The sequence below is a fragment of the Curtobacterium uvaldense genome, assembly GCF_028307415.1.
GTDB lineage: Bacteria > Actinomycetota > Actinomycetes > Actinomycetales > Microbacteriaceae > Curtobacterium.
Window position 1 is genome coordinate 55,336 of record NZ_JAQMHU010000004.1, and the last position, 56,500, is coordinate 111,835.

Annotated in this window: 54 protein-coding genes and 3 tRNA genes (2 of these 57 running past the window's edge); 34 read left to right on the top strand and 23 right to left on the bottom strand. The window is 69.4% G+C overall.

Translation table 11 applies throughout. From position 1 onward, the window contains the following. From trxB to PIJ49_RS03775, 5 genes are all read left to right on the top strand, one after another. Positions 1-848: the 3' portion of a thioredoxin-disulfide reductase gene (gene trxB / locus PIJ49_RS03755; protein ID WP_271825893.1), read on the top strand. The gene continues 151 nt to the left of window position 1, outside the view; the window shows 848 of its 999 coding nt (coding positions 152-999); its start codon lies beyond the left edge, outside the window; it ends in the stop codon at positions 846-848. 63 nt (positions 849-911) lie between these two features. Beyond that, a complete protein-coding gene (gene trxA, locus PIJ49_RS03760; RefSeq protein ID WP_022832611.1) occupies positions 912-1,238 on the top strand; it encodes a thioredoxin in 327 nt (108 codons plus the stop codon). 177 nt (positions 1,239-1,415) lie between these two features. Further along, positions 1,416-2,720, top strand: coding sequence for an aminotransferase-like domain-containing protein (locus PIJ49_RS03765; RefSeq protein WP_271825894.1), 1,305 nt, complete (start codon positions 1,416-1,418; stop codon positions 2,718-2,720). Between the two features lie 40 nt (positions 2,721-2,760). Next, a complete protein-coding gene (locus tag PIJ49_RS03770; RefSeq protein WP_066657533.1) occupies positions 2,761-3,723 on the top strand; it encodes a D-alanine--D-alanine ligase family protein in 963 nt (320 codons plus the stop codon). A 185-nt stretch (positions 3,724-3,908) separates the two neighbouring features. Continuing rightward, positions 3,909-4,388, top strand: a complete 480-nt coding sequence (locus PIJ49_RS03775; protein ID WP_271825895.1) for a YdcF family protein — start codon at positions 3,909-3,911, stop codon at positions 4,386-4,388. Between the two features lie 1,804 nt (positions 4,389-6,192). On the opposite strand, the gene PIJ49_RS03780 is transcribed toward PIJ49_RS03775, so the two are convergent. From PIJ49_RS03780 to rpmH, 8 genes are all read right to left on the bottom strand, one after another. Then, positions 6,193-7,170: a ParB/RepB/Spo0J family partition protein gene (locus tag PIJ49_RS03780; RefSeq protein ID WP_271825896.1), complete on the bottom strand. Its 978-nt coding sequence runs from the start codon at positions 7,168-7,170 to the stop codon at positions 6,193-6,195. Beyond that, the gene (locus tag PIJ49_RS03785; protein ID WP_271825897.1) at positions 7,170-8,063 is read right to left on the bottom strand and encodes a ParA family protein; all 894 of its coding nucleotides are present in this window, start codon (positions 8,061-8,063) and stop codon (positions 7,170-7,172) included. The genes PIJ49_RS03780 and PIJ49_RS03785 overlap by 1 nt, the downstream gene beginning before the upstream one ends. An 80-nt stretch (positions 8,064-8,143) precedes the next feature. Then, entirely contained in the window at positions 8,144-8,788 is a 645-nt protein-coding gene (rsmG, locus tag PIJ49_RS03790) for a 16S rRNA (guanine(527)-N(7))-methyltransferase RsmG (protein WP_251154397.1), read from the bottom strand. Beyond that, positions 8,785-9,288: a Jag family protein gene (locus PIJ49_RS03795; RefSeq protein WP_251154396.1), complete on the bottom strand. Its 504-nt coding sequence runs from the start codon at positions 9,286-9,288 to the stop codon at positions 8,785-8,787. The genes rsmG and PIJ49_RS03795 overlap by 4 nt, the downstream gene beginning before the upstream one ends. Beyond that, complete coding sequence (gene yidC / locus PIJ49_RS03800; protein WP_066658860.1) at positions 9,289-10,251, bottom strand: membrane protein insertase YidC; 963 nt, start codon at positions 10,249-10,251, stop codon at positions 9,289-9,291. Positions 10,252-10,259: 8 nt separating this feature from the next. Next, positions 10,260-10,655: a membrane protein insertion efficiency factor YidD gene (yidD, locus tag PIJ49_RS03805; protein ID WP_271825898.1), complete on the bottom strand. Its 396-nt coding sequence runs from the start codon at positions 10,653-10,655 to the stop codon at positions 10,260-10,262. Continuing rightward, positions 10,652-11,014, bottom strand: coding sequence for a ribonuclease P protein component (gene rnpA, locus PIJ49_RS03810; RefSeq protein ID WP_066657545.1), 363 nt, complete (start codon positions 11,012-11,014; stop codon positions 10,652-10,654). Before rnpA ends, yidD begins: the two co-directional genes overlap by 4 nt. A gap of 61 nt (positions 11,015-11,075) precedes the next feature. Beyond that, the gene (gene rpmH, locus PIJ49_RS03815; RefSeq protein ID WP_043595303.1) at positions 11,076-11,213 is read right to left on the bottom strand and encodes a 50S ribosomal protein L34; all 138 of its coding nucleotides are present in this window, start codon (positions 11,211-11,213) and stop codon (positions 11,076-11,078) included. Positions 11,214-11,752: 539 nt separating this feature from the next. Here rpmH and dnaA point away from each other — a divergent pair. The 10 genes from dnaA (at position 11,753) to PIJ49_RS03865 (ending at position 23,183) form a co-directional block, all read left to right on the top strand. Beyond that, positions 11,753-13,219, top strand: a complete 1,467-nt coding sequence (dnaA, locus tag PIJ49_RS03820; protein ID WP_066651121.1) for a chromosomal replication initiator protein DnaA — start codon at positions 11,753-11,755, stop codon at positions 13,217-13,219. Positions 13,220-13,772: 553 nt separating this feature from the next. Next, complete coding sequence (gene dnaN, locus PIJ49_RS03825; protein ID WP_066651122.1) at positions 13,773-14,918, top strand: DNA polymerase III subunit beta; 1,146 nt, start codon at positions 13,773-13,775, stop codon at positions 14,916-14,918. 69 nt (positions 14,919-14,987) lie between these two features. After that, positions 14,988-15,875 carry a phosphogluconate dehydrogenase (NAD(+)-dependent, decarboxylating) gene (gene gnd, locus PIJ49_RS03830; protein ID WP_066651124.1) on the top strand — a complete coding sequence of 296 codons (888 nt, stop codon included), beginning with the start codon at positions 14,988-14,990 and terminating at the stop codon, positions 15,873-15,875. Between the two features lie 33 nt (positions 15,876-15,908). Continuing rightward, a complete protein-coding gene (recF, locus tag PIJ49_RS03835; RefSeq protein WP_271825899.1) occupies positions 15,909-17,087 on the top strand; it encodes a DNA replication/repair protein RecF in 1,179 nt (392 codons plus the stop codon). Beyond that, positions 17,087-17,587, top strand: a complete 501-nt coding sequence (locus PIJ49_RS03840) for a DciA family protein (protein ID WP_251160819.1) — start codon at positions 17,087-17,089, stop codon at positions 17,585-17,587. Before recF ends, PIJ49_RS03840 begins: the two co-directional genes overlap by 1 nt. A gap of 133 nt (positions 17,588-17,720) precedes the next feature. Continuing rightward, a complete protein-coding gene (gene gyrB, locus PIJ49_RS03845; RefSeq protein ID WP_066651129.1) occupies positions 17,721-19,730 on the top strand; it encodes a DNA topoisomerase (ATP-hydrolyzing) subunit B in 2,010 nt (669 codons plus the stop codon). A 131-nt stretch (positions 19,731-19,861) separates the two neighbouring features. Beyond that, positions 19,862-22,525 carry a DNA gyrase subunit A gene (gyrA, locus tag PIJ49_RS03850; protein WP_066651131.1) on the top strand — a complete coding sequence of 888 codons (2,664 nt, stop codon included), beginning with the start codon at positions 19,862-19,864 and terminating at the stop codon, positions 22,523-22,525. Next, on the top strand, positions 22,518-22,925 hold the full coding sequence (locus PIJ49_RS03855; RefSeq protein WP_066651132.1) for a DUF3566 domain-containing protein: 408 nt from the start codon (positions 22,518-22,520) through the stop codon (positions 22,923-22,925). Before gyrA ends, PIJ49_RS03855 begins: the two co-directional genes overlap by 8 nt. Positions 22,926-23,001: 76 nt before the next feature. Beyond that, positions 23,002-23,078 (top strand) — tRNA-Ile (locus tag PIJ49_RS03860). A gap of 32 nt (positions 23,079-23,110) precedes the next feature. Further along, a tRNA-Ala gene (locus tag PIJ49_RS03865) sits at positions 23,111-23,183 on the top strand. A gap of 634 nt (positions 23,184-23,817) precedes the next feature. Here PIJ49_RS03865 and PIJ49_RS03870 read toward each other — a convergent pair. After that, positions 23,818-24,393 (bottom strand): hypothetical protein, encoded by a 576-nt coding sequence (locus tag PIJ49_RS03870; RefSeq protein ID WP_066651134.1) that lies wholly within the window; start codon positions 24,391-24,393, stop codon positions 23,818-23,820. 116 nt (positions 24,394-24,509) lie between these two features. Between PIJ49_RS03870 and PIJ49_RS03875 the strand changes: the two genes are divergently transcribed. Together PIJ49_RS03875 and PIJ49_RS03880 are read left to right on the top strand one after the other, a co-directional pair. Next, positions 24,510-25,049 (top strand): peptidylprolyl isomerase, encoded by a 540-nt coding sequence (locus PIJ49_RS03875; RefSeq protein WP_271825900.1) that lies wholly within the window; start codon positions 24,510-24,512, stop codon positions 25,047-25,049. 5 nt (positions 25,050-25,054) lie between these two features. Continuing rightward, on the top strand, positions 25,055-25,921 hold the full coding sequence (locus PIJ49_RS03880; RefSeq protein WP_271825901.1) for a rhomboid family intramembrane serine protease: 867 nt from the start codon (positions 25,055-25,057) through the stop codon (positions 25,919-25,921). Between the two features lie 404 nt (positions 25,922-26,325). Here PIJ49_RS03880 and PIJ49_RS03885 read toward each other — a convergent pair whose 3' ends face one another. Further along, on the bottom strand, positions 26,326-26,580 hold the full coding sequence (locus PIJ49_RS03885; RefSeq protein ID WP_022907010.1) for a cell division protein CrgA: 255 nt from the start codon (positions 26,578-26,580) through the stop codon (positions 26,326-26,328). A gap of 82 nt (positions 26,581-26,662) precedes the next feature. Here PIJ49_RS03885 and PIJ49_RS03890 point away from each other — a divergent pair, with 82 nt between their 5' ends. Continuing rightward, positions 26,663-27,307 (top strand): anthranilate synthase component II, encoded by a 645-nt coding sequence (locus PIJ49_RS03890; protein WP_271825902.1) that lies wholly within the window; start codon positions 26,663-26,665, stop codon positions 27,305-27,307. Positions 27,308-27,504: 197 nt separating this feature from the next. On the opposite strand, the gene pknB is transcribed toward PIJ49_RS03890, so the two are convergent. From pknB to PIJ49_RS03925, 7 genes are all read right to left on the bottom strand, one after another. Continuing rightward, positions 27,505-29,340, bottom strand: coding sequence for a Stk1 family PASTA domain-containing Ser/Thr kinase (pknB, locus tag PIJ49_RS03895; RefSeq protein ID WP_268746763.1), 1,836 nt, complete (start codon positions 29,338-29,340; stop codon positions 27,505-27,507). Between the two features lie 121 nt (positions 29,341-29,461). After that, positions 29,462-31,192: a protein kinase domain-containing protein gene (locus tag PIJ49_RS03900; protein WP_066651142.1), complete on the bottom strand. Its 1,731-nt coding sequence runs from the start codon at positions 31,190-31,192 to the stop codon at positions 29,462-29,464. After that, positions 31,189-32,643 (bottom strand): peptidoglycan D,D-transpeptidase FtsI family protein, encoded by a 1,455-nt coding sequence (locus PIJ49_RS03905; protein ID WP_271825903.1) that lies wholly within the window; start codon positions 32,641-32,643, stop codon positions 31,189-31,191. Before PIJ49_RS03905 ends, PIJ49_RS03900 begins: the two co-directional genes overlap by 4 nt. Further along, positions 32,640-34,088: an FtsW/RodA/SpoVE family cell cycle protein gene (locus tag PIJ49_RS03910; RefSeq protein ID WP_251154392.1), complete on the bottom strand. Its 1,449-nt coding sequence runs from the start codon at positions 34,086-34,088 to the stop codon at positions 32,640-32,642. The genes PIJ49_RS03905 and PIJ49_RS03910 overlap by 4 nt, the downstream gene beginning before the upstream one ends. Next, on the bottom strand, positions 34,085-35,470 hold the full coding sequence (locus PIJ49_RS03915) for a Stp1/IreP family PP2C-type Ser/Thr phosphatase (RefSeq protein WP_066651160.1): 1,386 nt from the start codon (positions 35,468-35,470) through the stop codon (positions 34,085-34,087). The genes PIJ49_RS03910 and PIJ49_RS03915 overlap by 4 nt, the downstream gene beginning before the upstream one ends. 7 nt (positions 35,471-35,477) lie before the next feature. Next, positions 35,478-36,047, bottom strand: a complete 570-nt coding sequence (locus PIJ49_RS03920) for an FHA domain-containing protein FhaB/FipA (RefSeq protein WP_066651161.1) — start codon at positions 36,045-36,047, stop codon at positions 35,478-35,480. Then, positions 36,044-36,724 (bottom strand): FHA domain-containing protein, encoded by a 681-nt coding sequence (locus tag PIJ49_RS03925; RefSeq protein WP_066651163.1) that lies wholly within the window; start codon positions 36,722-36,724, stop codon positions 36,044-36,046. Before PIJ49_RS03925 ends, PIJ49_RS03920 begins: the two co-directional genes overlap by 4 nt. Before the next feature lie 110 nt (positions 36,725-36,834). Between PIJ49_RS03925 and PIJ49_RS03930 the strand changes: the two genes are divergently transcribed. From PIJ49_RS03930 to PIJ49_RS03975, 10 genes are all read left to right on the top strand, one after another. Beyond that, positions 36,835-36,921: transfer RNA gene (locus PIJ49_RS03930), tRNA-Leu, on the top strand. Positions 36,922-37,193: 272 nt separating this feature from the next. Beyond that, positions 37,194-38,189 (top strand): matrixin family metalloprotease, encoded by a 996-nt coding sequence (locus tag PIJ49_RS03935; RefSeq protein WP_271825904.1) that lies wholly within the window; start codon positions 37,194-37,196, stop codon positions 38,187-38,189. 94 nt (positions 38,190-38,283) lie between these two features. Further along, entirely contained in the window at positions 38,284-39,000 is a 717-nt protein-coding gene (locus tag PIJ49_RS03940) for a GntR family transcriptional regulator (RefSeq protein WP_209684753.1), read from the top strand. A 90-nt stretch (positions 39,001-39,090) separates the two neighbouring features. Next, entirely contained in the window at positions 39,091-40,089 is a 999-nt protein-coding gene (locus PIJ49_RS03945) for a sugar phosphate isomerase/epimerase family protein (protein WP_271825905.1), read from the top strand. Then, positions 40,086-41,039 (top strand): 3-hydroxyacyl-CoA dehydrogenase family protein, encoded by a 954-nt coding sequence (locus tag PIJ49_RS03950; RefSeq protein ID WP_209684749.1) that lies wholly within the window; start codon positions 40,086-40,088, stop codon positions 41,037-41,039. The genes PIJ49_RS03945 and PIJ49_RS03950 overlap by 4 nt, the downstream gene beginning before the upstream one ends. A gap of 11 nt (positions 41,040-41,050) precedes the next feature. Next, positions 41,051-41,812, top strand: coding sequence for an SDR family NAD(P)-dependent oxidoreductase (locus PIJ49_RS03955; protein WP_066651176.1), 762 nt, complete (start codon positions 41,051-41,053; stop codon positions 41,810-41,812). Positions 41,813-41,885: 73 nt separating this feature from the next. Next, a complete protein-coding gene (locus tag PIJ49_RS03960) occupies positions 41,886-43,274 on the top strand; it encodes an MFS transporter (protein WP_271825906.1) in 1,389 nt (462 codons plus the stop codon). Further along, a complete protein-coding gene (locus PIJ49_RS03965) occupies positions 43,271-45,004 on the top strand; it encodes a dihydroxyacetone kinase family protein (RefSeq protein WP_271825907.1) in 1,734 nt (577 codons plus the stop codon). Before PIJ49_RS03960 ends, PIJ49_RS03965 begins: the two co-directional genes overlap by 4 nt. Beyond that, complete coding sequence (locus tag PIJ49_RS03970; protein WP_271825908.1) at positions 45,001-45,504, top strand: ribose-5-phosphate isomerase; 504 nt, start codon at positions 45,001-45,003, stop codon at positions 45,502-45,504. The genes PIJ49_RS03965 and PIJ49_RS03970 overlap by 4 nt, the downstream gene beginning before the upstream one ends. Beyond that, the gene (locus PIJ49_RS03975; protein ID WP_271825909.1) at positions 45,501-46,262 is read left to right on the top strand and encodes a triose-phosphate isomerase family protein; all 762 of its coding nucleotides are present in this window, start codon (positions 45,501-45,503) and stop codon (positions 46,260-46,262) included. The genes PIJ49_RS03970 and PIJ49_RS03975 overlap by 4 nt, the downstream gene beginning before the upstream one ends. Positions 46,263-46,274: 12 nt before the next feature. On the opposite strand, the gene PIJ49_RS03980 is transcribed toward PIJ49_RS03975, so the two are convergent. The 3 genes from PIJ49_RS03980 to PIJ49_RS03990 all read right to left on the bottom strand — a co-directional run bounded on the left by PIJ49_RS03980 (position 46,275) and on the right by PIJ49_RS03990 (position 49,176). Beyond that, positions 46,275-46,946, bottom strand: a complete 672-nt coding sequence (locus PIJ49_RS03980; protein WP_066651190.1) for a response regulator — start codon at positions 46,944-46,946, stop codon at positions 46,275-46,277. Next, a complete protein-coding gene (locus PIJ49_RS03985; protein WP_251161086.1) occupies positions 46,943-48,286 on the bottom strand; it encodes a sensor histidine kinase in 1,344 nt (447 codons plus the stop codon). The genes PIJ49_RS03980 and PIJ49_RS03985 overlap by 4 nt, the downstream gene beginning before the upstream one ends. Before the next feature lie 206 nt (positions 48,287-48,492). Next, positions 48,493-49,176: an SDR family oxidoreductase gene (locus PIJ49_RS03990; protein ID WP_209684734.1), complete on the bottom strand. Its 684-nt coding sequence runs from the start codon at positions 49,174-49,176 to the stop codon at positions 48,493-48,495. Positions 49,177-49,423: 247 nt separating this feature from the next. On the opposite strand from PIJ49_RS03990, the gene PIJ49_RS03995 reads away from it, so the two are divergent. From PIJ49_RS03995 to PIJ49_RS04015, 5 genes are all read left to right on the top strand, one after another. Next, complete coding sequence (locus PIJ49_RS03995; protein ID WP_251161087.1) at positions 49,424-50,290, top strand: ThiF family adenylyltransferase; 867 nt, start codon at positions 49,424-49,426, stop codon at positions 50,288-50,290. Then, complete coding sequence (locus tag PIJ49_RS04000; RefSeq protein WP_271825910.1) at positions 50,283-51,467, top strand: hypothetical protein; 1,185 nt, start codon at positions 50,283-50,285, stop codon at positions 51,465-51,467. Before PIJ49_RS03995 ends, PIJ49_RS04000 begins: the two co-directional genes overlap by 8 nt. A gap of 188 nt (positions 51,468-51,655) precedes the next feature. Continuing rightward, the gene (locus tag PIJ49_RS16970) at positions 51,656-52,189 is read left to right on the top strand and encodes a 2OG-Fe(II) oxygenase (RefSeq protein WP_368859918.1); all 534 of its coding nucleotides are present in this window, start codon (positions 51,656-51,658) and stop codon (positions 52,187-52,189) included. Then, the gene (locus tag PIJ49_RS04010; RefSeq protein ID WP_271825911.1) at positions 52,182-53,495 is read left to right on the top strand and encodes an MFS transporter; all 1,314 of its coding nucleotides are present in this window, start codon (positions 52,182-52,184) and stop codon (positions 53,493-53,495) included. The genes PIJ49_RS16970 and PIJ49_RS04010 overlap by 8 nt, the downstream gene beginning before the upstream one ends. 159 nt (positions 53,496-53,654) lie before the next feature. Continuing rightward, entirely contained in the window at positions 53,655-54,536 is an 882-nt protein-coding gene (locus PIJ49_RS04015) for a manganese catalase (protein ID WP_209684732.1), read from the top strand. Positions 54,537-54,633: 97 nt separating this feature from the next. On the opposite strand, the gene PIJ49_RS04020 is transcribed toward PIJ49_RS04015, so the two are convergent. The 3 genes from PIJ49_RS04020 to PIJ49_RS04030 all read right to left on the bottom strand — a co-directional run bounded on the left by PIJ49_RS04020 (position 54,634) and on the right by PIJ49_RS04030 (position 56,006). Further along, positions 54,634-54,954 carry a hypothetical protein gene (locus tag PIJ49_RS04020; RefSeq protein ID WP_251154383.1) on the bottom strand — a complete coding sequence of 107 codons (321 nt, stop codon included), beginning with the start codon at positions 54,952-54,954 and terminating at the stop codon, positions 54,634-54,636. A 14-nt stretch (positions 54,955-54,968) separates the two neighbouring features. Next, positions 54,969-55,412, bottom strand: a complete 444-nt coding sequence (locus PIJ49_RS04025) for an Hsp20/alpha crystallin family protein (protein ID WP_066651206.1) — start codon at positions 55,410-55,412, stop codon at positions 54,969-54,971. 123 nt (positions 55,413-55,535) lie between these two features. Next, a complete protein-coding gene (locus PIJ49_RS04030) occupies positions 55,536-56,006 on the bottom strand; it encodes a MarR family winged helix-turn-helix transcriptional regulator (protein ID WP_271825912.1) in 471 nt (156 codons plus the stop codon). Positions 56,007-56,068: 62 nt separating this feature from the next. On the opposite strand from PIJ49_RS04030, the gene PIJ49_RS04035 reads away from it, so the two are divergent. Then, on the top strand, positions 56,069-56,500 hold the 5' portion of the coding sequence (locus tag PIJ49_RS04035) for a phenolic acid decarboxylase (RefSeq protein WP_209684726.1). The gene runs 96 nt beyond the window's last position; the window shows 432 of its 528 coding nt (coding positions 1-432); its start codon is at positions 56,069-56,071; its stop codon lies beyond the right edge, outside the window.

The following is a 56,500-nucleotide window of genomic DNA, read 5'->3' on the forward strand; positions in this document are numbered from 1 at the left end:
GCTTCCCCGAGGGGATCCAGGGCCCGGACCTCATGATCAAGATGCAGGAACAGGCCGAGAAGTTCGGCGCCGAGGTCCTGTACGACGACGCGGTCTCGGTCGACCTGACCGGTGAGGTCAAGAAGGTCACCGTCGGGTCCGGCGAGACGTACGAGGCCCTCGCGGTCATCTACGCGACCGGATCGGCGTACCGCCACCTCGGTCTCGCCGACGAAGAGCGTCTGTCCGGCCACGGCGTCAGCTGGTGCGCCACGTGCGACGGGTTCTTCTTCCGGCAGAAGAACATCGCCGTCGTCGGCGGCGGCGACTCCGCGATGGAAGAAGCCACGTTCCTCACCCGGTTCGCCGACAAGGTGACGGTCATCCACCGCAAGGACAGCCTGCGCGCGTCGAAGATCATGCAGGACCGTGCGATGAACGACCCGAAGATCGAGTTCGCGTGGAACAAGGAGGTCACCGGCATCACGGGTGACTCCTCGGTCGAGGGCGTCACCCTCCGCGACACCGTCACCGGGGAGGAGTCCTCGCTCCAGCTCGACGGCCTGTTCATCGCGATCGGCAACGACCCGCGGACGCACCTCATCCACGGGCAGATCGACCTCGCACCCGAGGGCACGATCGCGGTCCAGGGCCGTTCGTCGAAGACCAACCTGCCCGGGGTCTTCGCCGCGGGCGACGTCATCGACCCGACCTACCGCCAGGCGATCACGGCAGCCGGTTCCGGTACCGTCGCCGCCCTCGACGCGGAGAAGTACCTCGCCGAACTCGACGACGCGCTGGTCGACCAGGCCGAGGGCGTCACGCCCGAGGGCCCGGCGATCATCGACGTCGAGGCCGCACGGGCCTGACCCAGTCCGGAATACCGCAGCGGCCCAACCGTTGCACCAACTGAACTTCTCGAAGGAGCACACATGTCCAACGCCAAGGCCGTCACCGACGCCACCTTCTCAGACGAGGTCCTCAAGTCCGACAAGACCATCCTCGTCGACTTCTGGGCCGAGTGGTGCGGCCCGTGTCGCGCCGTCTCCCCGATCCTCGACCAGATCGCCGCGGAGCACGCCGACAAGATCGAGATCGTCAAGCTCAACGTCGACGACAACCCGCAGTCGGCCATGAACTACCAGATCACGTCGATCCCGGCGATGAAGGTGTTCAAGGGCGGCGAGGTCGTCAAGACCGTCATCGGCGCCAAGCCGAAGCCGGCGCTCGAGGCCGATCTCGCCGAGTTCCTGGCGTAGTCCGACCAACAGACCGCGAACGGCCCCGCTCTCCTCGGAGGGCGGGGCCGTCGCCGTTCCCGGATGCCGGCTGCGCGCGCCAGGGCCACAGCTTCAGGATCGGCCCCCGCCTCCCACCGCGGATCCGGCAACGCATGTCGTAGTGTGGCGGGAATGTCCCACTGAACGGAGCACACGATGACGAACGGCAACAGCCTCGACCCCTGGTACGACTCCTACGCCCAGCGCACCGCCGGGCTGAGCGCCTCCGAGGTCCGAGCCCTGTTCGCCGTGGCATCGCGGCCCGAGGTGGTCTCCCTCGCCGGCGGCATGCCGTACGTCTCGGCGCTCCCGCGAGAGCTCGTCACGGGGTCCATCGACCGCGTGATGACCGAGGACGCCGCGATGGCGCTGCAGTACGGCGGTGGGCAGGGCCTGCGCTCCCTCCGTGAGCACATCGTCGACGTGATGAGCCTCGAGGGCATCCGTGCCAGCGCCGAGGACGTCGTGGTCACCACCGGCTCGCAGCACGCGCTCGACCTCGTCACGCGGCTCTTCATCGATCCGGGCGACGTCGTGCTCGCCGAGTCGCCGTCGTACGTCGGCGCCATCGGGGTCTTCCGCTCGTACCAGGCGGAGACCGTCCACGTGACCACCGACGAGCACGGCCTGGTCCCCGAAGCGCTGCGCGAGGCGATCGTGAATCTGCGCACGCAGGGCAAGCGGATCAAGTTCCTCTACACGATCCCGAACTTCCACAACCCGGCGGGTGTCACGATGAGCCGTGAGCGCCGCATCGAGGTCCTCGACATCTGCCGCTCGAACGGCATCCTCGTGCTCGAGGACAACCCGTACGGACTGCTCTGGTTCGACGAGCCCGCTCCGCAGGCGATCCGGTCGATCGACGACGAGGGCGTCGTGTACCTCGGGTCCTTCTCGAAGACCCTGGCTCCCGGCTTCCGTGTCGGCTGGGCCCTCGCCCCGCACGCCATCCGCGAGAAGCTCGTGCTCGCCAACGAGTCGGCCGTCCTCGCGCCGAACTCCTTCGGTCAGTACGTCGTCAACGCCTACCTGGACGCCGCAGACTGGAAGGGGCAGGTCGACACCTTCCGGGGCCTCTACGCGGAGCGCAGGGACGCGATGATGGCCGCCCTGGGGGAGTTCCTGCCGGACCTCACCTGGACGAAGCCGAACGGTGGGTTCTTCGTCTGGCTGACGCTGCCCGACGCCCTCGACTCGAAGGGCATGCTGCCCCGTGCCGTGAAGGAACTCGTCGCGTACACACCGGGGACCGCCTTCTACGCCGACGGCCGTGGCGGCGGCAACATCCGCCTGTCCTTCTGCTACCCGACCCCCGATCAGATCCGGGTCGGCGTCAAGCGCCTGGCCACCGTCATCAACGACGAGCTCGAGCTCCTCGAGACCTTCGGACACACAACTCGTCCGAGCGCGGTGTCCAAGTCGCGCTCCACCGTCGTCGCGCCGCCGCCGAACGTGTCCTGATCAGCACTTTCATCGTTCGCTCTTCCCGGAGGACCCTCGCATGGCCGAGCTCACCCGTCGTCACGTCGTCGTCGTCGCGGGAGGGATCTCGCACGAACGAGACGTCTCCCTGCGGTCAGGGCGACGCGTCGCCGACTCACTGACCGGTTACGGCTGGACGGTCGACCTTCGCGATGCCGACGCGTCGCTCCTGCCCGCGCTGCGCGAGTCACGCCCGGATGTCGTCTGGCCGGCCCTGCACGGCGCGTCCGGCGAGGACGGCGCGCTGCGGGGCATCCTGGAGGCGCTGGACATCCCGTTCGTCGGCTCCCGTTCCACGTCAGCCCGGCTCGCATGGGACAAGCCCACCTCGTCCGCGCTCGTCGCGCGGGCCGGTGTGCGGACCCCTCGGTCGGTCACGTTGTCGCACGACGTCTTCCGCGAGCTCGGTGCCGTGGGCGTCCTCGACGCCATCGCCGCGGAACACCCGGTGCCGCTCGCCGTGAAGCCGGCACGAGGCGGGAGCGCACAGGGGGTCACGCTCGTCGAGGACGCACACGATCTCCCGCGTGCGATGGTCAGCGCGTACACCTACTGCGACGACGTCGTGGTCGAACAGCTCATCCGCGGCACCGAGGTCGCCGTCGGGATCATCGACACGGGTGACGGCCCGGTGGCGCTCTCGGCGGTCGAGATCGTCCCGAAGAGCGGGACGTACGGGTTCGAGGCGCGCTACAACGCGGGGGAGACGACCTTCTTCACGCCCGCCCGACTGTCGGGCGACTTCGCCTCCGCCGCCGCAGACGCAGCCGTGTCAGCGCACACGGCGCTCGGTCTCCGCCACATCTCGCGCGTCGACCTCATCATCGATGCGGCAGGGACGCCGTGGTTCCTCGAAGCCAACGTCCTCCCGGGTCTGACCGAGACCTCCCTCGTTCCGCAGGCGCTGAGTGCCTCCGGCTTCGACCTCGGTTGGACCTACGCGGAGCTCGCGGAACAGGCCATCCGGGACCACCGCAGCTGACCATGTCAGTACGACGCAGGGGCAGTGTTCCACGTGGAACACTGCCCCTTCTCGTTGTGGCCGTCCCGTTGGGCGCTGCCGCGATCGTCGGCGAGGTCGCTCATGCTGTGGCATCGATGACTGCGCGGCGCGCGCTCGGCACGATTCCGACTCGCACCGCAGGGAGGACAGCAGGCACCGGAGCGGTGACGGCCATCGTCGTCCTCGGTTTCGCGAATGCAGGCCCCGACCCGAACGCGGTGAACCGATGGCGCGCGCGTATCGCCGTGCGCACCGCGCGGCGGTACGAAGCAGCGGGTGACACCGCCATCATCGTGTGCTGCGGCGGAGCGGTGCGCGGGGCGTTCCCTGAGGCTGATCTGCTCGAGACTGCGGTGCGCCGGCTCGGGTGGACCGATGCGGTCAGGAAGGACCGCGACAGCGTTTCCACATGGGAGAACATCGCGAACGCGAGGCCGATGATCGACGCCGCAGACCGCGTCGTCATCTGCTCGAACGGACTCCACGCCGCGAAGGGGCGAACGTACCTCCGCCGCCAGGACGCGCACCTGGCGTCGAAACTGGCCCCAGCGCTGGACTATCGCGTCGGAGAGCTGCTCTGGGCGAAGCCGGTCTTCGCCGCCGTCGGTATCTGGAAGCTCCTCCGGACGCGCCGTTCCACGTGAAACACTCCGACGAGTGGTCGCCGGATGCACTGTCGCCCGTCGTGGGACGGTTGACGAGTACGTCTCCGGGGAGCGCGCCGAACCACGTGATACGGACGCGGTGAACAGAGCCGGCGTGCGTTCGTCATCTCCATCGGGAGAGGGGCGCGGAGGCCGATCATGCTCGCCAGCGCGGTAGGGCTACTGCATCGCCGGTTCCCAAGCGGAGATTGCGCCGATCGGTCCCTCTGCTACTGACCGGGTGCGGACAGCTCTCGCAGGACGGTCGTCGTCGAGGTGCACCGCGCCGCCGATTCTCCAACCTCAACCCTTCGTGCAGCCCCGAGCCTCGCATTGTTTCAGGAGCGGACTCAGGGCGCCTCCTGCACCACGGGCAAGCCGGTCGTGAATTGGTGCATCCGGCGCACAGGTGCCGCACATCGCTCCGGTCCTGGTTGACCCTGACGGTGGCCTCCGGGCGTCGCAGGATGCATCGGGTTCGCGCTCGCACCGCCGAACGGCTTGGCTCGAGCCTCACCTGAGCCGATGCCGTCGGTCGCAGCGATCCTCGTCCTCCTCGATGAACCTCCGCCAGCCCAGACACCGTATCCCGCGGCCCGGTTCACTTCGCGCGCGTCGCGGGCCGAGCGGGGGAGGGCGGCGCTGCAGAACGACAAGTGCGGACGAGTTCGAGTAGAGCGAGCCCCTTCCGACCCTGATGCAGCGCAGCCACGGGATGCGGGCCATCCGCACGACACCCTTCGCAGGTCGCCTCCCGTGGATGGTGCGGGCATCTGCATCCTCATCCCGGACGTCCCGCTACCGTCACCAGGCGGCGAGGTAGGCATCACCTGGCGCCGTCGAGGTCGTCGCACCACCGCCGACCGTCCGCGGCGCCCGACGGTACTGCCGACGGCCAGGGAGCCGTGCCGCCCGTAGCCGCAGACGGACCACTCGGGGTTGCACCTTGCGCACATCCGGGTTGGGCCGACCTACTCAGTTCGAAGTCCACAGCGCCCGCTCGCTCGTGCCGCCAGCATGAGGACGAACGATGCGCTGCCCGCTTACGGTGTGAGGTCGGGTCTCAGCACCAAGCCACGCGGCCGTCGTCCGCCCGAGGTCCGGCGCCGCCCCCGTTCCGGGATGTTCTGATCGAACGCCGTCACAAGCATCGACGCGCCGTCGCCGTCGCCGTTGCCAGGGAGGCCGAGCACCAAGCCGTTTCTGTCGCGCACGACCACTCGTTTGACGGGCGCACCGCTGGTACCGCGAACACGAGGATCGAGGTCGAGGTCGAGGTCGACGACCGACGCACTCGGAGGACAAGAGGGAGAGAGACCATGGAGCAGTGATGGTGCCAGCACGTCCGGTGGCCCGTCATCGCGTAGCGACCATGCGATCCGCGTACTGCCGCAGGCTCACCCCAGCTGCACTCCGCGAGCCGTACGCCGGCACAGGCTCCGATCGGTAGCACCGGAAGAACTCGGCGGCGTACGCAGCCTTCTCCAGCTCGCAGGGACCACCGGCAGGCAGGCACATCGTCACATCGTCGAGATGTGCAGGCCGCGTGCGCCCGAGCAGCCTCGCGAGACGAGACGGCTGACCCGAACAACCAGATCCAGACGTTTCACGTGGAACACTGCCTCAGACGGCCTTGGCGTACGCGCGAGCGCGGCTGTCGCCCTCGGCGCCTCGTCAACGCCGCCGTACGCCCCGCAGGCGACCGAACAGGTCCGTGCGGGGACTGGATGCCGGGGACGCACGGTACGCCCCGCACACGGCCACAGGGCGCCGTCCCTGCACCAACGACGGCCTCCGAGCGCGTCTAGCCGGCGATGTCGCTGATGCCCAGCTCGCCGAGGATGCGGTTGAGATCATCGCCATTCGCGAAGTCGATCGTCACCGAGCTCTTGCGAGCACCAACCGCGATCTTCACGCGTGTGTTCAACCGATCACCGATACGCTCGGCGAGGTCGTTGAAGTGCGCCTGTCGCTTCGTCGGCTCCGTCTTCGGCTTCACCGGCGTCTTCGCCGACAACTGCTGCGCGATCGCCTCTGCGGCCCGCACGGACAGGTCCTCGTTGACGATCTTCTCGGCGAGGTACTCCATCGCCTCCGCGTCCGGCGCCGCGAGGATGGCACGTGCGTGTCCCGCAGACAGCACCCCGGCAGCGACGCGGCGCTGAACAGGGGAGGGCAACCGGAGCAGACGGATCGTGTTCGTGATCTGCGGACGCGAACGACCGATACGCTGCGCGAGTTGCTCCTGCGTGATCCCGAAGTCCGCGAGCAGCTGCTGGTACGCCGACGCCTCTTCCAGCGGATTGAGCTGTGCACGATGCAGGTTCTCGAGCAGCGCATCCCGAAGCATGGCGTCATCAGGGGTGTCCTTGACGATCGCGGGAATGGTCGCGAGCCCGAGCTCCTTCGTGGCACGCAGACGACGCTCGCCCATGATGAGCTCGTACTGCGCCTCGGTGCCTGATGCGCCGGCGATCGGACGGACGACGATGGGCTGGAGCACACCGATCTCGCGGATCGAGTGGACGAGCTCCTGGAGCTCCTCCTCGCGGAACTCCTTGCGCGGCTGCTGTGCGTTCGGCACGACGTCGAGCAGATTGAGGTTCGCCAGACGTGCGCCGGGAACGGCGACGAGGTCCTCAGCGGTCGCACCGGCGGAGGGTGCCGAGGCCGGGGAGCCGCCCGTCGGGAAGAACACGTCGACGGGCCGGTCCTGCTGGTCCGACGCCGTCGGGATCAGGGCGCCGATGCCTCGTCCGAGTCCAGTTCGCTTGGGTGCCATCAGTCCTGCGCTCCTCGTGCTGCGATCTCGGCGGCTGCCTCGAGGTACGAGAGCGAGCCCGACGAGTTGACGTCGTACGACACGACGCTCTGTCCGTAACTCGGTGCTTCGCTGACGCGCACCGACCGGGGGATCACGGCCTTCAGCACCTGCTCGCCGAAGTGCTCACGGACATCCGCTGCAACCTGGTTGGACAGGTTCGTGCGTCCGTCGAACATCGTGAGCAGGATCGTCGACACCCGGAGGTTCGGGTTGAGGTGCCGTTCGATCAGCTCGATGTTCCGCAGGAGTTGGCTGAGGCCCTCGAGCGCGTAGTACTCGGTCTGGATCGGGATCAGCACCTCCTGCGCGGCGACGAATGCGTTGATCGTCAGGAGGCCGAGCGAAGGCGGGCAGTCGATGAAGACGTAGTGGTACGGCTCCTCGAGCGACGACAGGTACTGGTCGAGCGCCGTGCGCAACCGCTGCTCGCGCGCCACGAGGGAGACGAGTTCGATCTCCGCGCCCGCCAGGTGGATGGTCGCCGGGACACACCAGAGCGTCTCGGACTCTGGCGATCGTTGAACAGCATCGGCGATCGGCGCCTCGTCCACCATCACGTCGTAGACGCTGGTCACTTCGGCCTGGTGCTCGACCCCGAGCGCGGTCGAAGCATTGCCCTGCGGATCGAGGTCGATCACCAGGACACGGGCACCACCGTGCGCGAGGGCAGCCGCGAGGTTCACCGTGGTGGTCGTCTTCCCGACGCCACCCTTCTGGTTCGACACGGTGAACACGCGAGTCTTCGCGGGGAGCGGGAACTGCTGCGTGGCGATCGCTCGCCGCCGCCGGTTGAGGTCAGCGATCTCGCGAGCCAGGGGCGTCGACGAGTCGTAGTCGGTCGATGAACTCAACGAAGACCTCTTCCCCGGGTCAGTGTTCCACGTGGAACGTCGGGCTCTCTGGTCCAGCACAGCCGGACCCAGCCGCGGCGTCAGTCAACTGTAGCCCGGAAGACTCGCGTGGTCTCCTCGACCACACCGTCTCCGAGCTCGAGCACCTCGACATCGGCCAGGCGCTTCCGGAGGATCACCTTCCGAGCCTTCTCGATCTCTTCGTCGACCCGCGCACCCTTCATCAGGATGAGCTGACCACCCGACCGCACCAGCGGGACCGTGAGCGGGATGAGCTTCGACAGCGCACTCACCGCACGAGCCGTGACCTGGTCGACGACGACCGAGTCTGCGACGTCCTCGGCCCGCCCGCGGAGGACGGTGACGTTCCCCAGCCCGAGTCGCTCGGATTCGGCGTTCAGCCAGTCGCAGCGACGCTCCATCGGTTCGATGAGCGTGAAGGAGACGTCGGGACGGGCGATCGCGAGCACCAGGCCAGGCAGCCCTGCTCCGGAACCGACGTCCGCGACGCGACCATCGGCCTCCAGGAGCGGCGCGAGCAAGGCAGAGTTGAGGATGTGTCGCGTCCACAGGCGGGGGAGTTCGAGGGGGCCGATGAGGCCCAGTTCCTCGCCGCGACGAGCAAGCTCGGCCGTGAAGGACCGCGCGACCTCGATGCGGTCGCCGAACAGCTGCGCAGCGGCAGCCGGCTCCCGCTCGAGGACCGGCGTGACCTCGTCGGTCATCGCGTGACGACCGTGTGGCGGTCTCGTCCCTCGCCCTCGGACTCCGAGTGGAAGCCCTTCTCGGCAACCAGGTCGTGCACGAGCTTGCGCTCGTAGGACGACATCGGGGGGAGCGCCGCCGACGTCGAACCGCTCTCGATGCGCTCGACAGCGGTGTCGACCAGACGCTGGAGCTCCGTCGCTCGGGCGTCACGCGAGCCACCGACGTCCAGGATGAGGCGGCTGAACTCGCCGGTCTCGGCCTGCACGGCGATGCGGGTCAGCTCCTGCAGGGCCGACACCGTGTCCGGCTTCGAGAGCACCCGCAGCGCGCCGCCCTCGTCGCTCACGGACAGGTACACCCGTCCGCCACGCTCCTCGATCTCGATGTCCCCGTCGAGGTCGCAGATGTCGAGGAGTTCCTCGATGTAGTCCGCCGCGATGTCCGCTTCGTCGCGGACCTCGTCGGTCTCGGTCTCCGCCGCGGCGTCGACGGTGGGTGCGGTGTCCTGCTCGGTCACTTACTTCTTCCCGTTCTTCTTGGAGCGGTTCTTGCCGACGGGCTGCTGACGCTGCGTGGTCACGCGGACGGGCTCGACCTCGACCGCGGTGGAGCCAGCGCCGGCCTCGGCGAGCACCGGGGTGCCGCGACGCTGGGCCTTCTTGGCCAGGCGGGCCTCACGGGCGAGTGCGGCCTCGGAACCCGGGGTCGGCATGCTGCGGATGACGAAGTACTGCTGCGCCATCGTCCAGATGTTGGAGGCCAGCCAGTAGAACATGACGCCGAGGGGGAAGCTCAGACCCGAGATCACGAACACCAGCGGGAGGATGTACAGCATCATCTTCTGCTGGCGGTACATCGGCGACGCCTTGGTCTCCGGCGACATGTTCTTCGCCACGAGCTGCAGCTGGGTGACGAACTGCGATGCGGTCATCACGACGATCATGAAGCCCGCGATGACCCGGACCTCCCACCCGGAGGCGTTCGTGAAGGTCTCGTGCAGGGGAGCGCCGAACAGGGCCGCGTTGCCGAAGTCCTGCGCCAGGGTGTTCGTGAGCAGACCGATGCCGGTCTTGTTGATCTGCGCCTCGTGCAGCACCGAGTACAGCGAGAAGAAGATCGGCATCTGGATGAGCAGCGGCAGGCAGGAGCTCAGCGGGTTCGTCCCGGTCTCCTTGTAGAGGGCCATGGTCTCGCGGCTCATGGCCTCACGCGAGAACTGGTCCTTCTTGCCCTTGTACTTGTCCTGGATCTTCTTCAGCTGCGGCGCCACCTCGAGCATGCGTCGCTGCGACTTGATCTGCCGGACGAAGATCGGGATGAGCGCGGCCCGCACCACGAAAGTGAGGAAGATGATCGACAGCACCCAGGTGATGCCGGCCGACGGGTCCATGCCGATCGACTCGAAGATCCAGTGGAAGGCCACGAGGATCGCCGAGACCACCCACTTCAGTGGCCAGAGGATCGTTCCGATGAAGTCCATGAGGACGGTCACGCCTTTCGAGTGCGCTGGGGGAGCAGGACCGGACGACGGGCATCGCCGGACGGCTGGGGGTGCAGCTGGGACGGGGGGAGCACGAACCCGAACCGGGTCAGGCGGTAGGGACGGCGGCGGTCACGCACGTCGTCGATCCCGCCTGCGGCCCACGGGGTGCACCGCGCGATCCGCCAGGCCCCCATCGCCGACCCGCGCACGACGCCGTACTGCTGGATGGCCTCGAGCGCGTACCGTGAGCACGACGGGTGGTAGCGGCAGACGTTCCCGTACAGGGGAGAGATGACCGCGCGGTAGGCGCGCAGCACGACGACGCACACGTTGCGCGGGAGCAACGCGACGACCCAGGCCAGTCGGTTCAACGCCAGCCGGGTCCACTGGATGCGGTTCATGCTGCCTTCTCCACCCCGCGCGCGAAGGAGCGCGAGACGTCTCCGAGCAGGCTAGGCCATCCGGCCTGCGCCGCGGCTGGCAAGGCCCTGATGACCACGTCGTGGCCGGTCGGCACCTCGGTCAGCAGATCGTGGGCGATCGCCTTGAACCGACGTCGCACCGTGTTGCGGGTGACGGCGTTGCCGACCGTCTTCGCGACGATGAACCCGAAGCGGGTCGGGTCGTCCGGACCGGGCTCGGCCCCGACGGGTCGACGGACCACGGATACGACGACGTGCGCCGTGGCGCTCCTGCGACCACGACGCACGACGGACCGGTAGTCCTCACCGCGGACGATGCGGTTGGCGCGGGCCAACACGATCGCTACCGGGTTCCGATTCGGGACCGGATCAGGCGCTGCCCCGAGGGGCGCAGCCCGATCAGGCGCTGAGCTCGGTGCGGCCCTTGCCGCGGCGCGCGGCCAGGATGGCGCGGCCGGCACGGGTGCGCATGCGGGCGCGGAAGCCGTGCTTCTTGGCGCGACGACGGTTGTTCGGCTGGAAGGTGCGCTTGCTCATGATGATCTCCACACGGCTGCGCTCGAGGACGGGCTCAGCGCGAGCCGACACGTATGTCTGGACAGCCGCTCGACGAGGCCGAACGACACGATGGGCGCGACCAGGTGGCCGCAGTCAACTGGTTAACGGTACGTGACAGCGGCGGTGAGGTCAAACGGCGACGACGGGCGCCCTCGTCCGAGGTGAGCGCACGATCATCATCCACATTGGGGAAAACGTGCGTTCGGTACGACTCGGTCGGACCCTTTACAGTGGTGTGATCGATCGGCCCGTTCCGCGGAGCGACGGGGGAGTCACCTCACCGTCCGCAGCCGGGCCACCGTGGACAGGACTGTGGACAACCCTGTGGATCACCGCCACGGCGTGACGGCGGTCCGGCCCGTGGATCGGCCGCGCCGGACACCACTCGCGGAGCGGCACCGACCCGGCGCGCCGGAGTCCCGCCGTTCCGGGCACCGAGCACCGAGCACCGAGCACCACGGCACGGGACCGGCGCCACGACACCAGCACACCGACACCAGACCAGGAGACCAGCGCGAATGACGATGCCGGCCGACCCCGTCGAGGACCTCTGGTCCTCCGTCCTGGGCCTCCTCTCCGAGGACGACCGCATCACCCCGCAGCTGCACGGCTTCCTCAACCTGGTCGAACCGAAGGGCGTGCTCGCCGGCACCCTCTACCTCGAGGTCCCCAACGACCTGACACGGGGCATGCTCGAGCAGCGGATCCGCGTCCCGATCACCGAGGCCGTGTCGCGGGTCGGTGACGACTCGGTCGCGAACTTCGCCATCACGGTGAACCCGGACATGGCGTCGGAACCGCGGGTCGAGGCGGTCGTCCCGAGCCACGTCCCCGAGTACGCGGAGCCGGTGCAGGCGCCGGTGGAGCAGAGCGCGGCACCCCGCCAGTACATCGAGGCACCGTTCGTCCCGAGCCAGATCGACTCCCCGGGCACCGGTGGTCGCCCCGAGTCGCGACTCAACCCGAAGTACAACTTCGACAACTTCGTCATCGGCTCGTCGAACCGCTTCGCCCACGCCGCCGCGGTCGCGGTCGCCGAAGCTCCGGCCAAGGCGTACAACCCGCTCTTCATCTACGGCGACTCCGGTCTCGGCAAGACGCACCTCCTCCACGCGATCGGCCACTACGCCGAGAGCCTCTACCCGGGCATCCGTGTCCGGTACGTGTCGAGCGAGGAGTTCACCAACGACTTCATCAACTCGATCGCGAACAACCGGTCGAACCAGTTCCAGCAGCGCTACCGCGACATCGACATCCTGCTGATCGACGACATCCAGTTCCTGCAGGGGAAGGACTCCACGCAGGAGGCCTTCTTCCACACGTTCAACACGCTGCACGACCACAACAAGCAGGTCGTGATCACGTCGGACGTCGCGCCGAAGCACCTGACCGGCTTCGAGGACCGGATGCGCTCGCGGTTCGAGTGGGGCCTCATCACGGACGTGCAGGCGCCGGACCTCGAGACGCGCATCGCGATCCTGCGCAAGAAGGCGCAGTCCGACCACCTGCAGGTCCCCGACGACATCCTCGAGTTCATGGCGTCGAAGGTCTCGAGCAACATCCGTGAGCTCGAGGGGACGCTCATCCGCGTCACGGCGTTCGCGAGCCTGAACCGGACGGCCGTCGACATGGCCCTGGTGCAGACGGTCCTCAAGGACCTGATCACCCTCGACGACGACAACGTGATCGCGCCGACGGACATCATCAACCACACCGCGGAGTACTTCAAGCTCTCGGTCGACGACCTGTACGGCTCGTCCCGGTCGCAGGCGATCGCGACCGCGCGGCAGATCGCCATGTACCTGTGCCGTGAGATGACGAGCCTGTCGCTGCCGAAGATCGGGCAGCTGTTCGGCAACCGCGACCACACCACGGTCATGTACGCGAACAAGAAGATCACCGAGCTGATGAAGGAGCGACGGTCGATCTACAACCAGGTCACCGAGCTGACGAGCCGCATCAAGCAGGACCGCCGCTACCGCTGACGCGGACGCGAGCAGGACGCGGACGCGAGCAGCTGACGGACGGGAGGCACGGTGCGACACGGCACCGTGCCTCCCGTCCGTCGTCTCCCCTCGACCCGACATCCGTCGCACCGGTGTCCGACCGGGAGGCCCGCCCCACGGCCCCGGATCGGCCCGCCTCGGCGCGCATCCACCATCTGAGACGGTTCCATGCGCCGAGTTTCCCCCAGTGTGGAAAGCCTGTGGATAACTGTGGAGGACACGCGGTCCGGTTGTTCACAGTTCTGTACCCACCTGTGGAGACTGGGGATGGAAGCGGATAGATGAGCTTTGTTCATCCAGACGCTGCCAACACGGGACTCACAACTCACACGTGTGTAGTTCCCTGTGGAGAAGCGGGATGCACAGAGTTATCCACACTGTGCACAGGCGTTAACACCATTGATCCTGGTTAACGATGAAGTTCCGCGGGCCAACCTTGTGGACGGCGGGATGACAAGAAATCCGGGCCCTGCTCCGCTGTGCCACAATGGGGCGGCCGGACAGTCCGCACCGATCGACAGGGGTCCCAGCTGTGAAGTTCGAGGTCAACCGGGACGTCTTCTCCGAAGCCGTCTCCTTCGCGGTGAAGCTCCTCCCACAGCGCACGACCCTCCCGATCCTGTCCGGAGTCCTCATCCACGCCGAGGGCGATCGGCTCACGCTGTCGTCGTTCGACTACGAGGTCTCGGCGCAGACCTCGATCACGGCGCAGATCGACGAACCGGGCACCGTGCTCGTCTCCGGCCGTCTGCTCAACGACATCTCGAGCCGACTCCCGAACGCCCCGGTGACCTTCACCACCGAGGACACGAAGATCTCCGTCACCTGCGGATCGGCGCACTTCACGCTGCTGTCCATGCCGGTCGAGGAGTACCCGACGCTGCCGGAGATCGGTGAGCAGACCGGGGTCGTCCCCGGCGACGCCTTCTCCGAGGCCGTGTCCCAGGTGGCCGTCGCCGCGAGCCGCGACGACGTCACCCCGGTCATCACCGGTGTGCAGCTCGAGGTCGGCGACAACGACCTGTCGCTCATCGCGACCGACCGCTACCGCGTCGCGGTCCGCACGATCGCGTGGGACTCCGGTCGTGTCGGATCCGACCCGCTGCACGCGCTCGTCCCCGCCCGCACCCTGCAGGAGGTCGGCCGCACGTTCGGGTCGGCGTCCACGGTGTCGGTCTCGATCAGCGGGTCGTCGGACCGCGAGCTCATCGCGTTCCACGCCGACGACAAGACCGTGACCTCGCTGCTCATCAAGGGCAACTACCCGCCGGTCCGCCGGCTCTTCCCCGAGACGGTGAACGACCACGCGGTGATCAACACCGCCGAACTCGTCGAGGCCGTCCGACGGGTCTCCCTCGTCCTGGAGCGCGAAGCGGCGCTCCGGTTCTCCTTCTCGGTCGACGGGCTCACGCTCGAGGCGATCGGATCCGAACAAGCGCAGGCGTCAGAGTCGATCAGTGCGTTGCTGACCGGGGAGGAAACGGTGGTCTCGCTGAAGCCCGCCTTCCTCCTGGACGGGTTGAACGCGGTGCACTCCGAGTTCGTCCGCATCTCCTTCACCAAGACGGAGAACCCCAACAAGCCGGGTCCGGTGCTCATCACCGGGCAGACCTCGCAAGAGGCCGCGGCGACGGACGGATACCGGTACCTGCTGCAGCCCAATCTCCTGCTGCGATAGCGCAACAGCCGTACCACTGCGCTGACGCGCCTCTGGCCACCAGCGCGACGACGAACAGAAGAGGAAATCATGCACATCGGTCTTGTCGGCCTCGGTCGCATGGGCAACAACATGCGTGCCCGTCTCCGCAACGCAGGCATCGAGGTCACCGGGTACGACGCGAACCCCGCCGTCTCCGACGTCGCGGACCTCGGCGCCCTGGCAGCCGCACTGCCCGAGGGCAAGAAGCTCGTGTGGGTCATGGTCCCGCACGGCAAGATCACCGACGACGTGATCACGGACCTCGCCGGCGTCCTGGGTGAGGGCGACCTCGTCATCGACGGTGGCAACTCGAAGTGGCTGGACGACACGATCCACGCCGAGCAGCTCGACGCCAAGGGCATCCGGTACATGGACGCCGGTGTCTCCGGTGGTGTCTGGGGCAAGGACAACGGCTACGGCCTGATGGTCGGTGGCGCCCCCGAGGACGTCGAGTTCGCCATGCCGGTCTTCGACGCGCTCCGCCCCGAGGGCCCCCGCGAGGAGGGCTTCTCGCACGCCGGCCCCGTCGGCGCCGGTCACTACGCCAAGATGGTCCACAACGGCATCGAGTACGCGATCATGCAGGCGTACGGCGAGGGCTACGAGCTCCTCGAGGCCAAGGACATCATCAAGGACGTCCCCGCGGTCTTCGCCGGGTGGCAGCGCGGCACCGTCGTGCGCTCCTGGCTGCTCGACCTGATGGTCCTCGCGCTGAACGAGGACCCGAAGCTCGACGCCATCGAGGGCTACGTCGACGACTCCGGCGAGGGCCGTTGGACGGTGGAGGAGGCCATCGAGCACGCCGTGCCGATGCCGACCATCTCCGCGTCGATCTTCGCGCGCTTCGTCTCGCGTCAGGGCAGTGCGTCCCCGACGATGAAGGCCGTCGCGGCCCTGCGCAACCAGTTCGGCGGTCACGCCGTGAAGAAGGCGTAGTTCAGGTCACCACCTGAGCTCGTCCCGGCCCGCGTGCACGTCGACCACCTGCAACTCACCGACTTCCGGAACTACCGGGAGGCGGACGTCGACCTCGCACGCGGGCCGAACCTGTTCGTCGGGCGGAACGGACAGGGCAAGACCAACCTGGTCGAGGCGATCGGCTACCTGTCGACCCTCGGGTCGCACCGGGTCCCGACCGACGCCGCCCTCGTCCGTCAGGGCTGCGACGCCGCGATCGTGCGCGCTCGACTGGCGCACGAGGACCGCAGCATCCTGGCCGAGGTGCAGATCAACCGCACCGGGTCGAACCGCGCGCAGGTCAACCGGGCCGCGATCAAGCCCCGCGAACTGCCGCGGTACTGCACCAGCGTGCTCTTCGCCCCCGAGGACCTGGCCCTCGTCCGCGGTGAGCCCTCGGGCCGTCGGCGCATGCTCGACGAGCTGCTCGGCCAGATCGCACCCCGGATGCAGGGCGTGCTCGCCGACTACGACCGGACGCTCAAGCAGCGGAACACCCTGCTGAAGTCGGCACGGGCGACCGGTGCGCGGTCCGGCTCCCTCGTGACGCTGGACGTCTGGGACGACCGGCTCGTCGCGTTCGGTTCCGAGATCATCGCGGCCCGCGACCACCTCACCCGTCGGCTCGCGCCGTTCGTCACGGAGGCCTACGCCACGGTCGCGGGCGAACGGCACGAGGCGACCATCTCGGGTGTGCTCAGCGTGCGCGGCGGTGACCCCGAGGACGCTGCCGCGACCGACCCGGTGCTCGGGACGCCGGACGAACCGGTGTCCGTCGCCGCTGCGGCCGAGGCCTTCCGTGGTGCGCTCGAGCGTCGGCGGCGGGACGAACTCGACCGCGGACTGACCCTCGTCGGGCCGCACCGCGACGACGTGCTCTTCCAGCTGAACGGGTTACCTGCGCGCGGGTACGCCAGCCACGGCGAGTCGTGGTCGTTCGCCCTCGCGATCAAGCTCGCCGGAGCCGCGGTGCTCCGGGCGGAGTCGACGCTCGGCGACCCGATCATCATCCTCGACGACGTGTTCGCCGAGCTCGACGAGTCACGGCGTGAACGGTTGGCGGGGGCGGTCGCCGACTACGAGCAGGTGCTCATCACCGCCGCGGTGTTCGGGGACGTGCCCGACCAGCTCGCCGCCCACACCGTCCGGATCGAGGCGGGCACGATCGTGACGGACGAGGCTCGCGCCTGATGCCCAAGCCGTGGAAGCCCTCCGAGCCCTCGCGGGTGTACCGGCACCTGCGCGCCGTGTTCGGCGACCCGTCCCTCCGCACCGTCGACGCCCGACGTCGCCGGTCCCGCGAGCTCGACGCCGACACGGTCCCGTACGGCAAGGGTCGCGAACCCCGCGAGCTCGGCGACGTGGTCGGCGCGCTGGCCCAGGAACTCGGGTGGTCGGAGCCGTTGGCGCGCTCGGAGCTCTTCGTCGACTGGCCCGCCGTGGTGGGCGACGAACTCGCGAAGCACTCGCGCCCGATGACGATCGACGACGGCACGCTCGTCATCCGCTGCGACTCGACGGCGTGGGCGACGCAGCTCCGTCTGATGCGCGCGACCGTGACGACGACGATCGCCGAGCGGCACCCGGGAGCGGGCGTGCAGTCGATCCGGGTTTCTGGCCCGGACGTCCCCACCTGGAAACGCGGTCCCAGGACCGTCCAGGGGCGTGGTCCTCGCGACACCTACGGTTGACGCGACGAAATCGTCCTCGGGGATGAAGAACACCCGTCCAGCGGGCGGATGAGCCCCGTGGAGAGGGGCTCCTGCGGTAGACTGGCGAGTGCAGTGTGCGGGCGTTCCGCGCGCAGGCAGGAGCAATCCCGACATGGCATCAGAATCTGACGACGACCGGACGATCCCGCAGGACGAGACCGAGCAGGCTCCACCGACGGAACCATCGTACGGCGCAGACCAGATTCAGGTGCTGGAGGGGCTCGAGGCGGTCCGCAAGCGCCCGGGCATGTACATCGGCTCGACGGGTCCGCGCGGTCTCCACCACCTGGTGCAGGAGATCGTCGACAACTCCGTCGACGAAGCACTGGCCGGCTACTGCGACACGATCGACGTCACCATCCGCGAGGACGGCGGCGTCCGCGTGGTCGACAACGGCCGTGGCATCCCGGTCGACACCCACGCGGCCGAGGGCGTCTCGACGCTCCAGGTCGTCCTCACCGTCCTGCACGCCGGCGGCAAGTTCGGTGGCGGCGGGTACGCGGTGTCCGGTGGTCTGCACGGCGTGGGCTCCTCCGTCGTGAACGCCCTGAGCTCCGAGCTCGACGTCGAGGTCCGCCGCCAGGGCCACGTCTGGCGCCAGAGCTACACCGACGGCGTCCCGGTCGCCCCCGTCTCGAAGGACGAGGAGACCGACGTGACCGGCACCACGATCACGTTCTGGCCGAACGCCGACATCTTCGAGACCGTCGAGTTCGACTACGAGACGCTGCGCACGCGCTTCCAGCAGATGGCCTTCCTCAACAAGGGCCTCCGCATCAACCTCACCGACGAGCGCACCCCGGACGAGGGCGAGGAGTCGCGCCGTGACTCCTTCCGCTACGAGCGCGGGCTGCCCGACTACGTCGAGTACCTCAACGCGCAGAAGAAGGCCGACCTCGTCCACCCCGACGTCATCGCGATCGAGGCCGAGGACACCGAGCGCAAGATCGCGCTCGAGATCGCCATGCAGTGGAACACCTCCTACCAGGAGAGCGTCCACACCTTCGCGAACACGATCAACACGCACGAGGGCGGCACCCACGAAGAGGGCTTCCGTGCGGCCCTGACGAGCCTGGTCAACCGGTACGCCCGCGAGACCAAGATCATCAAGGAGAAGGACGACAACCTCACGGGTGACGACATCCGCGAAGGGCTGACCGCCGTCATCTCCGTGAAGCTCGGCGAGCCGCAGTTCGAGGGCCAGACGAAGACCAAGCTCGGCAACACCGAGGCGAAGTCGTTCGTGCAGCGCGTCGTCGGCACCGAGCTCACCCACTGGTTCGAGAGCAACCCGGCCCAGGCGCGCGACGTCGTGCGGAAGGCGATCCAGGCGTCGCAGGCCCGGCTCGCCGCCCGCAAGGCCCGCGAGACCACCCGGCGCAAGGGGCTGCTCGAGTCGGGCGGCATGCCCGGCAAGCTCAAGGACTGCCAGTCGAAGGACCCGACGCTGTCGGAGATCTTCATGGTCGAGGGCGACTCCGCCGGTGGTTCCGCCGTGCAGGGCCGCAACCCCATGACCCAGGCGATCCTGCCGCTGCGCGGCAAGATCCTCAACGTCGAGAAGGCCCGCCTCGACCGCGCCCTGGCCAACCAGGAGATCCAGTCGATGATCACGGCGTTCGGCGCCGGCATCGGCGAGGACTTCGACCCGGACAAGGCCCGGTACCACAAGATCGTGCTGATGGCCGATGCCGACGTCGACGGCCAGCACATCACGACGCTGCTGCTCACGCTGCTCTTCCGCTACATGCGTCCGCTCATCGAGCGCGGGTACGTGTACCTCGCACAGCCGCCGCTGTACCGCCTGAAGTGGTCGAACGCGGCGCACGAGTACGTGTTCAGCGACCGGGAGCGCGACGCCCTGATGCAGGCGGGCATCGCCGCCGGCAAGCGCATCCCGAAGGACAACGGGATCCAGCGCTACAAGGGTCTGGGCGAGATGGACTACAAGGAGCTCTGGGACACCACGATGAACCCGGACACCCGCACGCTCCTGCAGGTCACGCTCGAGGACGCCGCCGCGGTCGACAGCGTCTTCGCGACGCTGATGGGTGAGGACGTCGAGTCGCGACGCCAGTTCATCCAGCAGAACGCCAAGGACGTCCGCTTCCTCGACATCTAGTACCGGCCTGGAGGCGCGGTGCCAGCCGCGTCGACCAGTCCCGACCCCCTGTGGTCGCGCCCGGCGCGACCGACGGAACCAGTGCCTCCCGGCCGACGACCGGAGGGCCACCAGAAAGGTGACCAAGCCACATGGCTGACGACAACGAGAACGGCGCCGACGAGCAGCCCGAGATCGTGCACGGCGAGGTAGGCGACATCGTGGTCTCCGGCGACCGCATCTCGCAGGTCGACCTGCAGCTCGAGATGCAGCGGTCGTACCTCGACTACGCGATGTCCGTCATCGTCGGACGTGCGCTGCCGGAGGTCCGTGACGGCCTGAAGCCGGTCCACCGCCGCGTCATCTACGCGATGTTCGACGGCGGCTACCGGCCGGACCGGGCGTTCTCGAAGTGCTCCCGCGTCGTCGGTGACGTCATGGGCCAGTTCCACCCGCACGGCGACAGCGCGATCTACGACGCGCTCGTCCGCCTCGTGCAGCCGTGGTCGCTCCGGTACCCGCTCGCGCTCGGCCAGGGCAACTTCGGGTCCCCGGGCAACGACGGCGCCGCGGCCCCGCGGTACACCGAGACCAAGATGGCACCGCTCGCCATGGAGATGGTCCGGGACATCGACGAGGACACCGTCGACTTCCAGGACAACTACGACGGCCGCACGCAGGAGCCGTCGATCCTGCCGGCGCGCTTCCCGAACCTGCTCGTCAACGGGTCGGTCGGCATCGCGGTCGGCATGGCCACGAACATCCCCCCGCACAACCTGCGCGAGGTCGCCGAGGGCGCCCAGTGGGCGCTCGCGCACCCGGACGCGACGCGCGAGGAGCTCCTCGGCGCGCTCATGCAGCGGATCAAGGGCCCGGACTTCCCGACCGGCGCGCAGATCCTCGGCACGAAGGGCATCCAGGACGCCTACCGCACCGGTCGTGGCTCGATCACGATGCGCGCGGTCGTCAACGTCGAGGAGATCCAGGGCCGCACGTGCCTGGTCGTCACCGAGCTGCCGTACCAGGTGAACCCGGACAACCTGGCGATCCGCATCGCCGAGGGCGTGAAGGACGGCAAGCTCGCCGGCATCGCGGACATCCGCGACGAGACCTCCGGCCGCACCGGTCAGCGCCTGGTCATCGTGCTGAAGCGCGACGCGGTGGCGAAGGTCGTGCTCAACAACCTGTACAAGCACACGCAGCTGCAGGAGAACTTCGGCGCGAACATGCTCGCCATCGTCGACGGGGTGCCGCGCACGCTGTCGCTCGACGGCTTCATCTCGGCGTGGGTCGACCACCAGATCGACGTCATCGTCCGCCGTACCCAGTACCGGCTCCGCGAGGCCGAGAAGCGCGCGCACATCCTGCGCGGCTACCTCGCGGCGCTCGACGCCCTCGACGAGGTCATCGCGCTCATCCGTCGGTCGCCCGACGTCGAGGAGGCGCGGACCGGCCTGATGGACCTGCTGTCCGTCGACGAGATCCAGGCACGCGCGATCCTCGAGCTGCAGCTCCGCCGCCTGGCCGCCCTCGAGCGCCAGAAGATCCACGACGAGGCCGAGGAACTCGAGCGCAAGATCGCCGACTTCCAGGACATCCTGGCGTCGGAGACCCGGCAGCGCACGATCATCGGCGACGAGCTCGCCGAGATCGTCGACCGCTTCGGGGACGACCGTCGCAGCGAGATCATGCTCGGCTACGACGGTGACATGTCCATCGAGGACCTCATCCCGGAAGAGGAGATGGTCGTCACCATCACCCGCGGCGGGTACGTCAAGCGCACGCGGAGCGACAACTACCGGTCGCAGCACCGCGGCGGTCGCGGCGTCAAGGGTGCGCAGCTCCGCGCGGACGACATCGTCGAGCACTTCTTCGTCACGACGACCCACCACTGGCTGCTCTTCCTCACCGACCAGGGTCGCGTGTACCGCGCCAAGGCGTACGAGCTGCAGGAGGCGAGCCGTGACGCCAAGGGGCAGCACGTCGCCAACCTGCTCGCCATGCAGCCCGACGAGCAGATCCAGCAGGTGCTCGACATCCGCGACTACGAGGCGGCGCAGTACCTCGTGCTCGCGACAGAGCAGGGTCTGGTCAAGAAGACCGCGCTGACCGAGTACGACACCAACCGCACCGGCGGCATCATCGCGATCAACCTCCGCGAGGGCGACAAGCTCCGCCAGGCACTGCTCGTCGACGAGACCGACGACCTGCTGCTCGTGTCGAAGCACGGCATGTCGCTCCGCTTCACGGCGACCAACGACACCCTCCGTCCGATGGGCCGGTCGACCTCCGGCGTGAAGGGCATGTCCTTCCGCGGCGACGACGCACTGCTCGCCGCACGTGTGGTGTCGGACGACGGCTACGTGTGGGTGATGACCGAGGGCGGCTACGCCAAGCGCACCTCGGTCGACCAGTACCGGGTGCAGGGCCGCGGTGGTCTCGGCATCAAGGTGGCCAAGCTGGCCGCCGATCGGGGCGACCTCGTGGGGGCGCTCATCGTCGGCGAGGACGACGAGGTGCTCGTCGTGCTGCAATCGGGCAAGGTGGTAAGGTCTGCCGTGTCCGAGGTGCCCGCCAAGGGTCGCGACACGATGGGTGTGGTCTTCGCGAGGTTCGCGGAGAACGACCGGATCATCGCGGTGGCCCGGAACAGCGAGCGGAACCTGGATGACCAGGACGACGCCGACCCCGAGATCGAGCCTGCGGGCCCGGTGGAGACGGTGAGCCCTGACGAAGCGGCCCCCGAACCCGCCGACCCCGCCGACACCGAGCCTGTCGAGGACGAGGCCGGAGAGGACCAGTCGAACAATGAGTAGTGTCGCCGAGAAGCTCCAGAAGAAGGCGAAACGTCCCAGCGGTACCCGGCAGGTCCGCCTGCGTCTGGTGTACCTCGACTTCTGGTCGATGGTGAAGCTGAGCTTCCTCATCGCGCTCGCCGGTTCGATCGTGATCATCGTCGCGACCGCGCTGGTCTGGGTCATCCTCAACCAGACCGGTGTGTTCACCCAGATCGACGCCCTGCTCAAGGACGTCACCGGGCAGAACAGCTACTCGATCATGGACCAGTTCTCGCTCGGGCAGGTCCTCGGGTTCTCGGTCGTGGTGGGCATCCTCAACGTGGTCGTCGGCACCGTGCTCGGCGCGATCGTGAGTGTCCTCTACAACCTCAGTGTGCGGATCACGGGCGGCCTGCTCGTGGGCTTCACGAACAACTGACACACCCGGGCCGGACGGCAGTCGCCCCTCGATTTCGTTCTCCGAGATCGGTACGGTAGGCTTTCTTCTGGTCTGAGGGGCTATAGCTCAGGCGGTTAGAGCGCTTCGCTGATAACGAAGAGGTCCAAGGTTCAAGTCCTTGTAGCCCCACCACTTCCCACCGGGACCAGTACGCTGGTCCTCACGGGGCCTTAGCTCAGTTGGTAGAGCGCCTGCTTTGCAAGCAGGATGTCGGGAGTTCGATTCTCCCAGGCTCCACTCGAAAAGCCCCTGCTCGCGACTTCGTCGCTTCGCAGGGGCTTCGTTCTGTGCTGGCCGGCGCCTCCGGCGCGCCGCTCCGCGATGGTCGCCTTCTTCCGGGCGTTGCCGCTGCGGGGTGGTCGCCTCGGTCGTCTTCGGGCGTGAGGTGTCGCCGCCGGGGGTGGTCGTCTCGGTCGTCTTCGGGCGTGAGGTGTCGCCGCTGCGGGCGTTCGGCCCGGCGCTGGCGCACGACATGCCGTCAGTGGTGCTTCGACGCGGCATGTCGTGGCACCTGTGCGAGCGACGGCGGCATGTTGCGCGACGGCGCATCAGCGGCTGACGGAATGAGGGCGTGCCTCCAGTCTGTGGCTGGGGCTGAGGCCGGGCCTGTGCCTGAGGCTGGGGCCGGTGCTGTGCCTGAGCCTGAGGCTGGGGCTGTCGAGCGGGCAGGACGTGCCGCGTGCGGGGCGTCGACAGGGTTCTTCTCGTCGAGTCTCAGCGGTGAGCGGGCCGTATGTCGCCCGTTCGGGGCTCGGGGCTCGGGGCAGGTGGCACGGGGCCGGGGCCGGGGCAGGTTCTGCGGCGTGCGGGACGGCCGGGCACGACGAAGGGCCCCGGCGCGGTGCCGGGGCCCTTCGTACGAACCGGGAGGTCAGGCGGCGGGCTTCTCCGCCGTGTCGGCGTCGTCGGCGACCCACAGGTCGTCGTCGGCGCGGAGCGTCTGGTAGGCGGCGTACGCGGCACCGGCAACGGCGACCACACCGACGACGATGAGGGCGACCCCACCGAACCCGAGGCCCTTCTTCTGCTGCCCCGGCGTGTACTTCGCCGCGGCCTTCTTCGCCTTCTTGCCCTTCTTCTGGGCGTCCTTCACGATCTTCTTGACGCGCGGGTCCTTCGCGAGGTCCTTCACGCTCATCACCGAACCAGCGGTCGCCACGAGGCCGGGGACGACCTCGGTCTGGAAGCGGTGCGACGCGCTGTGCGCGGCCGAGGTCGCTGCGTGCACGCCCGTCGCGACGGCGGGACGGATCCCGTTGTCGATCGCGTTCTGCACGCGGGGGGCGATGTCCTTGCGGGCTGCGTCAGCAGCGTGCGAGCGGGCCTCGGCGAGGATCGCGTTCGCGTGCTCGAGGACCTTGCGCTGCTCGCCGAGGAGCGAGGCCGTCTTGCCCTTGAGCTTCTTGATCTGCTTCCGACGCTTGCGCGGGATCTCGATCGTCGTCATCTGGTACCTCCATCGGATCGGCGTGACCCCATCCTGCCACCGAGCACCCTGACAGGTCACGGATCGTCGGCTGTGTGATCCGTGTCACCGTCAGGAGTGCATGCGAGAATCGACACATGTCTCTGCACACCGCTGTCGCAACGATCCACACGAACAAGGGCGACATCCGCGTCAACCTGTTCGGCAACCACGCCCCGAAGACCGTCAAGAACTTCGTCGACCTCGCGACCGGCAAGCAGGAGTGGACGCACCCCGGCACGGGCAAGGTCTCGACCGACAAGCTCTACGACGGTGTCGTCTTCCACCGCATCATCAAGGACTTCATGATCCAGGGCGGCGACCCGCTCGGTCAGGGCATCGGCGGTCCGGGCTACCGCTTCGACGACGAGATCCACCCGGAGCTCACCTTCCAGGCGCCGTACATCTTCGCGATGGCGAACGCCGGCATCCAGGGCGGGCGCGGCACGAACGGCTCGCAGTTCTTCATCACGACCGTGGCGACCCCCTGGCTGCAGGGCAAGCACACCATCTTCGGTGAGGTCGCCGACGACGAGTCGCGCGCGGTCGTCGACGCGATCGAGGGCGTCCCGACCGACGGTCGCGACAAGCCCGTCGAGGACGTCGTCATCGAGAGCATCGACGTCGAGGACGTCTGAACCCGGTGACCGACCAGGCCCCGGGGCGGGACAACTACTGCTACCGGCACCCGGACCGGCAGAGCTTCATCCTGTGCCAGCGGTGCGGGCGGACGATCTGCACCGAGTGCCAGACGCCGGCGGCCGTCGGCGTGCACTGCCCGGAGTGCGTGCGTGAACAGCGCGCGCAGTTCCAGGCGAACCGTCGTGCCTCCGGGGCCCCGGGCGGCCTGACCGTCGCGCGTCGTCGGTTCGCGATGATGGACCAGAAGGCGACCACGGTGATTATCGCCGTGTCCGTCGTGATCTGGCTGCTGAACCTGTTGTCCGGCAACGTCGTCAACCAGTGGCTCAGCTACTGGACGCCGTTGGTCGGGACCCAGCCGTGGCGCCTCGTCACGGGGCTGTTCGTCCACTCGTCGATCTTCCACATCGGGTTCAACATGCTCGCGGTGTTCATCTTCGGGCGGATCCTCGAGAACCTCCTCGGTACGTGGCGCTTCGTCGCGCTGTACTTCCTGGCCGGCCTCGGCGGTGACCTCGCGGTGTCGATCCTCTCGCCCGGGGTCCAGGTGGTCGGTGCGTCGGGTGCGATCTTCGGTCTGTTCGCGGCGTTCTTCGTGATCCAGCGCAGCCTCGGCTACAACGCCGTCCAGCTGCTCGTCATCATGGGGCTCAACCTCGTCGTCGGCTTCCTGCCCGGGACCAACATCTCGTGGCAGGCCCACGTCGGTGGCATCGTGCTCGGGTTCGTCACCGGCTTCGTCTTCTCCAAGACCCGGAACGTCCGGCAGCGTGGCCTGCAGATCGGGCTCCTCGTCGGCGAAGCGGTCCTGCTCGTGGCCGGGATCGGCGCCGCGTACATCAGCATCGGTGGCTACGCGATCGGCTGACGAGTCCGCCGCCGCTCAGGACGCCCCGTCCCACCACAGTGTGGGGCGGGGCGTTCTGCCTCTCTGGAGGCCGCTTTCCACAGCCGTCCGGTGAGTTCTCCACAGTTGGGGACAACTCGGTGAGTTACACGGGTGTGATTATCCCCACTGTGGACGGGCCTGTGGACAACTCGGGGGCCATGGTGTGGATGGTCGTGTGGAAAGTGTGGACAACTGTGGAGAACGTGGTCCCGGGTGTGGACGGATGCGTCGGGGTGGTGTCGGGCTTGTGGACAGCGAGCAGGAATCCGGGCCGAGACGGGACGGGCCGGGACAGGACGGGCCGGGAGGGGACAGGCCGGGACGAACGACGACGCCCGCCGTACCGGGCGGTACGACGGGCGTCGGGAGATGCTGGGCGGCGGTCAGCGCCACCGCGTGGTCATGAGGAACCCGATGAACATGATCCCGAAGCCGATCAGGATGTTCCACGACCCGAGCGACGGTACGGGCAGGGTCGTGTTCGAGATGTAGAAGACGATGACCCAGGCCAGCCCGATGAGCATGAAGCCGAACATGACCGGCTTGAACCACACGGGGTTGGGCTGGTCGCCCGCCGTGTCGACCGAGTCGGCTCGGGTCCTCCGGGCGGGCTTGGTGCGGTCCTTGTCCTTGGCCATGGCCGGTATCCTACCGTGACCACGTCTGTGGGAAGACCCTCAGCAGCCCGCGCACATCCCCCACGAGTACGGTGATCCGACCATGACCAAGATCCTCGTCGTCGACAACTACGACAGCTTCGTCTACACGCTCAACGGCTACCTGCAGCAGCTCGGCGCGGACACCGACGTCGTCCGGAACGACGCGTTCCCCGAGGACGAGATCGCCGAGCGCATCGCCGACTACGACGGTGTGCTGCTCTCGCCCGGGCCGGGCACCCCCGCGGACGCCGGTGTCTCGATCCCCACCGTGCGTGCGGCCGTCGACGCCGAGACCCCGCTGCTCGGCGTGTGCCTCGGGCACCAGGCGATCGCTGAAGCCATGGGCGCCACGGTGACCCACGCCGAGGAACTGATGCACGGGAAGACCTCGCAGGTCGACCACAACGACAGCGTGCTCTTCGCCGGTGTCCCGCACCCGTTCACCGCCACGCGGTACCACTCGCTCGCGATCGTCGACGGGACGGTGCCCGACGAGCTCACGGTCACGGCGCGGACCGGAGGTGGCGTGATCATGGGCGTGCAGCACCGTGACCACCCGGTGTACGGCGTGCAGTTCCACCCGGAGTCCGTCCTCACCGAGGGCGGGTACCGGATGGTCGGCAACTGGCTCGAGACCACCGGTCTGACCGGTGCTGCCGAGCGGGCCGCAGCGCTCAACCCGCTGATCGCCGAACACCGGTCCTGACGCCGGCGCGGTACTACCGCCGCCGCGTCCGGTGTGGCCGGCCGCGGTCGACCGGTCGCGCTCGACGGACCGCACCGTCGGGCAGACCGCCCATCGACGGGCGGTGACCACCCGCGGAGGTGACGTGCGCTGGGATGGTGCCGCGTGCCTCCAGGCCGACGGACGGACGCCCGCCGCAGCCGACGTGACGGAGCGGACTACTGTCCGGCGCCGCCGCCCTGGACGGTCCCGCTGCCGCCGCCACCGTCACTACCGCTGCTGTCGTCGCCACCCCGGTCGGGGACGGACGGCGCCTGCGACGGCCGCTGTGCCGAGGCTGCGCAGTACGTCAGCGTGATGGTGCTGCCCTGCGCGACGTCGCCCTGCGGCACGCTCTGCTGCACCACGGTGCTGCCCGTGCAGGTGTACGTCGGGGACGCCACGACCTTCAGCCCGAGGTTCGCGAGTGCCTCGTTGGCGGCGCTGATCGGCTGCTGCGTGACGTCCGGCATCTGCACCTTGCCGTTGGAGACCGTCAGGTTGACGACGGAACCCTTCGTCAGCTGCGTGCTGCTGCCCGGGTCGCTGCTCATCACGGTGCCCTCGGGCACGTCGCTCGAGTAGTCGCTGTTGATCGCTCCGACCGCGAACCCGGCGTCCTTCAGGGCCTGTTCCGCCGCGTCCTGCGTCTGGTTGGCGACGTCCGGGACGGCGACCTGCTCCGGTCCCAGGGAGACGACGACGCGGATGCTCTGCTTGCGGGCGACGTTCGTGCCCTCCCCGGGCTCGGTGCGGATGACCGTGTCCTTGGCGACGTCGTCGGAGTTCTCGCCGACCTCGACGGCGCTGAGGTCTCGCTTCTCGAGTTCGGTCCGCGCCGAGTCCCACGTGGCGCCGACGACGTTCGGTACGGACACCGACGACGACACCGGTGCCTTGCCGGGCTGCAGGTTCGCGACGAAGAACACCACGCCCGCGATGACGGCGGCGGTGAGGATGATGCCGAGCCAGATCCAGGCGACCGGAGGGCGGTTCTGCGTGCGCTGGGGTCGGTGGTCAGCGGCGTCGTCGTCGAGCTCGCGGAACGCGACGGCAGGGTTCGAGGTGGTGCGGGGGTTCACGCCGAAGAGCATCGTGGAGGCGTCGTGTGCCGCGTTCTGCTGGAGCGTTCGCGTGGACACCGGGACCTTGCCGGCGGCGGCCTGCTGCAGGTCGGTCCGGAAGTCCGCGGCGGTCTGGAACCGACGGGTGCGGTCCTTCACCAGGGCGTGCAGCGTCACCGCGTCGAGCGCCGGGGACACCTCGGGCACGAGCGTGGAGGGCGCGACCGGCTGCTCGCTCACGTGCTGGTAGGCCACGGCCACCGGGGAGTCGCCGACGAAGGGCGGGCGGCCGGTGAGCAGCTCGAAGAGCAGCACGCCGGTCGAGTACAGGTCGGTCCGGGCGTCGACGGTCTCACCGCGGGCCTGCTCCGGCGAGAAGTACGAGGCCGTCCCGAGGATCGAGGTCGTCTGCGCGACCGTCGCGGACGTGTCGGTGATGGCACGGGCGATGCCGAAGTCCATCACCTTGACCTGGCCGCTGTGCGTCACCATGACGTTCGCGGGCTTGATGTCGCGGTGCACCACGCCGGCGCGGTGCGAGTACTCGAGGGCGGTGAGGATCCCCTCGGTGATGCGGACCGCCTCGGCCGGGTCGAGCGGGCCGTCGTCGAGCACGTCGGAGAGTGCGCGACCGTCGACGTGCTCCATGACGATGTAGGGCACCTGGACCTGGGCGCCGGAGGGCTCGGTGACCGTCTCCTCGCCCGCGTCGTAGACGCGCACGATCGTCGGGTGCGCCATGCGGGCCGCCGCCTGGGCCTCCTGCCGGAAGCGGATCCGGAAGGTCGGGTCCGTGGCGAGGCTCGGCTTGAGGAGCTTCACCGCCACCTTGCGACCGAGTCGCGTGTCGGTGCCCACGTGCACCGTCGCCATGCCCCCACGACCGATGACGTCACCGATCTCGTAGCGGTCGGCGAGGAGCGTGATCCCCGCGGTCACACCTTCTGGCACGTACTCCTCCGAATGTTCGTCCGGGCAAGTGTACGGCAGGGGTTCCTGCCCGAACGCTGACGACGGGGGCTGCCGACGAACCGTTACACAACGGTGTCGACAGCCCCCGTTCGGGTGACGATCAGTTGGCGTCCTGCGGGCCCGTCGGGGTCGGGGTCGGGGTGCCCGAGGGCGTCGGGTCCTCGGCCTGTTCCCACGTCGCCGTCGCGGCGTCCGAGGACTCGGAGGCAGCGAGCGAGCCGCACGTGACCGTGTAGGTGAAGGACACCTCGTCGTTCACGGCGTCCGCCTGGATGGTGACGGCCGTCGAGCTGGTGTCCCCGGAGGTGGCTCCCGAGGCGTCCTTGCCGCCCGTGACCGTCCACGTGTACTTCGACACGTCGTAGCCGTCGGGGCACGTCGCGCCCGACCAACTGAAGGTGACCTGGCCGGACTCGGACACCGTCCCCGCGGTCGGGGTGTTCGGCTTGTTGGCCGTCGGCGGGGTCGTGTACTGGGTGAGCGTGACGAGGGTGCCCTCGACGACGCTGCCCGTCGGGGTGAGGTCTGCGACGGTGCCGGCCTGCTCTGCCGTCGGCGCGGGGCTGCCGTCCTGCACGGTGACCTCGAAGCCGCGGCCCTGGAGCTCGTTCCGGACCTCGTCGGCGCTGCGGCCGACGTAGTCGCTCTTGTTCAGGAACACCCGTGCCGTGGTCGGTGTCGGTGTCGGCGTCGACCTGGTCGGCGCGGCCGAGGCCGACGTCGGTGCGGGGTCCGGATCGTCGGAGCCGCCGAGCGCGAAGGCCGCGATGACCCCACCGATGACGAGCACTGCGAGGACCCCGACGAGCCACCAGATCCAGGCGCGCTTCTTGGTCGGCTCCTCGTCCTCCGGCGCTGCCGGTGACCGCGGTGTGCCGGGAGGGCCGGCGACGGCTCCGGCCTGCGTGCCGATGAGCGCGGTCGCCGCGTCGTTGCCCGGACGCTGCGGCGGGTTGAACGCGACAGTGCCCGCGCCGCCGACTGCAGGCACGGCGACGGTCGCTGCGGCGACGTCCCCGCGCCGCAGCGCCTGGGACGCGCGGGCCAGGTTCGCCGCGGTCGCCGGACGGTCCGCCGGCTTCTTGGCGATGCAGGACAGCACGAGTGCCGAGACCGGCTCGGGCACGTCACCGGGCAGCGCGGGCGGCTGCTCGTTGATGTGCGCCATCGCGATCGCGACCTGGGACTCGCCGGTGAACGGACGACGCCCGGCCAGGCACTCGTACGCGACGATGCCGAGCGAGTAGATGTCGGTCGACGGCGATGCCGGGTGGCCGCTCGCCTGCTCCGGGGACAGGTACTGGACGGTGCCCATCACCTGGCCCGTCGCGGTGAGCGGGACCTGGTCGGCGATGCGCGCGATGCCGAAGTCGGTGATCTTCACACGGCCGTCGGGCGTGATGAGCAGGTTCCCGGGCTTGATGTCACGGTGCACCAGGCCGACGGCGTGGGCGGCCTGCAGGGCGTTCGCCGTCTGGGCGACGATGTCGAGCACCTTGTCGACCGGCAGCGTGTGCTCCCGCTCGATCATGGTGGACAGGGCCTCGCCCGGGACGAGTTCCATCACCAGGTAGGCGCTGCCGTCCTCCTCGCCGTAGTCGAAGACGTTGGCGATCCCCTCGTGGTTGACGAGGGCAGCGTGGCGCGCCTCTGCGCGGAAGCGCTCGAGGAAGCCCGGGTCGCCGAGGTACTCGTCCTTGAGGATCTTGAGTGCGACGGTCCGGCCGATGACGAGGTCGGTCGCCTGCCACACCTCACCCATGCCGCCGATCGCGACCCGCGAGGAGAGCTGGTACCGCCCACCGAAGGTGAGTCCGCTGGTGGGTCTCATTTGTTCAGCACCGCCTCCATGACCTTCTTCGCGACCGGGGCCGCGACCGTGTTGCCGACGCCGGACTGCCCGAGTCCGCCGCCGTTCCCGACGACGACCGCGACGGCCACCTCCGGGTTCTTCGCCGGGGCGAACCCCGTGAACCACAGCGTGTACGGATCACCCGTACCGCCTTCCGCCGTACCCGTCTTGCCGGCGACGTCGAATCCGTCGATCTTGGCATTGGTGCCGGTCCCGCCGCTCACGACGCTCTGCATCGCCTCGGTCAGGTCGGCGGCCTCGGAGCCGGACAGCGGGTCGCTGTACTGCTTCGGCGAGAACGACTCGACGGTCTTCAGGTCGCTCGTGGTGATCGAGTCGACGAGCGAGGGCTGCATGACCTTGCCGCCGTTCGCGATGCCGGCCGACACCATCGCCATCTGCAGCGGCGAGACGCGCACGCTGGCCTGCCCGAACGCGCTCAGCATGAGCTGGGCGGTCGAGTCGACGTCGGGGTACTGGCTCGCGGTGGCGCGCATCGGGACCTCGATCGCGTCACCGAAGCCGTACTCGTCCGCGACGGACTTGATCGTGTCGTACCCGAGCTTCTGGCCGAGCTCGGCGAACGGGATGTTGCACGAGAACTGGATCGCCGTCCGGAGCTTGACCGTGTCGCCACCGCCGCAGGAGCCGCCCTCGGCGTTGTTGATGTACGAGCTGGTGCCCGGCAGCTGCAGGCGCGACGGGTTCGGGAACTCGGAGTCGAGCGAGTACTTGCCGTCCTTGAGCGCGGCGGAGGCCACGACGAGCTTGAAGACCGATCCCGGCGTGTACAGGTCGCCGCCGATCGCCCGGTTCTGCAGCGGGGTCGGGGTCTGCTGCAGCAGGGCGTCGTACTGCTGCTTGACCTGCGCGGTGTCGTGCGAGGTCAGGGCGTTCGGGTCGTACGCCGGCTTCGACACCATCGCCAGGATCTTGCCCGTGCTGGGCTGGATCGCAACGACCGCACCGCTGTTCTCGCCGAGTGCGTCGTACGCGGCCTGCTGCACGTCCGGGTCGATGGTGAGGTTGACGTTGTCGCCCTGGACGTCCTGCCCGGTGAGGATCGCGTTGAGGTTCTGGAAGAACGACGCGTCGGAGTTGCCGGAGAGCACGGCGTTCTCGGCGCTCTCGATGCCCGTGTTGCCCTGGCCGATCGTGAAGTAGCCGGTCACGGCGGAGTACAGCGCACCGTTCGTGTACTTGCGCTGGTACTGGTACTGGTCGTCCGAGGGGGTCGACTCGGCGATCGGGCTGCCGTCGACCAGGATCGCGCCGCGCTTGGTCGAGTAGCTGTCCAGGATCGTGCGGGAGTTCCGTGAGTCGGCACGCAGGGTGTCGGCGGCGAAGAACTGGATCGAGGTCGTCGACACGAAGAGCGCGACGAACATGAGCACGATGACGGTCGAGACGCCGCGGAGCTGTCGGTTCACCGGGTGCGCTCCTTCCTGGTCGTCGCACCGCGTCCGGAACGGCCACGGGCGGCGGGGACCGCGCCCTGCTGGACGCGCTGTTCTGCGGGGATCGAGTCGGTCAGTCGCAGCAGCATCGCCGCGATGATCCAGTTCGCGATGAGCGACGAGCCACCCGCGGCCATGAATGGTGTGGTCAGACCGGTCACCGGGATGATCCGGGTGATGCCGCCGACGACGACGAACACCTGCAGGGCGATGATGAAGCCGAAGCCGACACCGAGCAGCTTGCCGAAGTCGTCCTGCGCCATGAAGGCCACGCGGAGGCCCCGCGACGCCAGCACGATGAACAGGGCGAGGATCGCGAAGACGCCGATCAGCCCGAGTTCCTCGCCGAGCGACGCGACGATGTAGTCCGCGTTGGCGACGGGCGTGATGTACGGGCGGCCCTGACCGAGGCCGGTACCGGTGATCCCGCCGTTCGCGAAGCCGAACAGGCCCTGGACGAGCTGGTAGCTGCCCTGGGTCTGTCGGTCGAAGATCGCCTGGTCGAACGGGTCGAGCCACTGCTCGAAGCGACCCCGCACGTAGACCAGGACCGACTGCGCGACGAGGGCACCGCCGACGAACAGCCCGAGCCCGATGACGACCCAGCCGAGCCGGGCGGTCGCGACGTAGATCATCACGAGGAACAGGCCGAAGTAGAGCAGCGCCGTACCGAGGTCGCGCTGGAACACCAGAACGGCCATGGCCGACGCCCACATCACCAGGATCGGGCCGAGGTCACGGGCGCGCGGGAAGGTCATGCCGGCGAACTTCTTGCCGACGATCGACAGCGAGTCCCGGGCGGTGACGAGGTACCCGGCGAAGAACAGCGCCATCGTGATCTTCGCGAGCTCGCCGGGCTGGAACGAGAACGGGCCGATGCGGATCCACACGCGGGCGCCCCCGACGTTCTCCCCGATGCCGGGGAGCATCGGGAGGAGCAGCAGCGCGATCGTCGCGAACATGAAGATGTAGCGGTAGCGCTGCAGGAAGCGGTGGTTGCGGACCGCGACGACGGTGATCGTCGCCAGGACCATCGCGAGCATCGTCCAGACGATCTGCTTGACGCCGATCGCGTCCCAGCCGGTCAGGCCGTTGTGCACGTCGATGCGGTAGATCTCGGCGATGCCGATGCCGTTGAGCACCAGGGCGATGGGCAGCACGAACGGGTCCGCGTGCTTCGCGACGACGCGGAGCACCACGTGCATGACGAGCGCGAGGCCGAGGATCCCGCCGCCGACCCAGAGCACACCGGTGTCGAAGATGCGGCCCTTGGTGCCGAGCTGGACGAGCACCATCGCGCCGGCGCAGATGCCGCACGCGATGACGAGCAGCACGAGCTCGAGGTTCCGGGCCCGGGCCGGCTCCCGCAGCTTGATGGTGATCGCCTGCGTGAAGGACTGCGCGGTCGCGGTGCTCATCGGCCGTCCCCCGGGCTCTCGGACGGCGAGGCGCTGCCGGACGGCGAGGCGCTGCCCGACGGTGACCCCGACCGGGTCGGGGTGGGCGACGGCGACGAGTCCGCATCGCCGCCCGTGCCGGCCTGGTCCTGGCCGGTCTCGGCGGCCTTCCGCAGCCGGTCCACGATGTCGCGCGCGTCGGAGAGCGAGGTCGCGTTGATCGTCGACCGCACGTTCTCGCGCGTGTAGTCCGGGAGCGACGTGACCGAGATGTCGGTGTCCTCGTAGACGTCCGACAGCGCGATCGGCCCGATCGACTGCTGCACGCCCTGGTAGATGGCGACCGTGCCGCGGTCGGTGCCGACGTAGTAGTGCGCCTGGGTGATCCGCCAGCCCAGGAACACCGCCCCCACGAGGGCCGCGACGGCGACGACGAGCGCGATCGACCAGGCCACGCGGCGTCGGATGCGCCGACGGCGGTCCTCGGCGATGAGCTCGGCGAAGTACTGGTCGGACTCGGGCTCGAAGTGGGAGTCCTCCGGCACGGCGCTCACCTTGAGCGGGTGGAGCAGGATCGTGGGGAGGCGGATCGGCTTGCGACCGGTCGACGCCTCGAAGGTCAGGGGTGCCGCGGCGGAACCGACCGTGGTGGCGGCGGCGTCGTCGTCCTCGGGTTCCGTGTCGGTGACGTCCATCACGACGACGGTCACGTTGTCCGGGGCACCGTGGTCGAGCGTCTCCTTGACCAGGCGCTGCGTCACCTGGTTCGCGTCCATGGTCGACGCGAGCGCGTGCCGGATCCGCTCCTCGGCCAGGTACGACGACAGACCGTCCGAGCAGAGCAGCCAGCGGTCGCCGGTCTGGATGTCCATGACGGCGGTGTCGACCTCGGGGGCGGCGTCGACGTCGCCGAGCACGCGCATGAGCACCGAGCGCCGGGGGTGGACGGCGGCTTCCTCCGGCGTGATGCGACCGCTGTCGACGAGGCGCTGCACGAAGGTGTGGTCGGAGGTGATCTGCTGCAGCTCGCCGTCGCGCAGGCGGTAGATGCGGGAGTCGCCGATGTGCGCGATGGCGATCTGCTCGCCGACCCGGATGAGTGCGGACACCGTGGTGCCCATGCCGGTGAGTTCCTGGTGCTCGAACACCGTCTCGGTGATGAGCTGGTTCGCGGCGATGAGCGCGGACTGCAGGGCGAACTCGGCATCGTGCGCGGAGGGGAACTCGCGGTCGACCTCGCGGATGCGGCGGATGGCGATCGCGGACGCGACGTCGCCGCCGGCGTGGCCGCCCATGCCGTCCGCGACGGCGAAGAGGTGCGTGCCGGCGTAGCCGGAGTCCTGGTTGTTGGCGCGGATGCGCCCCACGTGGGACACAGCGGCGCTCAGCGTGCGAGCCGTCATGTCCCGGTTACCGCCGCAGCTCGAACGTCGTCGTCCCGATCGTGATCGGCGTCCGTTCCGCGATGGTCACGGGGCCGGTCACCTTCTGACCGTTGACGAACGTGCCGTTCGTGGACTCGAGGTCGGACAGGACCCAACCCTCGCCGCGGAGGTCGAGGCGGGCGTGGTTGGTCGACGTGTAGTCGTCGCGGATGACGACGTTCGACTCGCTGGAGCGTCCGATGGTGATCGGACCGCCGCCGAGGGGCATCTCCATGCCCTCGCGGGAGCCCTCGGTGATGACGAGGCGCGTCGCGACGCCGGTCGACGGTGCGGAGCCGGACTGCTGCTGTGTCGGGCCCGCGGGTTGGCCGATCAGCTCCGTGAACGCGCCGGGCGCTGCGGCTGCAGGAGCTGCGGCGGCGGGCACGGTCGGCGTCGTCGGTGCGGACGCTCCGGCCTTCGGGTCGGTAGGGATGGTGCGGACGCGTTGGCCGAACAGGTCGCTCCGCAGGGCGAAGACGATGACGAACACGAACAGCCACAGCACCGCGAGGAAGGCGAAGCGCAGGACGAGCAGGGTCAGGCCCGTGGTCATCGCGCACCTCCGTCGTTCTCCGGGATCACCCGGAACACCATACGGGTACGACCGATCTCGATGGTGGAGTCCGGCTCGACGATGGCCTGCTGGAAGCGTTCGCCGTTCAGCTTCGACCCGTTCGTGGACCCGAGGTCGTTGGCCTGCGCGTGCTTGCCGTCCCAGATGATCTCGACGTGCTTCCGACTCGTCCCGGTGTCGGCGACGGTGATGTCCGCGTCGGTGCCGCGCCCGATCACGGTGCGGCCGCGGTGCAGCCGGTGGCGCTGCGACCCGATGTCGAGCACGGCGACCCACGCCACGTCACGCTGCACCGTCGACGAGTCGACCTGCAGGATGCCGGTGGACAGCGTGCCGTCCTGCTGCAGCGTGATCGAGACCGGTCCGGAGAAGGAGTAGTTCTGGGCCACCGCGTGCTGCTGCACCATCTGCGACAGCTCGTCGATGAGCGGGCGCCCGATGTCGTTCATCCGCGTGTGGTCCGGCGGCGCGAGGCGCACCGTGAACTCGTTCGGGACGAGGATCCGCTCGCGGGAGACCACGGCGGCCTTCGTGTCGAGCTCCCGCCGCAGCGCGCTGGAGATCTCGACGGGCTGCACGCCGGAGCGGAAGGTCTTCGCGAAGGTGCCGTTGACGGCGCGCTCCAACCCTCGCTCGAAGCTGTCCAAGAGGCCCATGTGTCTCCGTGTTCGTCGGTCAGGGACCACTGCATGGTAGTGGGTGGCGCTCGTGCCCGTCTGTGCGTGGTCACGGGCACCCTCCGTCGCGTGCTAGTGTTGCCGGGCTGGCGCGAGTGGCGGAATTGGTAGACGCGCACGGTTCAGGTCCGTGTGCTGGAAACGGCGTGGGGGTTCAAGTCCCCCCTCGCGCACCAGGTGAGGAACGGCCCCCGGAGGAATCCGGGGGCCGTTCCGCGTTCCGGCGCCGATGCTCCCCACGACCGGCCTGGAGGCTCGTCCCACCTCCGTCCGTCGGCCGCAGCCGTGCACGGATCGGGTCCGCCTCGGCGCGCCGACCGGGTCGGCCCACCGACCCCGTGGTGACCGCCGGCCTGCCCGTTCTGGGGGTTGCCCCTCCGCTGCCGCTCTCCGCACACTGATCGGCGTCGTACCGGGTCGTGCCGGTGCGCCTGCTCCTGGAGGACCCATGCGGACGTCGTCCGTGACCGCTGCCGTGGTCGCACTCGGGACCGCGCTCGTCGCGGTCGTCACCACCAGCGTCGGGGTCGCCCCCGCGCACGCCGCGCCGTCGTGCCGCGGTGACCGGATCACGGTCGCCGAGCTGTCCGGTGGCTGCGTCGTCGCGTCCGGCTCGGTCGTGCTCCCCGACGGTCGCGTCTTCGCGGTGCCCGACGCCGGCACGACGGTGACCGCGCTGCCGGTGGCGACGACGACCGGTGGTGACCCCGGGGACGCCTCGGTGACGAACACCGGCGCGGCAGGCATCGCCGTGGCGGTCGACGGCCGCTGGTCCGGCGCCCCTGCTGCCGTCCGGCGGGTGCTCGCACTGCGCGAGGGCCGCGTCGCCGCCGGGCACGGCGCCGGTGCGGGTGCGGCCACGACCGGCACCGGATCGGCGGCCTCGAGCTGCACGGACCGGTCCTACACGCTCCTGGCGTACCGCTGGACGAGGGACGTCCGGTGGTGGTCGAACCCGACGGGAGCGAAGGCGGCGGACCGCGTGGCGATCCGCGCGGGTGCGACGGCGTGGAGCGGACGGCTCGGGACCTGCGGGCGCTCGATCACGTCGAGTGCCGCGAACACCTGGGTCAGCACGACGGCGAGGACCCCCGCGGTCTCGAGCACCGGGGGCTGCGGCGACCCCGACCGTCGGAGCGTCACCGGCTGGGGCTCCCTGCCCGCGGGCACGCTCGCGACCACGTGCGTGTGGTCGCAGGACGGCATCGCGGTCGAGGCGGACCAGCGCTACTCGACCCGGTACGCGTGGTCGTCGACGGCGACGTGCTCCGGGAACCGGTACGACCTGCGCGGCGTCGCGACGCACGAGTGGGGGCACGCGTACGGCCTCGGGCACACCGCAGCCTCGTCGGCCCTCGTCATGAAGCCCGCGGCCGCGCCGTGCGACGTCGCCCAGCGCAGCCTCGGGCTCGGGGACGCCCTGGGCATCGACGCCCGGTACTGACGATCGCCACCGGTGCCCGGCGCCGGCGCACACCGGCCACCGCCGCCGCGGGACGCGCAGGTCGCGGGACCCTGCACTCTCTAGGATCGACCGCATGACGAGCACGATGCCGGGCTTCGGCTCCGCGCGGATCACCCAGATCGGGTTGCGCGACCGCGTGTACGACCGGGTGCTCGAGGTGCTCATGGGGCACGACGTCGAGCCCGGGATGCGCCTGTCGATCGACGGTCTCGCCCGGACGCTCGGCGTCTCCCCGACCCCGGTGCGCGAGGCCCTCGTGCAGCTCGAGCGGACCGGCCTGGTCACGCGCGAGGCCAACAAGGGGTACCGCGTCGCGCCGCCGCTCGCCGGCGACCAGCTCGAGGCGCTGTTCGACGCGCGGCTCATCGTCGAGAGCGGGGCGGTCGAGCTCGCGGCACGCGGGGACGTGGCCGTGCTGCGGGAGCGGCTCGCTGCGGCGCTCGCCGAGCAGGAGGCCGTGGCCGCCGAGGTCGCCCGGGTCGGCGCCCGCCGCGCGTCCGAGGAGCTGATGGCCCGGTTCTTCCGCTCCGACTGGCGTTTCCACCAGCTCGTGTTCGACGCGACGAGGAACCCCTTCCTCGAGGAGATGTCCGCGATCATCACGACGCGGGTGCACCGCATGCGGCAGATCGTCGAGGGCGGGGACGACGACACCGAGCGGGCGGTCGCCGAGCACCGTGCGGTCCTCGATGCCCTCGCCGTGGACGCGCCCACGGCCGTGGCGGCGATGCGGCACCACATCGACGCGGTGCGGGTGCGCTCCCGGGCCGACGCGTCACACTCCGCCTGACGGAACGGGGTTGCGCTCTGACTCAGCGCGAGTATCTTTCCTATAGGAAAGAGGTTCGAGGATGAACCGCGTGATGCAAGGGAGCACTCCGTGAGCACACCGCAGGACTGGGTCGAGCAGGACTGGGACCCGGACAGCTGGACCGACCGGACGTGGCCGATCGCCGTCTGCCTGCACGGCTTCGACCGGGTCACGCGGGACGGCACCGCCTTCCACGACGCCCCCGTCGAGGTGTGGGACGACGTGTTCGCGCAGATCGCCGCAGCGGGCTTCTCGCTCGCCGAGCTGGCCGACAGCCACGTCCGCCCCGCGGACCTCGAACGGTCCCGGCGCGACGAGCTCTTCGCGGTCGCGGCGGCCCACGGCGTGGGGATCCCGTCGGTGCACCTGCAGCGTCGGAGCGTGATCCAGCCCGGGCACGAGGAGGAGAACCTCGCCTACGCCCACCGCACGATCGACGCGGCGGCCGAGTGGGGCATGCAGGTGTTCTCGACCGGACTGCACCAGCCGTTCTCGGACGCCCAGCAGCGCGCGCTCTGGTTCTGGACGGCTCCCGGGCCGGAGGACCCCGAGGACCCCGACGTGTGGGACGCGGCCGTCCGACGCCTCCGCGAACTCGGGGAGCACGCGGCGAGCGTCGGCCTGCCGATGGCCCTCGAACTGTACGAGGACACGTACCTCGGCACCGCGGACAGCGCGGTCCGGCTCGTCGAGGAGATCGGGCTCGACACCGTGGGTCTCAACGCCGACGTGGCGAACCTCGTCCGCCTGCACCGTCCGGTCGAGGACTGGCGGGAGCTCTTCGCGAAGACGATGCCCCACACGAACTACCTGCACGTGAAGAACTACACGCGCGACGAGGCGGGCGACGGCAGCTGGGCGACGAGTGCGCCGAGCACGATGGAGACCGGGCTCATCAACTACCGCCAGGTCCTCCGGGACGCGGTCGCCGACGGCTTCCGCGGGATCGTCATGACCGAGCAGTACGGCGGGGACAGCCTCGGCGTCTGCGCCACCAACCAGCAGTACATCCGGTCGGTGCTCGCCACGACGAGCATCGGCACGAAGCACGGAGGAGCAGTCCGATGAGTACCCTCGACATCGCCGTCGTCGGGTCCGGGTACATGGGCGGCGGGATCGCCCAGGTCCTCGCCCTCGCCGGTCACACCGTCCGCATCGCCGACGTCTCGGCCGAGATCGCGCAGCAGAACCTCGAGCGGCTGATCCGCGAGACGGGCCAGTTCGTCGCCGACGGCCTGTTCCCGGAGGACGCCGTCGAGCGGGTCACCGCGCACCTCAGTGCCGCCGAGTCGATCGAGGCCGCCGTCGCGGACGCCGACTTCATCGAGGAGGCGGTCCCCGAGAAGCTCGCGATCAAGCACGAGACCCTGCGTCGGATCAGCGCCGCCGCCCGACCCGACGCCGTCATCGGCTCGAACACGTCGACGATCCTCATCGAGAGCCTCGCCGAGGCCGTCACCGGTCCGGAGCGCTTCCTCGGCGTGCACTTCTCGAACCCGGCGCCGTTCATCCCCGGTGTCGAGCTCATCCCGCACCCCACCACCGGCGAGCACGCCGTCACCGTCGGCGAAGCAGTCGTCGCGGCGACCGGCAAGCAGTCCGCACGGGTGCAGGACTCGACCGGGTTCGTGCTGAACCGCCTGCAGTACGCCCTGTTCGAGGAAGCATCGAAGATCGCGGACGAGGGCATCGCCAGCCCCGACGACATCGACACGATCGTCCGGACGACCTTCGGGTTCCGCCTGCCCTTCTTCGGCCCGTTCGCGATCGCGGACATGGCGGGACTCGACGTCTACGCGTTCTGCTTCGAGTCGCTGCAGACCCGCTGGCCCGAGCGCTTCGCCACCCCGCCGACGCTGCAGCAGCACGTCGACGCCGGCGAGCTCGGCACGAAGACCGGATCGGGCTACCTCGACGTGCCCGCCGACCGCACGCCGGAGCTCGTCGCCTACCGGAACAGGGCCTACGTCGCCATGCAGGAGCTCCTCGACGAGCTCGGCCCGGCCCCGATCCACTGAAGGAGCACGCGATGCGCAACGAGCAGCAGACCGTCGTCCTCACCGGCGCGGCGTCCCCGCGCGGCATCGGCCGTGCGACCGCCCACCACCTGGCCGAGCAGGGCTGGAACGTGGGGATCGTCGACCTCGACCAGGCCGCGAGCGAGGCCGTCGCCGCCGAACTCCGCGAGCAGCACGGCGTGCAGGCCGTCGGCGCGGGCGCGGACGTCGCCGACGAGGCCGCCGTCCGGGCCGCCTTCGACACCATCGAGGCCGGGCTCCCGCCGATCGCGGCACTCGTGAACCTCGCGGGTGTCTCGTCGGCGCACGCCTACCTCGACCTGCCCGAGGGGGAGTGGCACCGGGTGCTGAGCATCAACCTCGACGGGGTGCACTTCGCCGGTCTCCGGGCAGCCGAGTCGATGGTGCGGAACGGGTACGGCCGCATCGTCAACCTGTCGTCGGTCTCCGCGCAGCGCGGCGGCGGGACGTTCAGCAAGACGCCGTACTCGGTCGCGAAGGCCGGCGTGATCGGCCTCACCCGCGGGATGGCCCGCGAGCTCGGGCAGCACGGCGTGACGGTGAACGCCATCGCGCCCGGCCCGATCGACACCGACATCATGGGCGGCACCCTCTCCGAGGAGCGCAAGGCCGAGATGGCTGCCGACGGTGTCATGCCGCGCATCGGCACGCCGCGGGACGTCGCCGCCGCGGTCGCCTACCTCGTCAGCGCCGACGCCGGGTTCGTGACGGGTCAGACCCTGAACGTCGACGGCGGCCTCTACATGCACTGAACCCGACGGCACGCACCGGAGCCGACGGCTCCGACCACCAGAACGACCACTCATGATCGCGAAGGAGCGATTCGTGTCCGCAAGCAGCCCCGCCCTGGGGTCCACCCACGACCCGGCACTGAGGTCCGCGATCGCCAAGGCGACCAAGCACCTCATGCCGATGCTGGTCATCCTGTACTTCGTCGCCTTCCTCGACCGCACCAACGTCGGCTTCGCCGAGGAGGCCCTGAGCGTCGACCGGAACATCTCCGACGCGGCCTTCGCCCTCGGCGCCGGCATCTTCTTCATCGGCTACGCGATCTTCGAGATCCCGTCCAACCTGCTGCTCAAGCGCTTCGGGGCGCGCTTCTGGCTCGCCCGGATCGCCGTCACGTGGGGCATCGTCGCCGCACTGTTCTCGTTCACGACGAACGACACGATGTTCATCGTCCTGCGCTTCCTGCTCGGTGTGACCGAGGCGGGACTGTTCCCGGGCGTGATCATGTACCTGTCCGAGTGGTTCCCGAACAAGGTCCGCGTGCGGATGTTCGCGATCTTCTACCTCGCGCAGCCGTTCTCGCAGATGATCGGCGCACCGCTGTCCGGCGGGCTCATCAGCGTCGGTGACCAGGTCACCCCGTTCCACGGCTGGCAGGTCATGTTCTTCGGCGAGGGCATCCTCGCGGTGCTGGCCGGTGTCGCGGCGCTGTTCTTCCTGACGAACAGCCCGCAGCAGGCGAAGTGGCTGGAACCGGGGGAGAAGCAGTCGCTCACCGCGGCGATGGCCCGTGAGGACACCGCCCGCAACGAGGACGGCCCGAAGGGCATCTGGAAGGCGATGGCGAGCGGCCGCGTCTGGTACTTCACGATCATCTACTTCTGCCTGCAGGTCGCCGTGTACGGCACGACGTTCTACCTGCCGCAGCAGGTGTCGTCACTGCTCGGGCAGGACGTCGGCTGGCAGGTCGGCCTCGTCGCGGCGATCCCGTGGCTCGTCGGACTGGTCGCCTGCTACCTCGTCGGGTCGAAGGCCGACACCGTGGGTCGTCGCCGCCGCTGGGGGACGATGTTCTACATCACGACCGGGCTGTCCATCCTCGGGTCGGCGTGGGCGGGTGCGAACGGCCAGCCGGTCCTCGGCATCCTGTTCATCACCCTCGCCGTCGCGAGCTTCCTGGCGGTCGGCCCGATCACCTGGGCCTACCCGACGGCGTTCCTCACCGGTGCGGCGGCGGCCGCGGGCATCGGCCTGATCAACTCGCTCGGCAACCTCGGTGGCTTCGTCGCCCCGATCATGCGCACCGCGATCAACGAGGCGGTGCCGACCGACAGCGGGGCCTTCGGCATCGTGTCGCTCGGTGTCCTGGCGTTCGTCGCCGCCGTGATGATCTCCTGCACCAGGTTCTTCCGGGGCGCGAAGGCCGACGAGCTGCTCGACACCTCGCACGTGGCCACCACCTCGACGAAGGGGACGACGCGATGACCCGGTTGTACAACGACCCGGCAGCCTTCGCCGACGAGGCCACCGACGGCTTCGTCGCGGCGAACGAGCGGTGGGTCCGCAGGGTGCACGGCGGTGTCGCCCGCGCGACCACCAGTCCGGACGGCACGGTCGCCGTCGTGATCGGCGGTGGTTCGGGGCACTACCCGGCGTTCGGCGGTCTCGTCGGGCACGGGCTCGCCGCCGGCGCGGCGATGGGGAACCTGTTCGCCAGCCCGTCCGCGCAGCAGGTCGCCGCGGTCTGCCGTGCCGCCGAGCACGGTGGCGGCGTGCTGCTCAGCTACGGCAACTACGCCGGCGACGTGCTGAACTTCGACGCCGCGGCCCGCACGCTCGAGGACGAGGGCATCCCCGTCCGCACGGTCCGGGTGACCGACGACGTCGTGTCCGCACCGGCCGGTGCCGAGGCCGACCGGCGCGGGATCGCGGGCGACCTCTGCGTGTTCAAGGTCGCCGGGGCCGCGGCCGAGCAGGGGCGCCCGCTCGACGACGTCACCGCCGTGGCGGCCCGCGCGAACGACCGGACCCGGAGCTTCGGCGTCGCGTTCTCGGGCTGCTCGCTGCCCGGTGCCGAGGAGCCCCTGTTCGAGGTGCCCGAGGGACGGATGGCGATCGGCATGGGCATCCACGGTGAACGCGGCATCGACGAGACCGACGTGCCGAGCGCCGACGGTCTGGCGGCGCTGCTCGTCGAACGGCTGCTCGACGAGGTGCCCGCGGGCGTCACGGTCGAGGGCGCCCGGGTGGTCCCGGTGCTCAACGGGCTCGGCAGCGTGAAGTACGAGGAGCTCTTCGTCGTCTACGGCTCGGTGCAGCGACGGCTCCGGGACGCCGGTGTCGCGATCGTGGAGCCGGAGGTGGGCGAGCTGGTCACGAGCTTCGACATGGCCGGGGTCTCGCTGACGCTGTTCTGGCTCGATGACGAGCTCGAGGAGCTGTGGTCGGCACCCGCGGACACGCCCGCCTTCCGCAAGGGCGGGGCGGTCCCGCAGGAGCGGGTCGCCGAGGACGTGGTCGCCGCCGACGAGGAGGGCATCGTCATCGGTCCGGCGAGCGACGACTCGCGTGCCGCGGCCGGTCGGATCGCAGCGGGCATCAGCGCCGTGCGCGCGGTGCTCGATGACCACGCGGACGAACTGGGCCGCATCGACCAGGTCGCGGGGGACGGCGACCACGGCATCGGGATGCAGCGCGGCTCGCACGCGGCGGACACCGCCGCCGCGGACGCGCTCGCCCGGGGTGCGGGGGCGGGGACGCTCCTGCGGGTGGCGGGTGACGCCTGGTCCGACCGGGCAGGCGGGACGTCCGGTGCGATCTGGGGTGCCGCCCTGGAGGCGCTGGGTCGCGTCGTCGGGGACGACGCGCGTCCGACGTCGGCGACGGTCGCGGACGCGGTGCGGGCCGCCACCGAGGCGGTGCTGGCCTTCGGGGCCGTGCCCGGCGACAAGACGACGGTGGACGCCCTCGTCCCCTTCGACGAGGAACTGCGGCGCCGGCTCGAGGCCGGCGATGCCCTGGGCGCCGCGTGGCGGACGGCGGTGGACGCCGCCCGCCGGGCAGCGGACGCCAGCGCGGACCTGCTGCCGCGGAAGGGCCGCGCGCGGACGCACGCGGAACAGGCCGTCGGGACCCCCGACCCGGGCGCGGTGTCCTTCGCGCTCGTCGTCGAGACCCTGGCGGCGACGATCGACGAGGAAGGAACGGGAGCATGACGCTACGACTGGTGGTGGGCTCGGACGACGCGGGCTTCGACTACAAGGAGGTCATCAAGCGGGACCTCGAGGCCGACGACCGCGTGGCCAGCGTGGTCGACGTGGGCGTCGACGCGGACGGCCACACGGCGTACCCGCACGTCGCCGTCGACGCCGCCCGGATGATCGCCGACGGCGAGGCCGACCGGGCGATCCTGGTCTGCGGCACCGGGCTCGGCGTCGCGATCAGCGCGAACAAGGTGCCCGGCATCCGGGCCGTCACGGCGCACGACTCGTTCAGCGTCGAGCGGTCGGTGCTGTCGAACGACGCCCAGGTGCTCTGCATGGGCCAGCGGGTCGTCGGCATCGAGGTCGCCCGGCGCATGGCGAAGGAGTGGCTCGGGTACACGTTCGACCCGTCGAGCGCGAGCGCGGAGAAGGTCGCCGCGATCTGCGAGTACGACGGCTCCGCGCCGGTCGGCACCGACGCCCCTGGGGACGGGACGGACCCGGGCGCATGACGATCGTCGGGGTGTCGCTGAAGATGTACTTCTCGCACGCGCAGACGCTCTCGTGGGCGAGCGCGGTGGCGGACATCGCCCGGCGGCACCCCGCGGTCGCCGCCGGCGCGGTGGAGCTCTTCGTCGCGCCGACCTTCCCCGCGCTCGTCCCGGTGCGCGAGCTGCTCGCCGGGTCGGGCATCCGGCTCGCCGCGCAGGACCTGTCGGCGTCGGACGAGGGCGCGTCCACCGGCGAGGTGTCCGGCGCCGAGCTCCGCGAGATCGGCGTCGACCTCGTCGAGATCGGGCACGCCGAGCGGCGCTCCCGGTTCCACGAGACGGACGACGTCGTCGCGCGCAAGGTGCACGCGGCCTTCCGGCACCACCTCGAACCGCTGGTGTGCGTCGGCGAAGCTGTCCGCGCCTCCCGTGCGGAGGCCGTGGCGGAGGTCACCGGGCAGCTCGACCGGGCGCTGGCGGTGGCCGCGGAGGCCGGGACGACCGGACGGGTCACCGTTGCGTACGAGCCCGTGTGGGCGATCGGCGCCGCCGAGCCGGCGCCGCACGAGCACGTCGTCGGGGTCCTCGAGGGGATCGAGCAGTCCCTGGCGGCCCGGCCGGCGTTCGCGGGGTCGCGGGTGGTCTACGGCGGCAGCGCCGGACCGGGGCTGCTCACCCGGGGACGCGGACGGATCGGCGGAGTGTTCCTCGGGCGCTTCGCGCACGAACCCGCGGCGGTCGGTGCGGTGCTCGACGAGGCGGCGGCCCTGGCCTCCTGACCGGGTCGCCGGTCACCCCTCCCGGGCGCCCGCCAGGCCGTGGTCGTGCGCGTAGACCACGAGCTGCACCCGGTCGCGGAGCTCGAGCTTGCCGAGGATGCTCGAGATCTGCGACTTGACGGTCGACTCGGTGACGAACTCCTTCGCCGCGATCTCGGCGTTCGAGAGCCCTCGGGACGCCCACCCGAAGACGATGCGCTCCCGGTCCGTCAGGGTCTGGAACGCCTCGGGCTGGGGAGCAGGGGCTCGGTCGACGTCGGCGCCGAACAGCTGCGACAGGTCGTTCGGGGCGATCACCGAGCTGCCCTCGTGCACGGCCCGCACCGCGGCGAACAGGAACGGCGGTGTCGTGTCCTTGAGCAGGAACCCGCTCGCACCGAGCCGGATCGCGGTGGCGGCAGCGGGGTCGAGGCCGAACGTCGTGAGCACCACGACGCGGGGGAGCGGCCCCGGGACGGCGCCGGAGAACAGCTGGCGCACCGTCTCGACGCCGTCCATCCCGGCCATGCGCATGTCGAGCAGGACGACGTCGGGCCGCAGCTCCCGGACGCGGTCGAGGGCCTCGGCGCCGTCCGAGGCCTCGCCCACCACCTGCATGTCGGGCTGCGCGTCGAGCACCACGCGCAGGCCCGCCCGGAAGAGCGCCTGGTCGTCGGTGAGCAGGATGCGGATCGGGTCGGTCATCGGGTCGTCCCCCCTCGGACGTCGAACGGGATGCGGGCGCGCGCGACGAACACGGCGTCCAGCACGGCGGCGTCGAACGACCCGCCGATCGTGGTCAGTCGGGTCTGCATGCCGGTCAGGCCCCGGCCGGAGCCACGGGTCGACGTGACCGTCGGCTGCTCGGCGGTCGCGGTCGGCTGTCCTGCGGTCGCGGTCGCGGTCGCGCGGACGGGGACGCCGCCGGTGGCCGCCGCGGCGAGTTCCTCGAGCCCGAGCCCGGGCCCGACCGGCAGCGCGTCCGACGGGACGGCGTTCTCCACCTCGAGCACGAGGTCGGCGGACCGCCAGGTCTCCCGGACCTCGACGGCACCGCCCGGTGCCCCGTGCCGGAGGGCGTTCGTGAGCATCTCCTGCAGGACCCGGCGGGCAGCCGTGCCGTGCACCGCGCCGAGCGGTCGGGCGACACCGCGCACGGCGTGCTCGACGTCCACCCCGGCGTCGCGGATGCCGCGGACGATCTCCTCGAAGGACGTCGGGTCGCTCGCGGTGTCCGACCCGTCGATGTGCCCGAGGACCTGTCGCACCTCGACCAGGGAGCTCCGGGCGGTGCTGGCGATGGTGGCGCTGACCTCGCGGATCCGCGCCTCGTCGTCGAGGAAGGGCACCGAGTCCGCCTGCGCGATGATGACCGCGAGCGAGTGGCCGACGACGTCGTGCACGTCGCGGGCGATGTCCGCACGGATGCGTTCCGCCTCGGCCTCGTCGACCGCGCGCGTGGCCACGGCCTCGGCACGGTTGGCCACCGCCTCCGCCCGGCTGGCGGCAGCCTCGGCGTCGGCGCGCCGGACGGCCTCGGCGTTCTGCGACCGGATCGCCCGACCGGCGAGACCAGCCGCCCAGAAGGAGAGCAGGACGAGTGCCGGGGCGGCCAGGACGAGGACGACCTGGTCACGCGGCCCGTTCAGCAGCAGTGCGTAGCGGTAACCGGTCGTGGAGAGGTACATCGACGCCGAAGCCCCGGCGACCACGGCGAGCAGACCGGCCAGCACGGCCTCGAACCGCGTCCCGACGACGGCGACGGTGCCGATGACGACGGCGATGGCGAGGTCGACCAACGACGGTCGCTCGCCGCCGGCCACCTGCACCGCGCCCAGAGCGACGGTCGCGGTCATCGCCGCGCTCGGCGAGAGGCGGCGGACGGCGATGGCGACGGTGGCGATCGCGACCGCGAGGGGGCTGGCGTGCTCGAGCTCGACGTCGATCGGGGCGGCGGACACCAGCGCGGCGAGGCCCGCCCAGAGGAGGTCGACGACGACCGACCGGGTCCGCATCGGCCGGAGGAACGTGCGCCGGTCCGTCACGGCTCGATCATCGCACGACGCGGGCTCACGGCACGGGGGACATCGCGACGAGGGCCACCGCGGTGACGACGATGATCGCCGCGCAGGTGGCGAGGGTGGCGATCACGTGCTTGGTCGAGCTCTCCATGCCACCGAGCCTGTCGGTCGACCAGGTCGTCGGGCATCGTGCGGAGGGACGAACGGGGTCGTCCTGCAGGACGAACCCGTCAGATCGTCAGTTGTCCCAGCACGCGGTGCCCGATCGACACCGACTCCCCGCTGACGACCGAGCGCGGGGACGACAGGAACGCGACGAGGTCGGCGATCTGCTGCGGGCTGGACTCGCCACCGGCCCCGGGCTGCACCGTCCTGGCGGGATCGTCCGTCACCGCACCGGGGTTCACCACGTTCACGGTGACCCCCGTGCCGACGGACTGGTCGGCCAGGTTCCCCGCGATGATGCTCGTCGCCGCGTTCCGGAGCGAGGTCGTGACGTTGCCGGACAGGTAGGCGTTCTGCCCGCTCACCACCACGACGCGGCCGAAGCCCGCCTCGCGCTGCACGGGCAGCACGGCGTTCGCGACCCGGAGGAAGCCCAGTGCCTTGCCGTCGATCGCCGCGGCGACCTGATCGGGGTCCGACGCACGCTCCGGGTCGAGGGTCCCGGCCGCCGGCGCGGCGGTGACGACGAGGACGTCGATGCGTCCGTGCTGGTCGAGGACGCGGGCGACCCCGGCGTCCACCGACTCCTGCGACGCGGTGTCCATCGCCACGGCGTCGTCCCCGTCGGCGTTCCGCGACGCGACGACGACCCGGGCGCCCTCGCGACGCAGGGTCTCGGCGACGACGGAGCCGATGTACCCCCGTCCGCCGACGACGAGGGCGACACGGCCGGTGAGTTCGAGGTCCATGCGCCACACGCCAGGCCGATCACCCGCGCTCGGACCGGGTTGCGTACTCAATGTGAAACACAATACGTTGGATCGACTTCAGCGGGAGGAGGTGACCATGAACGACGACAAGCAGCCGATTACCGACGACGTCTTCTACATCGAAGAGCTCGACAACGCAACGCACCTGATCACGGTCCGCACGTAGGACGATTCCGGTGCTGGGAGGGTCGTTTCGTCCTCCCAGCACCTTGAACCGAGAGAACTGATGAACTCGTACAAGGTCCGGCCTGGCTGGTCGATCATCCACACCCAGGCGGACGAACTCCGATTCGCTGGTGAGGCCCGGCAGTTCACCGTTCGTATGCCCGGCGGCGTCGAACTCCTGCTCGACGCGCTCCGGCTTGCCGAGGAGCCGTCTCATCGGGTTGAGCGTGTGATCCGCGAACTCGAACGACTCGGCGTTGTCATGCGATCGCCCGGTGACCGCGACATTGCTGGGCGATGTGCCCGGCAGCTCGAGTACTTTGACGCGTTCGGCGACGATTCCGCTGCGATCCAAGCGCGGCTCGAACGGGCCCGGTTGCTGCTCCTCGGCCTTGGTGGCACCGGATCCGAGTTCCTCAGGCACATGGTCGGGGTCGGGGTGCGGGACTACCTCCTCGTTGACCAGGACGTCGTCGAGGAGAGCAACTTCAACCGACAGAGCTTGTACACCTACAGTGATGTCGGATTGCCGAAGGTCGTCGCTGCGCAACGCTACGTCGAGAGCCGACTCACCCGAGCACGCTGCGACACGCTGCACACACGCGTGCGAGCAGACGACCAGCTCCGCCAGCTGATCCGCTCGTTCGACCCGACACTCCTGATCGTGGCGATCGATGACCCCGTGGACATCTCCAGAGACGTTGCGGCTGCGGCGGCCGGACTCGGAGTGCCCTTCCTCATCGCTGGGGTCGGAGTACGGCAGGGGCGGATCTACCCCGTCTCGCACGCGCCGGGGCCGGAGACGTCGTTCTGCGGAACGGATGCTTCCCTGGCCACGACCAATGCTGTGGTCGCTGCGCTTGCTGCCCATCGCGCGGTCGAGTTCCTGAGCGGCACGAATCTGCCCTTCGAGGTGCTCGATGCGTGAAACGCTCGATCTCGTTCTCGATCGTCGCCCTGACGGGGTCGGCCTGCAGGCGCGCGATTGGGCGGGTATGCAGGTGAGCAGGCTGTGGAGCGTGCCGCTCTTCGAATCGGTGACGCAGACCAACGAGTACCGCAACGTGGGCGCGTCGCTCATCACTCGACTCGACGCGCACGACTGGCGGATCGAGGTCGACATCGCGCGGGTCGGCTCCGCGGCACAGGTCCTCGAAGCCTGGCGCACCAGCGCGAGCATCCGCGGAGCTGCTGCCTTCCACTTCCTGACGTCAGTGCAGGCAGAAGGGGAGGGCACCATGCGGATCACGACTCGTGCACCCTACGCCGACATCCGGCCCTTCTTCGATGCCTACGACCTCTGGATCGGGCTCGGATCCGCGAGTGAGGCCGCGCGTGCTCGAGAACGATCGTCGGCGGCAGACCTGTACCCGATCACCTCGAACTCGGAGGTTCGTGTCACGGTGGACTCCGACGGTCGGAGCATGGTTCCGGATCGACGCTGGACCGCCTCGGGTCTGCCAGCGACCTCGGAGCTGAGCGCGCAGGTCTCCACCACCTTGCTGACGTTCGTGACCTTCGCGGAGGGCCCCCGAGGACATCTCGCAACGGTGGACCCCGGTCTCCTTCGAGGCCGACTCGCTCATCGACTCTCCTCCGCGCCAGGATGCGAACCCCTTCACGAACCAACCGTCGCCATCGATTCGACATGGCGGAGAGCAACTCTTCGTTTCGCGGATTTCTCGCCGAACCGGCACGTTGCTCGAGCAATCTGTGATGCCGCCGATGCCACGCTCGGCAAGCCGCGGCTGGCCAGCCGTGCAACGACCTACCGCGAGGATCCCCGTCCCAGATCCGAGCCCGGACTGTTCATGACGATCATCGTGCCGATGAACTCCGCAGGTACCGGATTGCAGCGAACGCTCGCGGCGAGTCCCTGGGCAGCGGTCGGTGACGAAGACCGACGCGCGCGCTTGCATGCCTTGCTCGACCGGGACGATCTCGGCAGGAACTCGAAACCGATCACGAGTCCGAGCGTCCTGGCCGAATGCTCGGGCATCGGTTCGGTAGGCAACTACATCGCTGGCCGATCCAACAACCACGGGTGGAAGCCCCCCGTCTCGAAGATGGGCATCCTGCCCCTTGATGAACTGGAGATCGCATGAGTACCCCGTCGTCTGACACATCTCGCGGACCTCGCCGGGAAGCGGGACTCGCAATCCGTGACGAGGCGATCGCCTTCCTCAGCAGCGACACGTTCGTTCGGAGTCTCGAGGAGGTGTTGCGAGGTGATTCTCTCGCCAGGACGGTCGCGCTCCGGTCGTCCTTTGACTGGCAGGCGGTCCTTCAAGACATGAGATCCGACCCGAAGTGGGCCGAGGAGCGGTGGCGATTGGACGCTGGCGGCGATGTCGAGATCGTGTCAGGCTCGCGATTCGACGCGCTTCCGGCTGCGGAGCGATTCTCATGGTCAGACTCACTCCGGAAACCCGCCCCGGATGCGTACGCGCTTCGAGGGTTGTTGTCCGCGCTGCACAGTGACACGGTCCTCCGTCGCTTCAGTCAGGCCGACGGGCGAAGGTTGCAGTACCGATCCGCTGACATCGCGCGGTATCGACCCGGTCACTACCTTCGGAGACACGACGACCTCTACGACGGACGCGTCTTCGGACTGGTGTTCTTCTTGCACGACCACTGGCCCGACGGGGCCGGAACCCACCTGGTGGCGGAGAAGCCGGACGGGCGATGCGCTGTCGTCGAGCCACGGCCCGGCACGGTCGCGATGATGCGTCTGGCGGGTGAGCACTTCCACCAGGTCGAGCCGAACACGTCAACGGACTGGACCCGGTACTCGATCGCGGTCCACTTCGGGGAAGAACGTGCGTGAACACCACCGACGTCTCCTCGCCACCCTGACGGCATCCGAGATCGGGGGTGCGCTCGGCTTACAGATCACGTACTTCCTCGTCCCCCTGACGGCCGTGCAACTCTTCGAAGCCGGGCCGCTCGCGATCGGAGCCCTGAACCTGGCTGATTCAGTCGCTGCTCTGGCTGTCGGGATCGTCCTCGGCCGGTGGATCGATCGAGCGGGCAGTGTGCGAGCCATGACCGCCGCGAATCTGCTGCGCTTCACGGTCCTGGCGCTGCTCGGTCTGAGCTTGAGCACGGCTCCGCAGATGTGGTTGCTCTACGTCGCCATGCTCTGCATCGGGGTCGCTTCGATCGCCCATGACGCGGGCCTCACCGCGGCCGTCCTGCACCTCGAGGTTCGGTCCGATCACGGTCTCAACCGCATCAATGCTGTGCTGCGCACTGCTTCCACCCTCTCCGAACTCGCTGGTCCAGGCGTCGGGGGACTACTCGTGACATCACTCGGATTCGCGACGGGCGCCGGTCTGGGCTCGCTCACCTTCGGAGTCGCGGCATTCGCGGGGGTGCTCTTCCTCCGGCGTCGATCGGACAGGGCTCGGGACGCCGTTCTGGAGGATCAGGCTCCGCCGCAGCCGCAGCCGCAGCCGCAGCCGCAGCCGCTCCCGAAGCGGACGAACGGTCCGATGAGCGGTGTGCGATTCATCTGGAGCGATGTCGTGTTGCGCAGGCTGTCTATGTCGTCACTGCAGTTCAACCTGTTCAGTGCCGTGTTCCAGGCGGTCTTCCTGATCTACTGCGTGCGTGAGCTCGAGTTCGACGCGGCCGCGATTGCCGTCGTTGCTGTCTCTGCTGGAGGGGGAGCTCTTCTCGGGGCGGTGGCTGCTGCGTCAGCCGCGGTGGCGGCATCTCCCAAGGCCTTCTACTGCTGCGCCTTGGCACTACCGGCCTTCTGTGTTGCCGCTCTGATCTTCGCGGATCGTGTCGAGGACGCCGCTGCACTCGTGATCGTGGCGGGTTCCCAGGCGCTGTTCTCGTTGTGCATGGTCGTCTGCATCGTGCTCTTCAACACCATCCGTCAGGTCAAGAGTCCGGGACACATGGCCGGGCAGATCGCTGCCGCTGAACGCGTTCTCGCGCTCATCGGCGAGATCCCAGGGGCTGTGCTCGGCGGCATCCTCGGTACGGTCTTCCTTCTTGCGCTCCCACTGGCCGTGGCCTCGGTCGGCATGCTCAGCGCTTGTCTCTGGGTCCTCGCGGTCCCCGACTGGTCGTCCAAAGCGTCTACCGACCGGACGGAGACGCAACGCCCCTCGGTGAACTGACCGGGACGTCGTCCGCGCGATCCGGCCAACGGACCCGCGCGATCCGTCCACCCCGAACGCCCGCCCAGTCATCCGAGCGGAGCGTCGGCCACGACGACGGACCCCGCCACGCCGCCGTGCACCACGACGACGTGACGACCATCGAGACAGGAGAACGAGTTGTACTTCCACAAGCAGGAGCTCCAGTTCAAGGCCACCCCCGACAAGCCCGACGCGGTGTACGCGCGCAAGCTGCAGGAGGTGCTCGGGGGTCAGTACGGCGAGATCTCCGTCGCCCTGCAGTACCAGTTCCAGGCGTGGAACATGCACATCCCGGGCAAGTACCGCGACATGGTGTTCGGCATCGGGGCCGAGGAGATGGGCCACGTCGAGATGCTCGCGACGATGATCGCGCAGCTGCTCGAGAAGAGCCCGCTCGGCATCACCGAGGACGCGCTGCAGGACGACCCGACCGTGGCCGCGATCGTCGGCGGCACCGACGTGCAGCACGCCATCGTCGCGGGTGCAGGCGCCCGTCCGGTCGACAGCAACGGCAACCCCTGGCAGGGTTCCTACATCACCGCGTCGGGCAACCTGCTCGCGGACTTCACGGCCAACGAGAACGCCGAGATGCAGGGCCGTGTCCAGGCAGCACGGCTCTACCACATGACCGACGACCACGGCGTGCGGGACCTGCTCTCGTTCCTCATCGCCCGCGACACCATGCACCAGAACATGTGGGCGACCGCCGCAGCCGAGCTCCGCGAGCAGGGCGTCGAGGGCTTCCCGGTGCCGAGCAACTTCCCGCAGTCGAAGGAGCACACCGAGTTCAGCTACCAGTACCTCAACTTCTCGGACGGCAAGGAGGCCGGCGACGGCCCCTGGGCGAGCGGCCCGTCGTTCGACGGCAAGGGCGAGTACTCGTACCACGACGGCCCCACGTCGTCGGTGCCGATGCCGCCGCCCACGCACCCGGACGTGCGGTTCTACGGCACGACGGAGCTGCCGAACGTGGTCGAGAAGACCGCCGGGCTCGTGCAGGACAAGCTCAACAAGGAGTGACGGTCCGCCGGTCGCGCGGCCTCACCACCCGACGCGACCGGGAGACGGACGGGAGGCGCGGTGCCAGCCGGTACCGCGCCTCCCGTCCGTCACGTGGTCACGCCGTCGACTCCACGCCCACCGTCGCCAGCGCGGCGGTGTCGTCGTCGCGCGGTGCGCGCGGTGGCTCGAAGATGCCGGACCAGAGGCGCGTCGCGCTCCAGAGTGCGATGAGCGCGACCGTGCCGGCAACCGCGGCGAGCCAGGGGACGAGCGGGACCTGTGCCCACGCGCCGGGCGCGACCAGCCATGTGAGGAAGTTCCCCGCCGTGCTGCCGGCCGCGCCGAGGAGCACGGCCACCCGACGGTCCAGGCTCGTCGCGACCAGCGCTCCCGTCACGACCGCGACGGCGAGGAAGGCGTTGATGATCGTCGTCACCGCACGCCCCCGGACTACTCGGTGGAACCGCTGCCGACCGCGAGCTGCTGCGCCCCGCCACCGGTGGTGACGTCGATCTTCCGGGGCTTCGCGGACTCCTTGACCGGGATCGTGACGCTCAGCACGCCGTTGTCGTAGGCAGCACTGATGCGCGCGGTGTCCAGGTGGTCGCCGAGCGTCAGCTGCCGGACGAACGTGCCCGGCTGGCGCTCGCGGGTCAGCCACTGCGAACCCTCGGGGGCACCGAGCGTGCGCTCGGCGCGGATGGTGAGCACCGAGCCGTCGACGTCCACGTCCACCGATCCGGGGTCGATGCCCGGCAGGTCGACGTCGAGGACGTAGTGGTCGCCGGTCCGGTACAGGTCCATCGGCATCGAGCGGGGAGCACCGGCGCCGGCACCGAGCAGGGAGCCGGCGAGTCGGTCGAGCTCGCGGAACGGGTCGAACTGCATCGTCATCGAGATCAACTCCTTCGTCCTTGTTGAGTCCCTTCGACTCAACTGCGTCATGTTCTAGCACTCTCCCCTCAGGAGTGCCAAGAGAACGCTCGGAGGGCGCTGGGAGCACCGGGTCGCCGACGATCAGTGGTCGCCGCGGTGCGTGATCTCGCGGTGGAGGTGCTCGAGTGCGGGGAGCGCTGCGGCCAGCGCGGCTCGGTCCTCGTGGGACAGCCGATCGAGCGCCTCGACGAGCACGGTGGTCGAGGCGTCGTCGTAGGCGGCGAGCCGCTCCTCGGCCAGGGGGGTCAGGCGGAGTTCGGTCCGGCGTCCGTCACCCGCTGCCAGTCGTCGCTCGAGGAGCCCGGCGGTCTCCATCGCCGACACGAGGTTGCTCACCGTCGAGCGAGCGAGTCCGAGCCGGCCGGCCAGGGCCGAGGGCGTGGTCGTGGTCCCCGTCAGGGCCCGCATCACCTCGACCTGGGCGTCGGGCAGGTCCGGCAGGTCGGCGACCTCGCGCGACGTGCGGAGGAGGGCGCGTCGGAACGGGCCGATGCGGTCGCTCAGCCTGCGCGCGACCTGCGTCGTGCCGCCCGGTCCGTCCGTACCCTGCACACACGGCAACCTACCAGCGAGGTTTGTTTGCAACAAAACCAGTTCGGGAGCAAACTCGACGCATGACCACGCAGACCTCCGTCGAGCACCCCGAACCGCCCCAGGACCTCACCGGCATCGTCGGCCACCGGTTCGTCTACACGTACGCCAACGGCTGGCAGTACGAGATGTACGTCAAGAACGCGACGACCATCGACTACCGCATCCACACCGGCCACGTCGGCGGTCGCTGGGTGAAGGACCAGACCGTCGACCTCGTCGCCCTCGCCCCCGGCGTCTACAAGGTGTCCTGGAACGAGCCGACCGGCACCAGCGTCGTCGTCAACGTCGTCCCGGAGCAGCGCGTCCTGCACGGCACGATCTTCTTCCCGCGCTGGATCGAGCTCGACGGGCAGAAGACCGTGCTGTTCCAGAACGACCACCTGGACGACATGCAGCGCTTCCGCGACGAGGGTCCGACCTACCCGATCTACGTCGTGCCGGAGTTCGCGCAC

Bases quoted from the DNA above. Each gene is read 5' to 3' on its own strand.
- trxA (WP_022832611.1), top strand. From the start codon at position 912: ATGTCCAACGCCAAGGCCGTCACCGACGCCACCTTCTCAGACGAGGTC.
- PIJ49_RS03765 (WP_271825894.1), top strand. From the start codon at position 1,416: ATGACGAACGGCAACAGCCTCGACCCCTGGTACGACTCCTACGCCCAG.
- PIJ49_RS03770 (WP_066657533.1), top strand. From the start codon at position 2,761: ATGGCCGAGCTCACCCGTCGTCACGTCGTCGTCGTCGCGGGAGGGATC.
- PIJ49_RS03780 (WP_271825896.1), bottom strand. From the start codon at position 7,170: ATGGCACCCAAGCGAACTGGACTCGGACGAGGCATCGGCGCCCTGATC.
- rsmG (WP_251154397.1), bottom strand. From the start codon at position 8,788: ATGACCGACGAGGTCACGCCGGTCCTCGAGCGGGAGCCGGCTGCCGCT.
- yidC (WP_066658860.1), bottom strand. From the start codon at position 10,251: ATGGACTTCATCGGAACGATCCTCTGGCCACTGAAGTGGGTGGTCTCG.
- yidD (WP_271825898.1), bottom strand. From the start codon at position 10,655: ATGAACCGCATCCAGTGGACCCGGCTGGCGTTGAACCGACTGGCCTGG.
- rpmH (WP_043595303.1), bottom strand. From the start codon at position 11,213: ATGAGCAAGCGCACCTTCCAGCCGAACAACCGTCGTCGCGCCAAGAAG.
- dnaA (WP_066651121.1), top strand. From the start codon at position 11,753: ATGACGATGCCGGCCGACCCCGTCGAGGACCTCTGGTCCTCCGTCCTG.
- gnd (WP_066651124.1), top strand. From the start codon at position 14,988: ATGCACATCGGTCTTGTCGGCCTCGGTCGCATGGGCAACAACATGCGT.
- PIJ49_RS03840 (WP_251160819.1), top strand. From the start codon at position 17,087: ATGCCCAAGCCGTGGAAGCCCTCCGAGCCCTCGCGGGTGTACCGGCAC.
- gyrB (WP_066651129.1), top strand. From the start codon at position 17,721: ATGGCATCAGAATCTGACGACGACCGGACGATCCCGCAGGACGAGACC.
- gyrA (WP_066651131.1), top strand. From the start codon at position 19,862: ATGGCTGACGACAACGAGAACGGCGCCGACGAGCAGCCCGAGATCGTG.
- PIJ49_RS03855 (WP_066651132.1), top strand. From the start codon at position 22,518: ATGAGTAGTGTCGCCGAGAAGCTCCAGAAGAAGGCGAAACGTCCCAGC.
- PIJ49_RS03870 (WP_066651134.1), bottom strand. From the start codon at position 24,393: ATGACGACGATCGAGATCCCGCGCAAGCGTCGGAAGCAGATCAAGAAG.
- PIJ49_RS03875 (WP_271825900.1), top strand. From the start codon at position 24,510: ATGTCTCTGCACACCGCTGTCGCAACGATCCACACGAACAAGGGCGAC.
- PIJ49_RS03885 (WP_022907010.1), bottom strand. From the start codon at position 26,580: ATGGCCAAGGACAAGGACCGCACCAAGCCCGCCCGGAGGACCCGAGCC.
- PIJ49_RS03890 (WP_271825902.1), top strand. From the start codon at position 26,663: ATGACCAAGATCCTCGTCGTCGACAACTACGACAGCTTCGTCTACACG.
- PIJ49_RS03900 (WP_066651142.1), bottom strand. From the start codon at position 31,192: ATGAGACCCACCAGCGGACTCACCTTCGGTGGGCGGTACCAGCTCTCC.
- PIJ49_RS03910 (WP_251154392.1), bottom strand. From the start codon at position 34,088: ATGAGCACCGCGACCGCGCAGTCCTTCACGCAGGCGATCACCATCAAG.
- PIJ49_RS03915 (WP_066651160.1), bottom strand. From the start codon at position 35,470: ATGACGGCTCGCACGCTGAGCGCCGCTGTGTCCCACGTGGGGCGCATC.
- PIJ49_RS03920 (WP_066651161.1), bottom strand. From the start codon at position 36,047: ATGACCACGGGCCTGACCCTGCTCGTCCTGCGCTTCGCCTTCCTCGCG.
- PIJ49_RS03925 (WP_066651163.1), bottom strand. From the start codon at position 36,724: ATGGGCCTCTTGGACAGCTTCGAGCGAGGGTTGGAGCGCGCCGTCAAC.
- PIJ49_RS03935 (WP_271825904.1), top strand. From the start codon at position 37,194: ATGCGGACGTCGTCCGTGACCGCTGCCGTGGTCGCACTCGGGACCGCG.
- PIJ49_RS03940 (WP_209684753.1), top strand. From the start codon at position 38,284: ATGACGAGCACGATGCCGGGCTTCGGCTCCGCGCGGATCACCCAGATC.
- PIJ49_RS03950 (WP_209684749.1), top strand. From the start codon at position 40,086: ATGAGTACCCTCGACATCGCCGTCGTCGGGTCCGGGTACATGGGCGGC.
- PIJ49_RS03955 (WP_066651176.1), top strand. From the start codon at position 41,051: ATGCGCAACGAGCAGCAGACCGTCGTCCTCACCGGCGCGGCGTCCCCG.
- PIJ49_RS03965 (WP_271825907.1), top strand. From the start codon at position 43,271: ATGACCCGGTTGTACAACGACCCGGCAGCCTTCGCCGACGAGGCCACC.
- PIJ49_RS03970 (WP_271825908.1), top strand. From the start codon at position 45,001: ATGACGCTACGACTGGTGGTGGGCTCGGACGACGCGGGCTTCGACTAC.
- PIJ49_RS03975 (WP_271825909.1), top strand. From the start codon at position 45,501: ATGACGATCGTCGGGGTGTCGCTGAAGATGTACTTCTCGCACGCGCAG.
- PIJ49_RS03980 (WP_066651190.1), bottom strand. From the start codon at position 46,946: ATGACCGACCCGATCCGCATCCTGCTCACCGACGACCAGGCGCTCTTC.
- PIJ49_RS03990 (WP_209684734.1), bottom strand. From the start codon at position 49,176: ATGGACCTCGAACTCACCGGCCGTGTCGCCCTCGTCGTCGGCGGACGG.
- PIJ49_RS03995 (WP_251161087.1), top strand. From the start codon at position 49,424: ATGAACTCGTACAAGGTCCGGCCTGGCTGGTCGATCATCCACACCCAG.
- PIJ49_RS04000 (WP_271825910.1), top strand. From the start codon at position 50,283: ATGCGTGAAACGCTCGATCTCGTTCTCGATCGTCGCCCTGACGGGGTC.
- PIJ49_RS16970 (WP_368859918.1), top strand. From the start codon at position 51,656: ATGAGATCCGACCCGAAGTGGGCCGAGGAGCGGTGGCGATTGGACGCT.
- PIJ49_RS04025 (WP_066651206.1), bottom strand. From the start codon at position 55,412: ATGACGATGCAGTTCGACCCGTTCCGCGAGCTCGACCGACTCGCCGGC.